Origin of the sequence: Enterobacter wuhouensis (assembly GCF_004331265.1) — a bacterium.
GTDB classification, from domain to species: Bacteria; Pseudomonadota; Gammaproteobacteria; order Enterobacterales; family Enterobacteriaceae; genus Enterobacter; species Enterobacter wuhouensis.
Genome location: NZ_SJOO01000017.1, coordinates 1 through 57,016, shown reverse-complemented (window position 1 = coordinate 57,016; position 57,016 = coordinate 1). Strand labels below are relative to the sequence as shown.

At 57.4% G+C, this 57,016-nt stretch carries 48 protein-coding genes; 32 read left to right on the top strand and 16 right to left on the bottom strand.

The annotated features are described in order from the left end of the window. The first annotated feature begins 160 nt into the window (after positions 1–160). From iscR to sseB, 10 genes are all read left to right on the top strand, one after another. Positions 161–652, top strand: coding sequence for a Fe-S cluster assembly transcriptional regulator IscR (gene iscR, locus E0L20_RS22495; protein ID WP_089597799.1), 492 nt, complete (start codon positions 161–163; stop codon positions 650–652). A gap of 117 nt (positions 653–769) precedes the next feature. Then, positions 770–1,984 (top strand): cysteine desulfurase, encoded by a 1,215-nt coding sequence (gene iscS, locus E0L20_RS22490; protein ID WP_020883022.1) that lies wholly within the window; start codon positions 770–772, stop codon positions 1,982–1,984. Between the two features lie 24 nt (positions 1,985–2,008). Next, the gene (gene iscU, locus E0L20_RS22485) at positions 2,009–2,395 is read left to right on the top strand and encodes a Fe-S cluster assembly scaffold IscU (protein ID WP_003860661.1); all 387 of its coding nucleotides are present in this window, start codon (positions 2,009–2,011) and stop codon (positions 2,393–2,395) included. Between the two features lie 13 nt (positions 2,396–2,408). Beyond that, entirely contained in the window at positions 2,409–2,732 is a 324-nt protein-coding gene (gene iscA / locus E0L20_RS22480) for an iron-sulfur cluster assembly protein IscA (RefSeq protein ID WP_003860659.1), read from the top strand. Positions 2,733–2,811: 79 nt separating this feature from the next. Next, entirely contained in the window at positions 2,812–3,327 is a 516-nt protein-coding gene (hscB, locus tag E0L20_RS22475; RefSeq protein WP_131635851.1) for a co-chaperone HscB, read from the top strand. 14 nt (positions 3,328–3,341) lie between these two features. Continuing rightward, positions 3,342–5,192 (top strand): Fe-S protein assembly chaperone HscA, encoded by a 1,851-nt coding sequence (hscA, locus tag E0L20_RS22470; protein ID WP_131635850.1) that lies wholly within the window; start codon positions 3,342–3,344, stop codon positions 5,190–5,192. Position 5,193: 1 nt separating this feature from the next. Continuing rightward, entirely contained in the window at positions 5,194–5,529 is a 336-nt protein-coding gene (gene fdx / locus E0L20_RS22465) for an ISC system 2Fe-2S type ferredoxin (RefSeq protein ID WP_119937458.1), read from the top strand. A 1-nt stretch (position 5,530) separates the two neighbouring features. Continuing rightward, positions 5,531–5,731, top strand: coding sequence for a Fe-S cluster assembly protein IscX (gene iscX, locus E0L20_RS22460; RefSeq protein ID WP_095282903.1), 201 nt, complete (start codon positions 5,531–5,533; stop codon positions 5,729–5,731). 53 nt (positions 5,732–5,784) lie between these two features. Then, positions 5,785–7,071, top strand: a complete 1,287-nt coding sequence (gene pepB, locus E0L20_RS22455) for an aminopeptidase PepB (RefSeq protein WP_131635849.1) — start codon at positions 5,785–5,787, stop codon at positions 7,069–7,071. 112 nt (positions 7,072–7,183) lie between these two features. After that, a complete protein-coding gene (gene sseB / locus E0L20_RS22450; protein ID WP_131635848.1) occupies positions 7,184–7,960 on the top strand; it encodes an enhanced serine sensitivity protein SseB in 777 nt (258 codons plus the stop codon). A 17-nt stretch (positions 7,961–7,977) separates the two neighbouring features. Here sseB and E0L20_RS22445 read toward each other — a convergent pair whose 3' ends face one another. From E0L20_RS22445 to E0L20_RS22430, 4 genes are all read right to left on the bottom strand, one after another. Next, positions 7,978–8,748 (bottom strand): MurR/RpiR family transcriptional regulator, encoded by a 771-nt coding sequence (locus tag E0L20_RS22445; protein WP_131635847.1) that lies wholly within the window; start codon positions 8,746–8,748, stop codon positions 7,978–7,980. Beyond that, positions 8,748–9,593, bottom strand: a complete 846-nt coding sequence (gene sseA, locus E0L20_RS22440) for a 3-mercaptopyruvate sulfurtransferase (protein ID WP_131635846.1) — start codon at positions 9,591–9,593, stop codon at positions 8,748–8,750. The genes E0L20_RS22445 and sseA overlap by 1 nt, the downstream gene beginning before the upstream one ends. Before the next feature lie 90 nt (positions 9,594–9,683). Continuing rightward, positions 9,684–11,051: a 6-phospho-alpha-glucosidase gene (locus E0L20_RS22435; protein ID WP_131635845.1), complete on the bottom strand. Its 1,368-nt coding sequence runs from the start codon at positions 11,049–11,051 to the stop codon at positions 9,684–9,686. Between the two features lie 12 nt (positions 11,052–11,063). Then, entirely contained in the window at positions 11,064–12,608 is a 1,545-nt protein-coding gene (locus E0L20_RS22430) for a PTS transporter subunit EIIC (protein ID WP_131635844.1), read from the bottom strand. Between the two features lie 286 nt (positions 12,609–12,894). On the opposite strand from E0L20_RS22430, the gene E0L20_RS22425 reads away from it, so the two are divergent. The 17 genes from E0L20_RS22425 to E0L20_RS22345 all read left to right on the top strand — a co-directional run bounded on the left by E0L20_RS22425 (position 12,895) and on the right by E0L20_RS22345 (position 37,197). Further along, positions 12,895–17,847: an alpha-2-macroglobulin family protein gene (locus E0L20_RS22425; RefSeq protein WP_131635843.1), complete on the top strand. Its 4,953-nt coding sequence runs from the start codon at positions 12,895–12,897 to the stop codon at positions 17,845–17,847. A 1-nt stretch (position 17,848) separates the two neighbouring features. Beyond that, entirely contained in the window at positions 17,849–20,176 is a 2,328-nt protein-coding gene (gene pbpC / locus E0L20_RS22420) for a peptidoglycan glycosyltransferase PbpC (protein WP_131635842.1), read from the top strand. 89 nt (positions 20,177–20,265) lie between these two features. Then, the gene (locus E0L20_RS22415; protein WP_131635841.1) at positions 20,266–22,644 is read left to right on the top strand and encodes a DMSO/selenate family reductase complex A subunit; all 2,379 of its coding nucleotides are present in this window, start codon (positions 20,266–20,268) and stop codon (positions 22,642–22,644) included. Next, a complete protein-coding gene (locus E0L20_RS22410; RefSeq protein WP_131635840.1) occupies positions 22,641–23,270 on the top strand; it encodes a DMSO/selenate family reductase complex B subunit in 630 nt (209 codons plus the stop codon). The genes E0L20_RS22415 and E0L20_RS22410 overlap by 4 nt, the downstream gene beginning before the upstream one ends. Beyond that, complete coding sequence (locus E0L20_RS22405; protein ID WP_131635839.1) at positions 23,263–24,042, top strand: dimethyl sulfoxide reductase anchor subunit family protein; 780 nt, start codon at positions 23,263–23,265, stop codon at positions 24,040–24,042. Before E0L20_RS22410 ends, E0L20_RS22405 begins: the two co-directional genes overlap by 8 nt. Beyond that, entirely contained in the window at positions 24,042–24,917 is an 876-nt protein-coding gene (locus E0L20_RS22400) for a 4Fe-4S binding protein (RefSeq protein WP_131635838.1), read from the top strand. Before E0L20_RS22405 ends, E0L20_RS22400 begins: the two co-directional genes overlap by 1 nt. A 122-nt stretch (positions 24,918–25,039) precedes the next feature. After that, positions 25,040–25,471, top strand: coding sequence for a nucleoside-diphosphate kinase (gene ndk / locus E0L20_RS22395; RefSeq protein ID WP_131635837.1), 432 nt, complete (start codon positions 25,040–25,042; stop codon positions 25,469–25,471). Between the two features lie 147 nt (positions 25,472–25,618). Beyond that, positions 25,619–26,785 carry a dual-specificity RNA methyltransferase RlmN gene (gene rlmN / locus E0L20_RS22390; protein ID WP_089597809.1) on the top strand — a complete coding sequence of 389 codons (1,167 nt, stop codon included), beginning with the start codon at positions 25,619–25,621 and terminating at the stop codon, positions 26,783–26,785. A gap of 291 nt (positions 26,786–27,076) precedes the next feature. Beyond that, positions 27,077–28,081 (top strand): cytoskeleton protein RodZ, encoded by a 1,005-nt coding sequence (gene rodZ / locus E0L20_RS22385; RefSeq protein ID WP_131635836.1) that lies wholly within the window; start codon positions 27,077–27,079, stop codon positions 28,079–28,081. A gap of 26 nt (positions 28,082–28,107) precedes the next feature. Next, on the top strand, positions 28,108–29,226 hold the full coding sequence (ispG, locus tag E0L20_RS22380; RefSeq protein WP_131635835.1) for a flavodoxin-dependent (E)-4-hydroxy-3-methylbut-2-enyl-diphosphate synthase: 1,119 nt from the start codon (positions 28,108–28,110) through the stop codon (positions 29,224–29,226). Between the two features lie 80 nt (positions 29,227–29,306). After that, the gene (hisS, locus tag E0L20_RS22375; protein ID WP_131635834.1) at positions 29,307–30,581 is read left to right on the top strand and encodes a histidine--tRNA ligase; all 1,275 of its coding nucleotides are present in this window, start codon (positions 29,307–29,309) and stop codon (positions 30,579–30,581) included. Between the two features lie 13 nt (positions 30,582–30,594). Further along, positions 30,595–31,215: a YfgM family protein gene (locus tag E0L20_RS22370; protein ID WP_131635833.1), complete on the top strand. Its 621-nt coding sequence runs from the start codon at positions 30,595–30,597 to the stop codon at positions 31,213–31,215. A gap of 10 nt (positions 31,216–31,225) precedes the next feature. Further along, a complete protein-coding gene (gene bamB / locus E0L20_RS22365) occupies positions 31,226–32,404 on the top strand; it encodes an outer membrane protein assembly factor BamB (RefSeq protein WP_131635832.1) in 1,179 nt (392 codons plus the stop codon). A 112-nt stretch (positions 32,405–32,516) separates the two neighbouring features. Continuing rightward, positions 32,517–33,989, top strand: coding sequence for a ribosome biogenesis GTPase Der (der, locus tag E0L20_RS22360; RefSeq protein ID WP_131635831.1), 1,473 nt, complete (start codon positions 32,517–32,519; stop codon positions 33,987–33,989). Between the two features lie 298 nt (positions 33,990–34,287). Beyond that, the gene (locus E0L20_RS22355; protein WP_131635830.1) at positions 34,288–35,829 is read left to right on the top strand and encodes a peptide MFS transporter; all 1,542 of its coding nucleotides are present in this window, start codon (positions 34,288–34,290) and stop codon (positions 35,827–35,829) included. A gap of 61 nt (positions 35,830–35,890) precedes the next feature. Next, on the top strand, positions 35,891–36,925 hold the full coding sequence (locus E0L20_RS22350) for a Gfo/Idh/MocA family oxidoreductase (protein WP_131635829.1): 1,035 nt from the start codon (positions 35,891–35,893) through the stop codon (positions 36,923–36,925). 50 nt (positions 36,926–36,975) lie between these two features. Next, positions 36,976–37,197, top strand: coding sequence for a zinc ribbon domain-containing protein (locus E0L20_RS22345; protein WP_131635828.1), 222 nt, complete (start codon positions 36,976–36,978; stop codon positions 37,195–37,197). Here the strand turns inward: E0L20_RS22345 and E0L20_RS22340 are convergent. From E0L20_RS22340 to xseA, 3 genes are read right to left on the bottom strand one after another with little or no spacing between them, the layout of a single operon-like run. Further along, positions 37,194–37,544 carry a protealysin inhibitor emfourin gene (locus tag E0L20_RS22340; RefSeq protein ID WP_006811517.1) on the bottom strand — a complete coding sequence of 117 codons (351 nt, stop codon included), beginning with the start codon at positions 37,542–37,544 and terminating at the stop codon, positions 37,194–37,196. The genes E0L20_RS22345 and E0L20_RS22340 overlap by 4 nt on opposite strands. Then, positions 37,545–38,564: a M4 family metallopeptidase gene (locus E0L20_RS22335; RefSeq protein ID WP_131635827.1), complete on the bottom strand. Its 1,020-nt coding sequence runs from the start codon at positions 38,562–38,564 to the stop codon at positions 37,545–37,547. It abuts the gene before it with no gap. Between the two features lie 58 nt (positions 38,565–38,622). Further along, a complete protein-coding gene (xseA, locus tag E0L20_RS22330; RefSeq protein ID WP_131635826.1) occupies positions 38,623–39,996 on the bottom strand; it encodes an exodeoxyribonuclease VII large subunit in 1,374 nt (457 codons plus the stop codon). Between the two features lie 159 nt (positions 39,997–40,155). Between xseA and guaB the strand changes: the two genes are divergently transcribed. Further along, positions 40,156–41,622, top strand: coding sequence for an IMP dehydrogenase (guaB, locus tag E0L20_RS22325; protein WP_131635825.1), 1,467 nt, complete (start codon positions 40,156–40,158; stop codon positions 41,620–41,622). A gap of 68 nt (positions 41,623–41,690) precedes the next feature. Further along, entirely contained in the window at positions 41,691–43,268 is a 1,578-nt protein-coding gene (gene guaA, locus E0L20_RS22320) for a glutamine-hydrolyzing GMP synthase (RefSeq protein ID WP_089597818.1), read from the top strand. An 88-nt stretch (positions 43,269–43,356) separates the two neighbouring features. Here guaA and E0L20_RS22315 read toward each other — a convergent pair whose 3' ends face one another. Genes E0L20_RS22315 through E0L20_RS22300 form a run of 4 tightly spaced genes read right to left on the bottom strand, consistent with a single transcriptional unit; the run spans position 43,357 to position 46,049 of the window. After that, positions 43,357–43,578, bottom strand: a complete 222-nt coding sequence (locus E0L20_RS22315; RefSeq protein WP_131635824.1) for a hypothetical protein — start codon at positions 43,576–43,578, stop codon at positions 43,357–43,359. After that, positions 43,553–44,296, bottom strand: a complete 744-nt coding sequence (locus E0L20_RS22310; protein ID WP_131635823.1) for an alpha/beta fold hydrolase — start codon at positions 44,294–44,296, stop codon at positions 43,553–43,555. Before E0L20_RS22310 ends, E0L20_RS22315 begins: the two co-directional genes overlap by 26 nt. 9 nt (positions 44,297–44,305) lie before the next feature. Further along, on the bottom strand, positions 44,306–44,767 hold the full coding sequence (locus E0L20_RS22305) for a DUF6130 family protein (protein WP_131635822.1): 462 nt from the start codon (positions 44,765–44,767) through the stop codon (positions 44,306–44,308). Between the two features lie 52 nt (positions 44,768–44,819). Further along, complete coding sequence (locus E0L20_RS22300) at positions 44,820–46,049, bottom strand: MFS transporter (RefSeq protein WP_131635821.1); 1,230 nt, start codon at positions 46,047–46,049, stop codon at positions 44,820–44,822. A gap of 96 nt (positions 46,050–46,145) precedes the next feature. Here E0L20_RS22300 and E0L20_RS22295 point away from each other — a divergent pair, with 96 nt between their 5' ends. Continuing rightward, entirely contained in the window at positions 46,146–47,027 is an 882-nt protein-coding gene (locus E0L20_RS22295; RefSeq protein ID WP_131635820.1) for a LysR family transcriptional regulator, read from the top strand. A gap of 5 nt (positions 47,028–47,032) precedes the next feature. On the opposite strand, the gene E0L20_RS22290 is transcribed toward E0L20_RS22295, so the two are convergent. Then, positions 47,033–47,221 carry a YfgG family protein gene (locus tag E0L20_RS22290; RefSeq protein ID WP_131635819.1) on the bottom strand — a complete coding sequence of 63 codons (189 nt, stop codon included), beginning with the start codon at positions 47,219–47,221 and terminating at the stop codon, positions 47,033–47,035. Between the two features lie 350 nt (positions 47,222–47,571). On the opposite strand from E0L20_RS22290, the gene E0L20_RS22285 reads away from it, so the two are divergent. Next, positions 47,572–49,812 carry an EAL domain-containing protein gene (locus E0L20_RS22285; RefSeq protein ID WP_131635818.1) on the top strand — a complete coding sequence of 747 codons (2,241 nt, stop codon included), beginning with the start codon at positions 47,572–47,574 and terminating at the stop codon, positions 49,810–49,812. A 4-nt stretch (positions 49,813–49,816) separates the two neighbouring features. Here E0L20_RS22285 and ppx read toward each other — a convergent pair whose 3' ends face one another. The 4 genes from ppx to purM all read right to left on the bottom strand — a co-directional run bounded on the left by ppx (position 49,817) and on the right by purM (position 55,324). Continuing rightward, complete coding sequence (ppx, locus tag E0L20_RS22280) at positions 49,817–51,355, bottom strand: exopolyphosphatase (protein ID WP_131635817.1); 1,539 nt, start codon at positions 51,353–51,355, stop codon at positions 49,817–49,819. Positions 51,356–51,358: 3 nt separating this feature from the next. Beyond that, complete coding sequence (gene ppk1, locus E0L20_RS22275; RefSeq protein ID WP_131635816.1) at positions 51,359–53,419, bottom strand: polyphosphate kinase 1; 2,061 nt, start codon at positions 53,417–53,419, stop codon at positions 51,359–51,361. A 229-nt stretch (positions 53,420–53,648) separates the two neighbouring features. Further along, positions 53,649–54,290, bottom strand: coding sequence for a phosphoribosylglycinamide formyltransferase (gene purN, locus E0L20_RS22270; protein WP_131635815.1), 642 nt, complete (start codon positions 54,288–54,290; stop codon positions 53,649–53,651). Further along, a complete protein-coding gene (gene purM, locus E0L20_RS22265) occupies positions 54,287–55,324 on the bottom strand; it encodes a phosphoribosylformylglycinamidine cyclo-ligase (RefSeq protein ID WP_131635814.1) in 1,038 nt (345 codons plus the stop codon). The genes purN and purM overlap by 4 nt, the downstream gene beginning before the upstream one ends. Positions 55,325–55,589: 265 nt before the next feature. On the opposite strand from purM, the gene E0L20_RS22260 reads away from it, so the two are divergent. Further along, on the top strand, positions 55,590–57,016 hold a 1,427-nt coding region (locus E0L20_RS22260; protein ID WP_131635813.1), incomplete at its 3' end, for a 6-phospho-beta-glucosidase.

Sequence of the window (57,016 nt, the reverse complement as noted above, 5' to 3'; positions counted from 1 at the left end):
CCGACAAAAAAACGGCACAGAAGGTTAAATACCTGACTAAAACAGTCAAGTAAATAGTTGACCAATTTAGTCAGGAATGTCAGACTTGGCCCTGCTATGCAATACCCCCATTTTACAATAAAAAACCCCGGGCAGGGGCGAGTTTGAGGTTAAGTAAGACATGAGACTGACATCTAAAGGGCGTTATGCCGTGACCGCGATGCTGGACGTTGCGCTCAACTCCGAAGCGGGCCCGGTTCCGTTGGCTGATATTTCTGAACGACAGGGGATCTCCCTCTCTTATCTGGAGCAGCTGTTCTCCAGACTGCGTAAAAATGGACTGGTTTCCAGCGTTCGTGGCCCAGGCGGCGGCTATCTGCTGGGTAAAGACGCGGGCAGTATTGCGGTTGGCGAAGTGATCAGTGCAGTAGACGAATCCGTCGACGCGACCCGTTGCCAGGGTAAAGGCGGCTGCCAGGGCGGCGATAAGTGCCTGACCCACGCGCTGTGGCGCGATCTGAGCGACCGTCTGACCGGTTTCCTGAACAACATCACCCTGGGTGAACTGGTCAATAACCAGGAAGTTCTGGACGTGTCGGGCCGCCAGCAGAGCCATGAGTCACAACGCAGCACCCGCGCGCAAGACGCAATCGACGTTAAGCTGCGCGCCTAATAAAAAGATAAGTATTTCAGAATCAGGCCGGGGTGATAACACCCCGCGTACTCGGTCGTACATCCAGCCGGTTGCCTGATTCCTTGCATTGAAGCGATGTACGGAGTTTATAGAGCAATGAAATTACCGATTTATCTCGACTACTCCGCAACCACGCCGGTGGACCCGCGTGTTGCCGAGAAGATGATGCAGTGTCTGACCCTGGACGGAAACTTTGGTAACCCAGCTTCCCGTTCACACCGTTTTGGCTGGCATGCTGAAGAGGCGGTTGATATCGCCCGTAATCAGATTGCTGACCTGGTGGGTGCCGACCCGCGTGAAATTGTTTTCACCTCCGGCGCGACCGAATCCGACAACCTGGCTATCAAAGGTGCTGCCAACTTTTATCAGAAAAAAGGCAAGCACATCATCACCAGTAAAACCGAACACAAAGCCGTGCTGGACACCTGCCGTCAGCTTGAGCGTGAAGGGTTTGACGTGACTTACCTTGCGCCGCAGAGTAACGGGATCATCGATCTCAAAGAGCTCGAAGCGGCCATGCGTGACGACACCATTCTGGTCTCCATCATGCACGTGAACAACGAAATCGGCGTCGTTCAGGACATCGCCACCATCGGTGAAATGTGCCGCGCGCGCGGTATCATCTACCACGTGGATGCGACCCAGAGCGTGGGCAAACTGCCTATCGACCTGAGCCAGCTGAAAGTGGACCTCATGTCCTTCTCCGGCCACAAAATCTATGGCCCGAAAGGTATTGGCGCGCTGTACGTGCGTCGTAAGCCACGTATCCGCATCGAAGCACAGATGCACGGCGGCGGTCACGAGCGCGGCATGCGTTCCGGTACGCTGCCTGTTCACCAGATCGTGGGCATGGGCGAAGCATACCGCATTGCAAAAGAAGAGATGGAAACCGAGATGGCGCGCCTGCGCACGCTGCGTAACCGTCTGTGGGACGGCGTGAAGGATATGGAAGAAGTGTATCTGAACGGCGATCTCGAGCAGGGCGCACCGAACATCCTTAACGTCAGCTTCAACTATGTTGAAGGCGAATCGCTGATCATGGCCCTGAAAGATTTGGCCGTCTCTTCCGGTTCTGCCTGTACGTCTGCAAGCCTCGAGCCATCCTACGTGCTTCGCGCGCTGGGCATGACCGACGAGCTGGCACACAGCTCTATCCGTTTCTCTTTAGGTCGTTTCACTACCGAAGAAGAGATTGACTACACCATCAAGCTGGTTCGCAACTCCATCGGCCGTCTGCGTGACCTCTCTCCACTGTGGGAAATGTTCAAGCAGGGCGTGGATCTGAACAGCATTGAATGGTCACATCACTAATCGGTACATAAGGAGAATTCAATCATGGCATACAGCGAAAAAGTCATCGATCATTACGAGAACCCGCGCAACGTTGGCTCTTTTGACAACAGCGATGAATCCGTAGGTAGCGGCATGGTCGGTGCACCGGCGTGTGGCGACGTGATGAAGTTGCAGATTAAAGTCAACAATGAAGGTATCATTGAAGACGCGCGCTTCAAGACCTACGGCTGCGGTTCTGCAATCGCGTCCAGCTCCCTGGTGACCGAATGGGTGAAGGGCAAGTCTCTGGACGAAGCACAGGCTATCAAGAACACCGATATTGCTGAAGAACTCGAACTGCCGCCGGTGAAAATTCACTGTTCAATTCTGGCAGAAGACGCGATCAAAGCCGCCATTGCGGATTACAAAAGCAAACGTGAAGCAAAATAATTGAGGTTTGAGTATGTCGATTACCCTTAGCGACAGCGCTGCCGCGCGAGTAAGCTCTTTTCTGGCGAACCGTGGTAAAGGCTTTGGCCTGCGACTGGGCGTACGTACCTCCGGCTGTTCTGGTATGGCTTACGTACTGGAGTTTGTTGATGAACCGGCGTCTGACGACACCGTGTTTGAAGACAAGGGCGTGAAGGTGGTGGTCGATGGCAAAAGCCTGCAATTCCTCAACGGCACTCAGCTGGACTTCGTCAAAGAAGGCCTGAACGAAGGGTTCAAATTTACGAACCCGAACGTCAAAGACGAGTGTGGTTGCGGCGAAAGCTTCCACGTTTAACCGCGCGTCATCCGAAACCCCACCGTGGCGTACCAGCTACGCGTGGGGTTTGTTCTAACAGGCTACCCCTGAGATTGTTATGGATTACTTCACTCTCTTCGGATTACCCGCTCAATACCCGATCGATCTGCAGGCGCTGACGATCCGCTTTCAGGATCTGCAGCGTCAGTACCATCCGGATAAATTCGCGAGCGGTTCTCAGTCAGAGCAACTGGCTGCGGTTTCCCACTCTGCGACCATCAACCAGGCCTGGCAGACGCTGCGTCATCCGCTGGCGCGTGCAGAATATCTGCTCTCGCTCCACGGTTTTGACCTGGCGAGCGAACAGCACACCGTTCGCGACACCGCGTTTCTGATGGAACAGCTGGAGCTTCGCGAAGAGCTGGATGAGATAGAGCAGGCCAAAGACGAAGCGCGTCTGGAAAGCTTTATCAAGCGCGTTAAGGGCATGTTCGATACCCGCCATCAGCAGATGGTGGAGCAACTGAACAACGAGACCTGGGACGTGGCGGCAGACACTGTGCGCAAACTCCGTTTTCTCGATAAACTACGAAGCAGTGCTGAACAACTCGAAGAAAAGCTGCTCGATTTTTAATTTCGGAAGCAATTATGGCCTTATTACAAATTAGTGAGCCTGGCTTAAGTGCCGCACCGCACCAGCGTCGTCTGGCGGTGGGTATTGATTTGGGCACCACCAATTCCCTCGTGGCGACCGTGCGCAGCGGCCAGGCGGAAACGCTGGCCGACGAGCAGGGCCGCCATCTGCTGCCTTCCGTGGTCCACTACCAGCAGCAGGGGCACGCGGTCGGCTATGACGCTCGCGCCAACGCCGCGCGCGATCCGGCCAACACCATCAGCTCCGTAAAGCGCATGATGGGCCGCTCGCTGGCCGATATTCAGACCCGCTACCCGCATCTGCCGTATCAGCTGCAGGCCAGTGAAAACGGCCTGCCGATGATCGCAACCGCGGCCGGTCTGCTGAACCCGATTCGCGTTTCCTCCGACATCCTCAAAGCGCTGGCGGCGCGCGCGACGGCGACGCTCGGCGGCGATCTGGACGGCGTAGTCATTACCGTTCCGGCCTATTTTGATGATGCACAGCGTCAGGGCACCAAAGACGCCGCGCGTCTGGCGGGCCTGCACGTGCTGCGCCTGCTGAACGAACCCACGGCGGCGGCGATTGCCTACGGCCTCGACTCCGGTCAGGAAGGGGTCATTGCGGTTTACGATCTCGGCGGCGGCACCTTTGATATCTCGATCCTGCGCTTAAGCCGCGGAGTGTTTGAAGTGCTGGCGACCGGCGGGGATTCCGCGCTGGGCGGCGATGACTTCGACCATCTGCTGGCTGATTACATTCGCGAGCAGGCGGGCATTACCGATCGCAGCGATGCGCGAGTACAGCGTGAACTGTTGGATGCCGCCATCGACGCCAAAATCGCCCTGAGCGATGCGCAGACGGTTACCGTTAACGTTGCGGGCTGGCAGGGTGACATCACCCGCGACAAGTTCGACGACCTGATTGCCCCGCTGGTGAAACGCACCCTGCTGGCCTGCCGTCGCGCATTGAAAGATGCGGGCGTTGAGGCGAACGAGGTGCTGGAAGTGGTCATGGTGGGCGGATCGACCCGCGTGCCGCTGGTGCGAGAGCGCGTGGGCGAATTCTTTGGCCGCACGCCGCTGACCTCCATCGACCCGGATAAAGTAGTTGCCGTGGGCGCTGCAATCCAGGCCGATATCCTGGTCGGCAACAAGCCGGACAGCGAAATGCTGCTGCTGGACGTCATCCCGCTGTCGCTGGGGTTAGAAACCATGGGCGGCCTGGTGGAGAAAGTGATCCCGCGTAACACCACCATTCCGGTGGCGCGCGCGCAGGAGTTCACCACCTTCAAAGACGGCCAGACCGCGATGTCCATCCACGTGATGCAGGGCGAACGCGAGCTGGTGCAGGACTGCCGCTCTCTGGCGCGCTTTGCGCTGCGCGGTATTCCGGCGCTGCCTGCGGGCGGGGCGCATATTCGCGTCACCTTCCAGGTGGATGCGGACGGCCTGCTGAGCGTCACGGCGATGGAAAAATCCACCGGCGTGGAATCGTCCATCCAGGTGAAGCCGTCCTACGGCCTGACCGATGGCGAAATCGCCTCCATGATTCAGGACTCAATGAGCTACGCCGAGCAGGATGTGAAGGCGCGTATGCTGGCTGAACAGAAAGTTGAAGCCGCCCGCGTGCTGGAAAGCCTGAACGGCGCGCTTGCTGCCGATGCCGCGCTGTTAAGCGCCGCTGAGCGTCAGTTGATTGACGATGCTGCCGCGCGCTTGAGCGCAGTTGCCGAAGGCAATGACGCTGAGGCAATAGAAGAAGCCATTAAAAACGTTGATAAACAAACCCAGGACTTTGCTGCTCGCCGCATGGACAAATCTGTCCGCGTCGCGCTGAAAGGCCAGTCCGTGGACGAGGTTTAATATGCCAAAGATTGTTATTTTGCCTCATGCGGACCTGTGTCCGGATGGTGCTGTTCTGGAAGCGAAGACCGGCGAAACCATTCTCGATGTTGCCCTGCGTGCAGGTATCGAAGTGGAACACGCCTGTGAAAAATCCTGTGCCTGCACCACCTGCCACTGCGTTGTGCGTGAAGGTTTCGACTCTCTCGCCGAGAGCACCGAAGACGAAGACGACATGCTGGATAAAGCATGGGGACTGGAGCCAGACAGCCGCCTGAGCTGCCAGGCGCTGGTGACCGATGAAGATCTGGTCGTGGAATTCCCACGCTACACCATCAACCACGCACGCGAGCATTGATATGGGACTGAAGTGGACAGACAGCCGTGAAATCGGCGAAGCGCTTTACGACGCGAACCCGGATCTCGATCCGAAGACCGTACGATTCACCGACATGCATCAGTGGATCTGCGATTTAGAGGATTTTGACGACGATCCAAGCGCATCCAATGAAAAAATTCTGGAGGCGATTCTGTTAGTCTGGTTAGATGAAGCAGAGTAAATCACCTAGCGGGCTGCCTTCAGGCGGCCCGTTTGCTAATAAGGATAAATAAAATGACCGAAGCGATGAAGATTACGCTCTCCACGCAGCCTGCCGACGCTCGCTGGGGCGAAAAAGCTACCTACAGCATCAACAACGACGGTATTACCCTGCACCTGACGGGCAAAGATGATACCGGCCTGATCCAGCGCGCCGCCCGCAAAATTGACGGCCTCGGCATTAAGCATGTGACTCTGGCAGGCGAAGGCTGGGATACCGACCGCAGCTGGGCGTTCTGGGCAGGTTACAAAGGGCCTAAAGGCACCCGCAAAATTGAGTGGGCAAACCTTGATGAAGCGGGTCAGAAAGAGCTGGAAAGCCGCCTGAAAATCATCGACTGGGTGCGCGACACCATTAACGCCCCGGCGGAAGAGCTAGGCCCAGAGCAGCTGGCGCAGCGCGCCGTTGACCTGCTGTGCGGCGTGGCGGGCGACAAAATGTCTTACCGCATCACCAAAGGTGAAGACCTGCGCGAGCAGAACTACATGGGTATCCACACCGTGGGCCGGGGTTCAGAGCGTCCTCCGGTCCTGCTGGCGCTGGATTACAACCCAACCGGGGATAAAGAGGCGCCGGTCTTTGCCTGCCTGGTCGGTAAAGGCATCACCTTCGACACCGGCGGCTACAGCCTGAAGCAGAGCGCATTCATGGACTCCATGAAGTCCGACATGGGCGGCGCGGCAACCATCACCGGCGCGCTGGCGTTTGCCATTACCCGCGGTCTGAACAAGCGCGTGAAGCTGTACCTGTGCTGTGCGGACAACATGGTGAGCGGTAACGCCTTCAAGCTGGGCGACATCATTCGCTACCGCAACGGCAAAAACGTTGAGGTGATGAACACCGACGCCGAAGGCCGTCTGGTGCTGGCCGATGGCCTGATCGACGCCTCCGCGCAGAAGCCAGAGCTGATTATCGACATGGCGACCCTGACAGGCGCGGCGAAAACCGCCCTGGGCAACGATTACCATGCGCTGTTCAGCTTCGACGACAAGCTGGCCGCTCGCCTGCTGGCAAGTGCCGCTGCGGAAAACGAGCCGTTCTGGCGTCTGCCGCTGGCGGAGTTCCACCGCAGCCAGCTGCCGTCTAACTTTGCCGAGCTGAACAACACAGCGAGCGCGGCTTACCCGGCGGGTGCAAGCACGGCGGCAGGCTTCCTGTCCCACTTCGTTGAGAACTATCACGAAGGCTGGCTGCACATCGACTGCTCCGCAACCTACCGTAAAGCGGCGGTTGAGCAGTGGTCCGCGGGCGCGACCGGTCTGGGCGTGCGTACCGTAGCGAACCTGCTGACGGCTGAGTAATAATTGTCCCCTCACCCCAGCCCTCTCCCCAAAGGGGAGAGGGTGTTCAAATTCCCTCTCCCCTTTGGGGAGAGGGTTAGGGTGAGGGGGAAATGCATCATCTGGAATTGTTATGTCCGAAACCAAAAACGAATTAGAAACCCTGCTGGAGCAGGCGGCGACCGAGCCCGCCCACCGTCCGGCATTTTTCCGCACGCTGCTGGAATCCACCGTCTGGGTGCCGGGAACGGCGGCGGAAGGGGAGCAGGTTGTGGAAGACAGCGCGCTGGATCTGCTGCACTGGGAGAAAGACGACGGCACCTCGGTGATCCCGTTCTTCACCTCCCTCGAAGCGTTGCAGGAAGCGGTAGAAGACGAACAGGCGTTCGTAGTGATGCCGGTGCGTACCCTGTTTGAAATGACGTTGGGGCAGACGCTTTTCCTCAACGCTAAATTGCCGACCGGGAAAGAGTTTACCCCGCGTGAAATCAGCCACCTGATGGGCGAAGAGGGCAACCCGCTCAGCACCCAGGAGGTGCTTGAAGGGGGCGAAACGCTGCTGCTGTCTGACGTGGCTGAGCCGCCAGCCCAGATGATTGACTCCCTGACCACGCTGTTTAAAACCATCAAACCGGTGAAGCGGGCGTTCCTTTGCTCCATTAAAGAGCGCGCCGACGAACAGCCGGTGTTATTGATAGGAATAGAGGCAGACGGCGACATCGAGGAGATCATTCAGGCGGCGGGAAGCGTGGCGACCGACACGCTGCCGGGCGATGAGCCCATTGATATCTGCCAGGTGAAGAAAGGCGAAAAGGGCATCAGCCATTTTATTACCGAGCACATCACGCCGTTCTACGAACGTCGCTGGGGCGGCTTCCTGCGCGATCTCAAGACCAACCGCATCATCTGATTACAGCGGGGTGAGTTTCACCCCGTTGCTTCCAGCAGCAGTAAATCCATCAGCAGCACCAGGTTCGACTCAAACGACGTCACCCCCGCGGCTTCGGCGGCGAAGTGCACCGCTTCGTCATACAACGCGAAATGCAGATCGGCCATGCCAGCCAGCGTATTGGCAGACGCGCGGGTGAAGGCAATAACCGTCATGCCCACGTTTTTGGCAATCCGCACTTTATCCAGCACCTGCTCCGTTTCGCCGCTGCGCGAGACGGCGATAAATACCTGATACCGCGCGGCGTTGCTGAGAAAAATATTTCGGCTATCGCCCGGCCCGGAGATAAATGCCGTTTTGCCCAGCACCTGCAGCTTCTTGGTCAGGTACTCCGCAAACAGATAAGAAAACCCGGCGCCGTAGAGAAAGAAGCTCTCCTTCTGGCGCAGCAGGTCGGCAAACTGCTGGCGTTTGTTGTGGGTAATCCACTGGAAGGTTTGCTGGTAGTTGGCGATGAACTGATTAAACAGCGCGGGCAGTTCAGGTCGAGACTGTGCCTGGGCGGCAATATGCGGCGTATCGGAGAGCAGCTGCTTGCAGTGCCAGATGAATTCGCTAAAGCCGCTGAACCCCAGCTTCTGGCACAGCCGCATGATGGTGGCCGTGGAGACGAACGTTGCCTGCGCCAGCTCGCGCACCGTGATGTTGCCTACCAGAAGCGGATGCTCGGTAAGGTGCGCGAGGACGCGATACTCCGCGCGGGTCAATGATGCCCCGCGCGTTAACAGCGTGGCCAGGCGGTTATCCATTATTTAGCCGGTTCAACCGGCAGATCGTCACGCGCGCCCCATTCGCTCCATGCGCCGTCGTAGAGCGTGACGTCGTTCGCGCCGAGCGTGGCGAGCGCCAGGATCACCACGCAGGCCGTCACGCCTGAGCCGCAGCTGGCAACGATCGGACGATGCAAATCCACGCCCGCACGATCGAAAATAACGCGCAGCTCGTCGGTGGTTTTCAGCTCGCCTTCAAACACCAGATCGCCCCACGGCACGTTCAGCGCGCCCGGGATATGTCCGCGCTTCAGCCCCGGACGCGGCTCGTCCGCTTCGGCATTAAAGCGTGGCGCAGGACGCGCATCGACGATTTGCGCGGTTTTTTCGTGGCTGACCACCAGCACGTCGGTCAGACGCTTAACGATATTAGCGTCAAAGGTGGCATCGAACTCGCCTTCCGGCAGCGTCACGTCGCCCTGCTGGAGCGGCAGCTCGTCGCGCTTCCAGCCTGCAAGCCCGCCCGCCAGAATCGAGACTTTTTCCACGCCGAAGTTTTTGAGCATCCACCAGGCGCGCGGCGCGGAGAAGAGGTTACCTTCATCGTAAACAACAAGGTGTTTGTCCTTGCTGACGCCAAGCTCGCGCATCGCCACGGAAAACGCTTCCGGGCGCGGCAGCATGTGCGGTAGGGGAGAGGTACGATCGGAGAGGGCTTCAATATCAAAAAATACCGCGCCAGGCAGGTGCCCTGCGCGGTATTCACCGGGAACGTCGCGATGCTCTTGCCCCGGCGGGGCCATGCGCGCGTCAATAATCTGAACTTCCGGGTCGTCGCCGTGCTCAATCAGCCAGTCGGCGGCGACAAAATATGAGGTGGACATGGGTTGCCTCCGTTCTTTTCCGTAAAAAAGGATTGTCGGTGTTTTTTCTGACACCGACAAGCAAACCGCGTTCAACTCGCGAGCAACCCCTTATTTTTTCACCGCTTCGCCGTCCTGCCAGGCTTTTTGCAGCGCAGGCCAATAGTCGCGGTTGGCTTCAATCATCTCATCCAGAATCGCCTTCGCGTGTTCCATGGTCGGCACGGTGCGGTTGAGGGTGAATGCCTGCAGCGCTTTCTCATAGCTGCCTTCGATGGTCGCCTCTACCAGCAGCTGTTCAGACGCCAGCTGCTGTTGTAGCAGCGTCTGGTGGAACAGCGGCACCTGCCCCACGCGGATGGGTTCCGGCCCTTCGGAGGTGATATACGCGGGCACTTCCACCACCGCATCGTACGGCAGATTGGTAATTGCCCCGCGGTTCTCCACCATGACCAGATGGCGCTGGCGCTGGTTGAACGCCAGCGAGCAGGCCACGTCGACGATAAATTCGCCGTGCACGCCAACGTGGAAGGCATCCGGCAATATTCCGGTGCGCTTATATTCCTCGGCAGCGGCGAACAGCTTTTTCTCACGCCCGTTCATCACTTCGTTGGCGCGGGTATAGTCTGGGTTCTGATGCTCCACAATCTGGTTCGGCATCAGGTAATACTGCAGATACGGGTTCGGCAAATACTCCGGGAAGTTATCCATAATCGGCTTGATGTTGCGCCAGGTTTTCACCCATGACGGATCCGAGTGCTGCGGGTCGGTTTTGGCGGCGTCCTCCGTCAGCAGGCCAAACTTCGCGATATGCTTACGCAGCTCGGGCAGCTTGTCTTCGCCGTCCACCAGTACGCGGGTAAACCAGCCGAAGTGGTTCAGGCCAAAGTAGTCCACCTCCAGCTTACGGCGATCGACGCCCAGAATAGCGCCCATATTGCGCATTGCGGCCACCGGCATATCGCAGATGTTCAGCACCCGCGCATTTGGCCGCAGGCGGCGCACACCCTCCGCGACGATCGCCGCCGGGTTGGAGTAGTTGACGATCCAGGCTTTTTCATGCGCGTAGCGATCCACCAGATCGATAAGCTCCACCATCGGCAGGATCGTGCGCAGGCCGTACGCCAGCCCGCCTGGGCCGCAGGTTTCCTGGCCGACCACGCCGTGACGCAGCGGGATCTTCTCGTCCTGCTCGCGCATCTTGTACTGACCAACGCGCATCTGGGCGAAGACGAAATGCGCGCCGCTGAAGGCCACTTCCGGGTCGCCGGTCACGGTAAATTTAATGCTCTGGCTGTGGTCGCGAATGACCTTCTCGACAACGGGCGCAATGGTGTTCTGACGCGCCTCGTCGATGTCATACAGGCGGATTTCGGCCAGCGGGAAATCCTGCAGGCGCACCATCAGGCTTTTTACAATACCCGGCGTGTAGGTGCTACCGCCGCCGGCGATCGACAGAATGAATGGGGGTGTAAACATCTTTAGCTCCTTTCAGAGAAACGTCTCAACGGCTTCTCGCATTTTTTTGACGTGCAGCCCGTAGACCACCTGAACGTTGTTACCTTGTTTGATAATCCCTTTCGCGCCGGTCGCTTTGAGGCGCGGCTCGTCGATAATGGCGACGTCCTTCACCGTGACGCGCAGGCGGGTGTAGCAGTTATCCACCACTTCAATGTTTTCCCGGCCGCCCAGCCCGGCCACGATAGACTCGCCAAGACCATCGTTATTGCCTTTGGCCTGGTACTCCTGCTTGCTGTAGAGGCGCGTCTCTTTATCGTCATCCTCACGGCCCGGCGTCTTCATGTTGAAGCGCAGGATCAGGAAGCGGAACACCACGAAGTAGAGGGCGAACATGATCAGCCCGACCACGATGTACATCGGCCAGTTGGACTTCTCCGTGCCGAGCGGCAGGTTGTAGAGGATGAAGTCGATAATCCCGTTAGCGCCGATGGCGTGCACGCCCAGCAGCGAGAACAGCATCATGCCGATGCCGGTCAGCACCGCGTGCACCACGAACAGCAGCGGGGCGACGAACAGGAACGAGAACTCAATCGGCTCGGTCACGCCGACCAGCAGCGAGGTCAGCGCCGCCGGGATCAGAATCGCTTTGGCAATGGCTTTACGCTCCGGCTTCGCGGTCATGTACATCGCCAGCGCCGCCGCAGGCAGGCCGAACATCTTGCTGATGCCGCGCGCGTCCCACACCACGGTGCTGCTGAGCTGCTTCACGTCCGGGCAGGCCATCTCGGCGAAGTAGATATTGCGCGCGCCCTGATAGGTCGTGCCGCATACCTCCTGCGTGCCGCCCAGTTCGGTATAGAGGAACGGGGTATAGACCAGATGGTGCAGGCCGGTTGGCACCAGAATGCGCTCAAGGAAACCGTAGATCGCCACGCCAAAGGGTCCGGAACCTTTTATCGCCAGCGCTAAGGTACTGATGCCGTGCTGCGCGAATGGCCAGAGCTCGCTCATCACCACGCCGAGCAGCATGGAGACGGGGAGCATGACGATGGCGACAAAGCAGTGGCCGGAATAAATCGCCATTGCGCCGTTAAACTGTACGCCGGAGTATTTGTTGTACAGGTATCCTGAGAGCGCCCCGGTCAGTATCCCGGCGAACACGCCCATCTCCAGCGCCTGCACGCCCAGCACCATGCTTTGCCCGGCCGCCTTCATCTGGTCTGCAGGCGCCAGCGCGCCCTGCAGCTGCAGCGTGACGTTCATGGCGTTGATAAACACCACGAAGGTCACCAGACCGATCAGCGCCGCGTAGCCTTTATCCCGCGTGGCCAGGCCAATCGGAATGCCGACGGCAAACACCAGCGCCAGGTTAACCAGCACCGACACGGCAGATTTCGCAATCAGCTGGCCGATATTTTGAATGAAAGGATGCCCAAGAAACGGCAGATACTCGGCCAGATTGCCGTTACCCAGCACGTTACCAAAGGCGATAAACAGACCGACGATCGGTAAGATAAGTACCGGTCCGTACAATGATTTTCCGAAATTTTGTAGGGCGTTCACGGCTCGTTTCATGGCTTTCTCTCTTTGTGAACCGCGCACTCGGGGTGCGTCTCAGGCTTAAAATTAGCAGGCTGCAGGCGTTTCTATCCAGCTATCTTCTTGTTTTAAAAACAAATGACGTGAAAGGTAACATGTAACGTTCTGCGCTGTGATCGGTGTTGCAACACGGGACGGGCCTGTTGCACACGCCTGCGAGGCCTCTTCCAGAATCTAAAATTGGACTTTTTGAATTAATGAAACTTGCGGATAATACTTATCCGGACGACGACCAACAGGCTCCACGGGCCAGGGACAAAGGATGAAACCGTTTCGCTTAGCCGCGATCTCTCTCGCGCTACTTACCACGTTTACGCTTGCCGGCTGTGATAACAGCGACGATAAGCCTCAGGCTGCGGCTCCCGCGGCTTCAACTGCACCAGAACAGAAAACGCCGGTAAAACCCGACGCAGAAAAACTGGCTAAACTGGCCGCCCAGAGCCAGGGCAAAGAGCTGACGTTGCTGGATGCTTCTGAGGTGCAACTTGATGGCGCCGCCACGCTGGTGCTCACGTTTTCTGTCCCGCTGGATCCCGAGCAGGATTTCGCAAAGTCGGTTCACGTGGTGGATAAGAAAAGCGGCAAAGTTGACGGGGCATGGGAACTTGCGCCCAACCTCAAAGAGCTTCGCCTGCGCCATCTGGAGCCAAACCGCAATCTGGTCGTCACCGTCGATCGTGGCCTGATAGCGTTGAACAAAGCGACCTTCGGCATCGATTACGAAAAAGCCCTGACCACCCGGGATGTTGAACCGACGGTCGGTTTCGCCAGCCGGGGCTCGCTGCTGCCGGGCAAAGTGGTGGAAGGTCTTCCGGTGATGGCGCTCAACGTCAACAACGTAGACGTGAACTTCTACCGCGTGAAGCCGGAGTCGCTGGCCTCGTTTGTCAGCCAGTGGGAATACCGTAACTCACTGACCAACTGGGAGTCCGACAACCTGCTAAAGATGGCGGAACTGGTCTATACCGGCCGTTTCGACCTCAACCCTTCGCGCAACACGCGTGAAAAATTGCTGTTGCCCCTGAAGGATATCAAACCGCTCCAGCAGTCTGGCGTTTATATCGCGGTGATGAATCAGGCCGGACACTACAACTACAGCAACGCGGCAACGCTCTTTACCCTGAGCGATATCGGCTTGTCGGCTCACCGCTATCATAACCGTCTGGACATCTTCACCCAGAGCCTGGAGAACGGTGCGGCGCAAACCGGCGTGACCGTGACGCTGCTGAATGACAAAGGGCAGACGCTTGCCGAGGCGAACAGCGATGCGGACGGCCACGCAAAGCTTGAGACCGACAAAGAGGCGGCGCTGATCCTCGCCAGTAAAGACGGCCAGACCACGCTGCTCGATCTCAAGCTGCCTGCACTTGACCTGGCGGAGTTCGACATCGCCGGCAGCCCTGGCTACAGCAAGCAGTTCTTCATGTTTGGCCCGCGCGATCTCTATCGTCCGGGGGAAACGGTGATCCTCAACGGCCTGCTGCGCGACAGCGACGGAAAACCGCTGCCCGCCCAGCCGGTGAAACTCGACGTGCTGCGCCCGGACGGGCAGGTGGCGCGTACCATTGTGGTTCAGCCCGAAAACGGTCTCTATCGCTTTAACTATCCGCTCGATAGCGGTGCCCAGACCGGCATGTGGCATATCCGCGCCAATACCGGCGACAACCTGCAGCGGCTCTGGGACTTCCACGTCGAAGATTTTATGCCTGAGCGCATGGCGCTCAATCTGACCGGGCAAAAAGCGCCGGTGTCGCCGCAGGATAATGTCGATTTTAACGTGGTGGGGTATTACCTGTATGGCGCACCGGCGAACGGCAATTCTCTGCAGGGCCAGCTGTTCCTGCGTCCGCTGCGTGAGGCGGTCACCGCGCTGCCGGGCTTCCAGTTTGGTGATATCGCCGAAGAGAACCTGAGCCGCAGCCTGGATGAAGTGCAGCTTACCCTGGACGATCGGGGGCGCGGGCAGGTCACCACCGAAAGCCAGTGGAAAGAGGTGCACTCTCCGCTGCAGCTGATCCTGCAGGCCAGCCTGCTGGAGTCCGGCGGCCGTCCGGTAACGCGTCGCGCCGAGCAGGCAATCTGGCCGGCGGCTGAGCTGCCGGGTATTCGCCCGCAGTTTGCCAGCAAGGCCGTGTACGACTACCGCACTGATACCACCGTCAATCAGCCGATAGTGGATGAAAACGGCAACGCCAGCTTTGACATCGTCTATGCCGACGCCAGCGGGGCGAAAAAAGCAGTATCCGGGTTACAGGTTCGCCTGATCCGCGAGCGCCGCGACTACTTCTGGAACTGGTCCGAGAGCGACGGCTGGCAGTCTCAGTTTGACCAAAAAGATCTGGTTGAAGGCGAACAGGAACTGACCCTCAAGGCAGATGAAACCGGCAAAGTGACCTTCCCGGTGGAGTGGGGCTCATACCGTCTGGAAGTTAAAGCGCCTGATGAGATAGTCAGCAGCGTGCGTTTCTGGGCCGGCTACAGCTGGCAGGATAACAGCGACGGCACCGGCGCGGCGCGCCCTGACCGCGTAACGCTTAAAATCGATAAACCGTCGTACCAGCCGGGCGATACCATTCAGCTGCATATCGCTGCCCCGGCGGTGGGTAAAGGCTATGCGATGATCGAATCCAGCGAAGGGCCGCTGTGGTGGAAAGAGATCGACGTACCGGCAAACGGTCTGGATCTCTCCATTCCGGTGGATAAAGCCTGGAAACGCCACGATCTTTACCTCAGCACGCTGGTGGTTCGACCTGGCGACAAATCCAAATCCGCCACGCCGAAACGTGCGGTCGGGCTGTTGCACCTGCCGATGGGCGATGAAAATCGCCGTCTGAACATCGCGCTGGAAACGCCACAGAAAATGCGTCCTAATCAGACGCTGTCCGTGAAGGTAAAAGCCAGCGTGAAGGAAGGCGCGGTGCCGCAGAAGGTGAACGTGCTGCTCTCGGCTGTCGATAGCGGCGTGCTGAACATAACCGATTACGTTACGCCCGATCCGTGGCAGGCCTTTTTCGGCCAGAAGCGCTACGGCGCGGACATCTATGATATTTACGGCCAGGTAATCGAAGGGCAGGGACGAATGGCCGCGCTGCGCTTTGGTGGCGACGGTGATGAACTTAATCGTGGCGGTAAGCCGCCGGTGAACCATGTCACCATTATTGCCCAGCAGGCGCAGCCGGTGGAGCTGGATGCCAACGGTGAAGGCACCATCACGCTGCCGATTGGCGACTTCAACGGCGAGCTGCGCCTGATGGCGCAGGCGTGGACGGAGGATGATTTTGGCAGCAGCGAGAATAAGGTGATTGTGGCCGCGCCGGTCATCGCCGAGCTCAACACGCCGCGCTTCCTGGCAAGTGGCGATACCTCTCGACTGACGCTGGACCTGACTAACCTGACCGGCCAGCCGCAAACGCTTAACGTGGCTCTGACCGCATCCGGCAAGCTGTCTCTGGAAGGCGCTCAGCCGCAGCCCGTTCAGCTACCGCCGGGCGCGCGCAGCACGATGTTTATTCCTGTGCGTGCGCTGGAGGGCTACGGTGACGGTGAAATATCCGCGCAGGTAACGGGCCTGCAGCTGCCAGGCGAGACGTTTGCTCCGCAGCAGAAGAGCTGGAAGATTGGCGTGCGTCCGGCATTCCCGGCACAAACGGTCAATACCGGCGCCATGCTGAACCCGGGGGAGTCCTGGACCGCGCCGGTACAGCACATCACCGGCTTCTCGCCTGCCACGCTGCAGGGGCAGCTGCTTCTGAGCGGCAAACCGCCGTTGAACCTGGCGCGCTATATCCGAGAGCTGCAGGCGTATCCGTATGGCTGCCTGGAGCAAACCACCAGCGGCCTCTTCCCGTCGCTCTATACCAACGCCGCGCAGCTGACGGCGCTGGGCATCAAGGGCGACACGGACGATAAACGCCGCGCGGCGATTGATATCGGTATTTCCCGTCTGCTGCAAATGCAGCGTGACGACGGCGGTTTTGCCCTGTGGGATAAAAATGGTCCGGAAGAGTACTGGCTGACCGCCTACGTGACTGACTTCCTGGTCCGCGCCGGTGAGCAGGGCTACAGCGTTCCGGCCGACGCGGTGAACAATGCCAATAGTCGTCTTCTGCGCTATCTGCAGGACCCCGGCATGATGTCCATCCGCTACAGCGACGACACCCAGGCCAGCAAGTTCGCCGTACAGGCCTATGCCTCGCTGGTGCTGGCGCGTCAGCAGAAAGCCCCGCTCGGCGCACTGCGTGAAATCTGGGATCGCCACGGTCAGGCGGCCTCTGGCCTGCCGCTGATGCAGCTGGGCATGGCGCTGAAGCTGATGGGCGACGCCCCGCGCAGCCAGCAGGCGCTGGATCTGGCTCTCAAAACGCCGCGTAACGACAGCAAAAACTGGATGGCCGATTACGGCAGCCAGCTTCGCGATAACGCGCTGATGCTCTCTCTGCTGGAAGAGTACAAGCTTCTGCCGGATGCGCAAAACACGCTGCTTAACGCCTTGTCTGAAGAAGCGTTCAGCCAGCGCTGGCTGTCAACGCAGGAGAGCAACGCGCTGTTCCTTGCCGGACGTTCGCTGCAAACCTTGTCAGGTGCATGGCAGGCAACCGCCAGCTTCTCGGAAAAACCGCTGAGCGGCGATAAATCGCAGGTACAAAACGTCAACGGTGACCAGCTTGGCGCGCTGCAGGTGACTAACACCGGTACAGCGCCGCTGTGGGTGCGCCTCGACAGCACCGGTTACCCGGAATATGCGCCTCAGCCGGCCTCTAACGTGCTGCAGGTTGAGCGTCATATTCTGGCAACCGACGGCAGCAGTAGGTCACTCTCTTCCCTGAAGAGCGGTGAGCTGGTGCTGGTGTGGCTGGAAGTGAAAGCCAGCCAGAACGTGCCGGATGCGCTGGTGGTGGACCTGCTCCCGGCAGGGCTGGAGCTGGAAAACCAGAACCTGGCGAACAGCAGCGCAAGCCTGCAGGACAGCGGCAGCGAAGTGCAGAACCTGCTGAACCAGATGCAGCAGGCGGACATTCAGCATATGGAGTTCCGCGACGATCGCTTCGTGGCTGCGGTGCCGGTTAACGAAGGGCAGCCGGTTACGCTGGTCTATCTGGCGCGCGCCGTGACGCCGGGGACCTATCAGGTGCCCGTGCCGATGGTGGAGTCTATGTACGTTCCGCAGTGGCGTGCGACGGGTGCGGCCAGCGGCCCGCTGATTGTTGTTCCGTAATATGCAGATAGCTCGTCTGACACGCTCCCGCTGGCTATGGCTGGCGGGAGCGCTTCTCGTTTTATGGGGGCTGATTATTGCCGCCGACCGCCTGTGGCCATTGCCTCTGAAAGAGGTTAACCCTGCACGCGTGGTTGTGGATGAGAAGGGCGCGCCGCTGTGGCGTTTCGCCGATAGCGAAGGAATCTGGCGCTATCCGGTTTCCATTGAAGAGGTTTCTCCCCGCTATCTTGAGGCCCTGATCCAGTACGAAGATCGCTGGTTCTGGGATCATCCAGGCGTAAACCCGTTCTCCGTGCTGCGCGCCGCCTGGCAGGATCTCAGTTCTGGCAAAGTCGTCTCTGGCGGCAGTACGCTTACCATGCAGGTAGCGCGGCTCCTTGACCCGCATCCGCGCACCTTTGGTGGCAAAGTTCGTCAGCTCTGGCGGGCGATGCAGCTGGAGTGGCATCTCTCCAAGCGCGACATCCTCACGCTGTACCTCAACCGTGCCCCTTTTGGCGGCACGCTGCAGGGCGTCGGGGCAGCAAGCTGGACCTATCTGGGTAAACCGCCCTCGCAGCTCAGCTATTCCGAAGCCGCTCTGCTGGCGGTACTGCCCCAGGCGCCGAGCCGCTTGCGTCCCGACCGCTGGCCAGAACGCGCCGAAGCGGCGCGCAATAAAGTGCTCGACCGAATGGTGACGCAGGGCGTCTGGTCTGCAAAACAGGTCCGGGAATCCCGTGAGGAGCCGGTATGGCTGGCACCGCGGCAGATGCCGCAGCTGGCGCCGCTTTTTTCACGCATGATGCTCGGTAAAAGTCGCGAAACCAAAATTGTTACTACGCTCGATGCGGCCCTGCAGCGGCAGCTTGAAGAGCTGGCAATGAACTGGAAAACCCGTCTGCCTGCCCGCAGCTCGCTGGCGATGATCGTTGTCGATCATACGGACATGAAGGTGCGCGGCTGGGTTGGCTCGGTTGATATTAACGATGACACGCGCTTTAGCCATGTCGATATGGTGAATGCGATCCGATCCCCGGGATCGGTACTGAAACCCTTTATTTACGGCATGGCCCTGGACGATGGCCTGATTCATCCTGCCTCGCTGCTGCAGGATGTACCCAGAAAAACGGGTGACTATCGTCCCGGTAATTTTGACAGCGGATTTCATGGCCCGGTCAGCATGAGCGAGGCGCTGGTACGCTCGCTTAACCTGCCAGCTGTGCAGGTGCTGGAAGCGTTCGGACCAAAACGTTTTGCGGGCATGCTCAGCAACGCGGGGTTGCCGCTCATACTGCCTTCAGGCGCACAGCCGAACCTATCGCTGATTTTGGGCGGAGCTGGCGCGCGCCTGTCGGATATCACCGCGGCGTACAGCGCCTTTGCCCGACACGGAAAGGCGGGACGGCTGCGGCTGCGGCCGAGCGATCCGCTGGTTGAGCGTCCGCTGCTGTCGCCAGGCTCGGCGTGGATTATTCGCCGTATATTGGGCAATGAGGCGCAGCCCCTGCCGGATGGCGCTCTGCCGCAGATCGCGCCGCTGGCGTGGAAAACGGGTACCAGCTACGGCTACCGCGATGCCTGGGCTATCGGTTTAAATGCCCGTTACGTGATTGGCATCTGGACCGGCCGACCAGACGGTACGCCCGTTGCAGGGCAGTTTGGCTTCGCGAGCGCCGTTCCGCTGTTGAACCAGGTCAACAATCTGCTTCAGTCACGTTCGACGCTGGATGAAGCGCGACTGCCGCGCGATCCTCGCCCGGCAAGCGTAGGGCGAGGGGTGATCTGCTGGCCGGGCGGTCAATCGCTGCCGGAAGGCAGCGAAAACTGCCGCCGTCGCCTGTCAACCTGGCTGCTGGACGGCAGCGAGCCGCCTACGCTGCTGCTGCCGGGGCAGGAAGGCATCCGCGGCATTCGTTTCCCGGTCTGGCTAGATAAAACGGGCAAACGCGTTGCGGCAGATTGCCCTGATGCAAAAGAGAACGTTCTCGACGTCTGGCCGCTGCCGCTGGAGCCATGGCTGCCCGCCGCGGAAAAAAGGGCGGCGCGTCTTCCTGATTCATCAGCCGACTGTCCGCCACTGGACAAAAGCAATGCAGCGCCGCTGATCGTTTCGGGAGTCCGGGAGGGCGCGGTTATCAAACGCCTGCCTGGTGAAGTGAATATGACCCTTTCGCTAACGACTACGGGAGGAGAAGGCCAGCGCTGGTGGTTCTTAAATGGGGAACCTCTGGAAGGTCGCCAAAAGAACTATTCATTCAAATTATCCTTGCCTGGTAATTATCAATTAGTTGTATTGGATGAATCTGGCCAGACGGCAACGGTGAATTTCGAATTAGATCGTTAAGAGGTACTCCAGAAGAGTTAGCTTGATAATTATCAAATGCTCGTTCCTTCAAAAACCCGAGAATGCGTTTTTATTTGAAGGAACGAGCAATGAACAAAGATAAAAGTCAGGAAGAAGACTTATTACACGGTATTTCTCGTCGTCATTTTATTCAGGCAGGGTCGGCACTGGCGACCCTGCCGTTTGTTGTGACGACGGGAAACGTGCAGGCAAAGGTCCCGGCATCATCAGAGAGCCTGCCTGAGGAAAAAGTTGTACAGACGTGCAGCACGTTTGACTGTGGCGGAAAATGCGATATTCGCGCTCACGTAAGCGACGGCGTAGTCACCCGAATCTCCACGCGTCCGGATAATGAATTAGATCCTCAAATGCCCGTTATGCGCGCGTGCGTTCGTGGTCGCGCCTACAGAAAATTTGTATACCATCCAGACCGTCTGAAATATCCGATGAAGCGCGTGGGAAAACGCGGGGAAGGTAAGTTCGAACGTATTTCATGGGATGAAGCCACCACGCTTATTGCCAGCCAATTAAAAACGCTTACACAAAAATATGGCGCCGCATCGCGCTATGTCCATGTGGGCACAGCGGTTTCAGGCGGCACCTTTTCCGGCGATAAAATGGTCCGTCGTCTGCTCAACATGACCGGTGGCTATCTTGAAAGTTATCACTCGGTCAGTATGGGCAACACGGCGGCGGCAACGCCTTATACCTACGGCACCGCCGCCAGCGGCAGTTCGCTGGATACGTTACTGGACACAAAGCTGGTCATCCTCTGGGGGCATAACCCTACGGAGACCATATTCGGCCACAGTAACTACTTCTTCCAGAAGATGAAGCAAAACGGCACCCGATTTATTGTGGTCGATCCCCGTTATTCCGATACCGTTTCATCGCTTGCCGATCAATGGATACCGCTGCTTCCCACTACCGATAACGCGCTAATGGATGCGATGATGTACACGATCGTCACGGAAAATCTGCACGATCGCGAGTTTATCGACCGCTATACCCTGGGCTTTGACGAGTCCTCTATGCCGGAAGGCGTACCGGCCAATGAATCTCTGTTCGCCTATCTGAGCGGTGCCAAAGACGGCGTGGCGAAAACGCCAGAGTGGGCGGAAAAAATCACCCACGTGCCTGCGCAGACCATCCGCCAGCTGGCGCGGGACTACGCAACCACCAAACCCGCCGCGCTGATTCAGGGCTGGGGACCGCAGCGACATAACTGCGGCGAGCGCACCGCGCGCGGCTCGACGTTACTGGCAACCCTGACCGGCAACGTCGGGGTGAAAGGCGGTTGGGCGGCAGGCTACGGCGGCTGCGCTAACCGAAAATTTGCGGCGGGCCCCGAGATGCCGGATAACCCGGTGAAAGCCAAAATATCGGTGATGAACTGGGTTCAGGCCGCCGATGATGCGTCAAAGGTAACGCCGGACGTCGGCCTGAAGGATGCGGAAAAGCTCGACAGCAATATTCGCATCCTGTTCTCGCTGGCGGGCAACTACCTGGCGAACCAGAACCCTGATCTTCACCAGGCCACGCGCGTTCTGGAAGATGAGTCAAAAATTCAGTTTATCGTCGCAAGCGATCTGTTCATGACGCCAAGCGCAAAATACGCCGATCTGCTGCTGCCGGAAACCAGCTTTATGGAGCGCTGGAACATTGGGGAAACCTGGGGCACGGCAAGCTATCTCATCCTTTCAGAAAAACTGATTGAACCCGAATTTGAACGCCGTTCGGACTACGACTGGCTGCGCGACGTTGCCGCTAAGCTGGGCATAGAGCATGCATTCAGCGAGGGGCGGGACGAGAAGGGCTGGATTGAGCACATCTGGGAGCAGACCCGGCTGGCGATGCCGGACGAAAATCTTCCCGACTTCGCAACGCTGCAAAAAACGCGTCAGCATCTGTTCAAAAGCGCGCCGTTCGTCGCCTTTGAAGACAACATACGCGATCCGCAACATCACCCGTTCCCGACGCCGTCCGGGAAGATTGAGATCTTCTCGAAGCGCCTGTACGACATGCATCATCCGGAAATACCGGCGCTATCGCACTATGTGCCTGCCCACGAGGGGCCGGAGGATGAGCTGACGAAAACCTTCCCGCTCCAGCTGATTACCTGGAAAGGTAAAAACCGCGCCAATTCCACGCAGTATGCCAACCCGTGGCTGATTGAGGCGCAGCAGCAGAAGCTGTGGATTAACCCGCAGGATGCACAACAGCGCGGTATAGCCCAGGGCGACGCCGTGCGTATTCATAACGCGCGCGGCGTATGCGAGATCCCCGCGGAGGTTACGCCGCGCATTATTCCGGGCGTGGTGGCGATGCAGGCGGGTGCCTGGTGGCAGCCGGACGAGCAGGGTATCGATAAAGGCGGTTGCGCGAACGTGCTCAGTTCAGCCCGTATCACCGCGCTGGCGAAAGGGAATTCACATCAAACCATGCTGGTGGAGGTAGCGAAAGCATGAGTCAGTTCAAACACTACGCGCCGGTCAGCGACAAACAGCTGGGCTTTTATATCGACTCGTCGCGCTGCTCCGGGTGTAAAGCCTGCCAGGTGGCCTGCAAAGATAAAAATAATCTTGAAGTCGGGCGTCGTTTCCGCCGCGTGTACGAAGTCAACGGCGGAAACTTCATCCCAACCGGCCAGGGCGGCGTCAGCAATAACGTTTTTGCCTACACGCTCTCTATTTCCTGTAACCACTGTGCAGATCCCATCTGTACTAAAAACTGCCCGACCACCGCGATGCACAAGCGGCCGGGGGATGGCATCGTGCGCGTTGATACGGACAAGTGCGTTGGATGCGGATACTGCGCATGGTCATGCCCGTACGGCGCGCCACAGCTCAACGAGCAAACCGGACAGATGTCGAAATGCGATCTCTGCGTGGATCTGCAGGCTAAGGGGGAGCAGCCCGTCTGCGTGGCAACCTGTCCGCTGGAAGCAATCAAATTCGGCCCGATAGATGAACTACGGGCGAAGTACGGTACGGTCTGTGACGTAAAGGGCTTACCTGATTCCTCCATCACAAAACCGAATCTGGTCATCAAGGCGCATTCGGGTTCAGAGAAAGAGGGGAAACATCATGCATGAGTTGCCGCTGCTGATATTTACACTATTCCTGCAGGGATCGGTTGGCGTGACGCTCTGGCTGGCGCTTGGTAGCACGACCTCTTCGCCGCGCAGCGTGATATCCGCCGCCGCGGGGGCGTTTGTTCTTGCCAGCCTTGGGCTTCTCGCCTCGGCGCTGCATATGGGCTACCCGCTCAATGCCCTGAACGCGCTGCGCCATGTTTCCAGCTCCTGGCTGAGCCGTGAAATCATTTTTGCCAGCCTCTATCTGGCGGCGCTGGGCCTTGCAATTCTGCTCTTGTTTGCGAATAAGCCCGGCTGGAAGCTGCTTCTGGTTGTTGCGGGTATTATTGGACTGGTGGATGTGTTCTGCATGGCGCAAATCTACATGCACGCCTCCGTCGTGACGTGGCAGCACGTTAACACGCTGGTGCTGTTTATGGGATCGGTGGGGATTATGGGTTCGGCCTGTATGGCTGCCAGGGCAAAAAATCACCGCGCTGCGGTCGCGATTGTCGTTCTGCTGGTCCTTGCACGCCTGCTTATGCAACCCGTCTGGCTGGCTGATATTTACGCCGCTGACAGCAGCGTCGTGACGTTCCCGCATGCTCCTTTGCAGATGCTTGAACAGCTTCGCGCCGTACACTTGCTGAGCTGGTGCGTCTCCGTTCTCGGCATGCTCTGCTTTGCAGCGGGGGGGCTGAAGTCCGCACGCGGCACAATGCTGATAGGGAGCGCACTGCTGATTGTCGGCGAACTGATGCTGCGCTTCGTTTTCTTCAGTATCGGCTGATGGTGGATCTGAACTTTGGCCCGGCGGTGGACGTGACGCAGGAATGCGTCCGTCACCGCTTCCGCCGCGCCTCCTGTCGTGCCTGTGCGGACGTTTGTCCCGCGCAGGTCTTCTCGTTTTCGGATACCGGCGTCCTGATAGAGAAAAGCCTCTGCGTAGAATGCGGTGACTGCCTGTTTGTCTGTCCGACAGAGGCGATTACCGGCATCGCGCCGCGAAAACGATTTCTCAAGAACGACACGCTCGCTGGGCCTTTTACCGCACGCGCGGCCACCATTCACGAATTGTTGCTCTGGCACGCGGTGCATGGCGTTCGCTTTATCAGCCTTGAAGCGGAGCAATATCCCGCATGGATGGCGGCGCTTGCCGGGCTTAACCTTGTCCTGCGTCGACGAGGTGAAACCGTCTGGGGTTTTAAACCCTGGGAGAAATATGAGGTAAACGTCGCGCGTCGGGCGCTTATTCATATCCCGCAAGAGGACGTTACGGCCTGCGCCGTGCAGCCCGGGAAACGAGCGCAGCGTGCGGCTTTCCCCGATATCAGTGAAGCGGATATTGTTCTCAACGCCGAGAAATGCATGCTGTGCGGTGCCTGCTGGCGAAGCTGCTCTGAAAACGCGATTCGTTTTGAGCAACACGTGCTGATCGTCGAGGCTGCACGCTGTACCGGCTGCGGAGGATGCGAGGCGGTCTGTCAGCATCACGCGCTTGAGGTAACGAATAAAGAATCGAAAGCATCGATAACAACCTATCCGACGTATGCGGCTATCTGTACCGCGTGTCACCGTCCGTTCTGGTCGTTTCATCCTGACCAGAAGCAGTGTGCGCTTTGTCTGCACCACCCGCACGGCATGAGAAACCCGGACTGTTGCTAATCTTCGTCTCATTTTAAAAAAATGTTATGTGGAACCATAGGCAATGGCGCTATTGCTCATTATAATCCGCGCCACACCATACTCCGGTATGCAAAACAACAGAACATTTGACAGAGGTTATCATGGCTATTGAACGTACTTTTTCCATCATCAAGCCAAACGCGGTGGCAAAAAACGTTATTGGCAGCATCTTCTCTCGCTTTGAATCAGCAGGGTTTAAGATCGTTGGCACCAAAATGCTGCACCTGACCGTTGAGCAGGCTCGCGGTTTCTATGCTGAACACGAAGGTCGCCCATTCTTTGACGGTCTGGTCGAGTTCATGACTTCTGGCCCGATCGTGGTATCCGTACTGGAAGGCGAAAACGCGGTACAGCGTCACCGCGACCTGCTGGGTGCAACTAACCCGGACAACGCGCTGGCAGGTACTCTGCGCGCGGACTACGCGGACAGCTTCACCGAGAACGGCACCCACGGTTCCGACTCAGTTGAATCTGCCGCTCGCGAAATCGCGTTCTTCTTCGCAGAAGGCGAAGTGTGCGCACGCACTCGCTAATATTTTCGTAAATGCCGCGTGCAAACGTGGCATCCCTGCGCCAGACTTTGTACAATGCAACGCCCCGGATGAGCAAACTGCTTTCCGGGGCGTTTCTTTTCAACCCTCCACGGGCCATAACGTGTAACAACGAGGCCGGAAAAAATTATGTCTGAATTAGTGAATACCTCCGAAGTCGCCATTCCTGCGGTTCCAAATAAAAATGGAAAAATCAACCTGCTGGATCTGAACCGTCAGCAGATGCGCGAGTTCTTCAAAGATATGGGTGAGAAGCCGTTTCGTGCCGATCAGGTAATGAAATGGATGTACCACTATTGCAGCGACAACTTTGATGACATGACGGACATCAACAAAGTGCTGCGCAACAAGCTCAAAGAAGTGGCTGAAATCCGCGCTCCTGAAGTCGTGGAAGAACAGCGCTCATCCGATGGCACCATCAAGTGGGCGATTGCCGTGGGCGATCAGCGCGTTGAAACCGTCTATATTCCGGAAGATGACCGCGCCACGCTGTGCGTCTCTTCTCAGGTAGGATGCGCGCTGGAGTGCAAATTCTGCTCTACCGCGCAGCAAGGCTTTAACCGTAACCTGCGCGTGTCTGAGATTATCGGCCAGGTGTGGCGTGCTGCGAAGATCGTTGGCGCGGCAAAAGTGACCGGCACCCGCCCAATCACCAACGTGGTGATGATGGGGATGGGTGAACCGCTGCTTAACCTGACCAACGTGGTGCCTGCCATGGAAATCATGCTCGACGACTTCGGCTTTGGTCTGTCCAAGCGTCGCGTAACGCTCTCTACCTCTGGCGTAGTGCCTGCGCTGGATAAGCTGGGCGACATGATTGACGTGGCGCTGGCCATCTCCCTGCATGCGCCGAACGATGCCATCCGTGACGAAATTGTACCGATCAACAAAAAGTACAATATCGAAACCTTCCTCGCTGGCGTGCGCCGTTACCTGGAAAAATCCAATGCGAACCAGGGCCGCGTGACCATCGAATACGTGATGCTCGATCACGTGAACGACGGCACCGAGCACGCGCACGAGCTGGCGGAGCTGCTGAAAGATACGCCGTGTAAGATTAACCTGATCCCATGGAACCCGTTCCCGGGCGCGCCGTACGGCCGTAGCTCGAACAGCCGAATTGACCGCTTCTCCAAGGTATTAATGGAGTACGGCTTCACCACCATCGTGCGTAAAACCCGTGGGGATGATATCGATGCGGCATGCGGACAGCTGGCGGGCGACGTCATCGACCGTACCAAACGTACGCTGCGTAAGCGCATGCAGGGTGAGACCATCGCGGTCAAAGCTGTTTGATTATTATGCTTCACGGCGCATTCTCTGCGCCGTGAAGCATAATCTTACTGAATAATCAGCCAAATTCGTGTTGATTGATTAATAATTACGGTGCGTTTCATACGACTTTCGGGCAGTATGTAACGACGTAACAACAGTTTAGCCACGCGGGCAGAGCTGCACTGTCATCTCCGGGCTGACAGTCTTATACTCTTTGTTCAAGGTTAACTGACCAGAAGTTTCGCGGTGCGGGTGGCATTGTGACTCACCGGCACCTGAACCCTTATTTTCACGTACCAGTAGTTGTAGCGAATGAATACTGAAGCCACTCACGACCAAAATGAAGCACTCTCCACTGGCGTTCGTCTTCGCAACGCCCGTGAACAACTCGGACTCAGCCAGCAAGCTGTTGCAGAACGCTTGTGCCTGAAGGTTTCCACGGTTCGCGATATTGAAGAAGATAAGGCGCCTGCCGATCTGGCTTCAACATTTCTGCGCGGTTATATCCGCTCATACGCAAAACTGGTGCATATCCCCGAAGAAGAATTACTGCCGATGATGGAGAAGCAGGCGCCGGTTCGTGCAGCAAAAGTTGCGCCGATGCAGACCTTCTCTCTGGGTAAACGTCGTAAAAAGCGTGACGGCTGGCTGATGAGCTTTACCTGGCTGGTGCTGTTTGTGGTTGTCGGCCTGACGGGCGCATGGTGGTGGCAAAACCACAAGGCGCAGCAGGAAGAGATCACCACGATGGCCGATCAGTCCTCGGCTGAGCTGAATCAATCCGGAAATGATAACGCGCAGAGCGTGCCGCTGAGTACTGAAGGCGCGGCAACCTCCAGCGAACCACAGACGGCGGCGACAGATACGCCAGCAACCGATGCTGCACAGACGCCAGAAGCCACGGCTAGCGCGGGCTCTGCGCCTCAAACTCAGGACCCGAACGCGGTGGTTTCGCCTTCCCAGGCTAACGTTGATACCGCTCCGGCAGCAACAGCGAATGACAGTGCCGCTTCACTGCCTACGGACCCGGCCGGCACCGCAACGCCTGCTGCCGATCCAAACGCGCTGGTGATGAATTTCAGCGCCGACTGCTGGTTAGAAGTGACCGACGCAACGGGCAAAAAGCTGTTTAGCGGCCTGCAGCGTAAAGACGGCACGTTAAACCTAACCGGTGAGGCACCGTATAAACTTAAAATCGGCGCTCCGGCAGCGGTTCAGATCCAGTATCAAGGAAAACCTGTCGACCTGAGCCGCTTTATCAGAACTAACCAGGTTGCGCGTCTTACCGTTAATGCCGAACAATCAGCAGCACAGTAACAGACGGGCTACGCGGGAGATTTTTCATGCATAACCAGGCTCCGATTCAACGTAGAAAATCGAAACGGATTTACGTTGGGAATGTGCCAATCGGCGACGGCGCGCCTATCGCCGTCCAGTCGATGACCAATACGCGCACCACGGATGTGGAAGCGACGGTCAATCAAATCAAAGCATTAGAGCGCGTGGGCGCGGACATTGTTCGCGTTTCCGTGCCGACAATGGATGCCGCTGAGGCTTTTAAACTGATCAAACAGCAGGTCAGCGTGCCGCTGGTTGCGGATATTCACTTCGACTACCGCATTGCGCTGAAGGTCGCTGAATACGGCGTCGACTGCCTGCGTATTAACCCAGGCAACATCGGCAACGAAGAGCGTATCCGCATGGTTGTGGACTGCGCCCGCGATAAAAATATTCCTATCCGTATCGGCGTCAACGCCGGTTCACTGGAAAAAGATCTCCAGGAAAAATACGGTGAGCCAACGCCTCAGGCGCTGCTCGAATCCGCCATGCGTCACGTAGATCATCTGGATCGTCTTAACTTCGATCAGTTCAAGGTAAGCGTTAAAGCGTCCGATGTTTTCCTGGCAGTAGAGTCCTATCGCCTGCTGGCAAAACAGATCGAACAGCCGCTGCACCTTGGGATCACCGAAGCCGGTGGCCTGCGCAGCGGTTCTGTGAAGTCTGCGATTGGTCTGGGCCTGCTGCTCTCCGAAGGGATCGGTGATACGCTGCGCGTCTCGCTGGCGGCGGATCCGGTAGAAGAGATCAAGGTCGGTTTCGATATTCTGAAATCACTGCGTATCCGCGCGCGCGGCATCAACTTCATTGCCTGCCCAACCTGTTCGCGTCAGGAATTTGACGTGATCGGCACGGTAAATGCCCTGGAGCAGCGTCTGGAAGACATCATCACCCCTATGGACGTGTCCATTATCGGGTGCGTGGTGAACGGTCCGGGCGAAGCGCTGGTGTCAACCCTGGGCGTGACCGGCGGCAACAAGAAAAGTGGTCTCTATGAAGATGGCGTTCGCAAAGATCGTCTGGATAATAGTGACATGATCGACCAGCTTGAAGCCCGCATTCGCGCCAAGGCGACGATGCTGGATGAAGCGCAGCGCATCAGCGTTCAGCAGGTTGAAAAATAACGTGATGGGAAGCCGCGAGCTTCCCATGTATGATTGAACCCATTCTTTGGGTTTTTTTTGTATATAGAAAGAGAATAAACGTGGCAAAGAACATTCAAGCCATCCGCGGCATGAACGATTATCTGCCTGGCGAAACCGCCATCTGGCAGCGCATTGAAGGCACACTGAAACAGGTGCTCGGCAGCTACGGTTACAGCGAAATCCGTTTGCCGATTGTAGAGCAGACCCCGTTATTCAAACGCGCTATCGGTGAAGTGACCGACGTGGTTGAAAAAGAGATGTATACCTTTGAGGATCGCAACGGCGACAGCCTGACCCTGCGTCCGGAAGGTACGGCGGGCTGCGTACGCGCCGGCATCGAACATGGTCTTCTGTACAATCAGGAGCAGCGCCTGTGGTATATCGGCCCAATGTTCCGCCACGAACGTCCGCAGAAAGGCCGTTATCGCCAGTTCAACCAGCTGGGTGTGGAAGTTTTCGGCCTGCAGGGGCCAGACATCGACGCCGAGCTGATCATGCTGACAGCCCGCTGGTGGCGCGCGCTCGGTATCTCTGAGCATGTTTCACTGGAGCTGAACTCTATTGGCTCTCTGGAAGCGCGCGCTAACTACCGCGATGCGCTGGTTGCTTTCCTGGAACAGCATAAAGACAAGCTTGATGAAGACTGCAAGCGTCGTATGTACAGCAACCCGCTGCGCGTTCTCGATTCCAAGAATCCGGACGTACAGGCGCTGCTGAACGATGCGCCTGCGCTGGGCGATTACCTCGACGAGGATTCACGCGAGCACTTTGCTGGCCTGTGCAAGCTGCTGGAAGCGGCGGGCATTGCCTATACCGTCAACCAGCGTCTGGTGCGCGGTCTGGACTACTATAACCGTACCGTTTTTGAATGGGTCACTTCGAGCCTGGGTTCGCAAGGAACGGTCTGCGCAGGCGGTCGTTATGACGGCCTGGTTGAGCAGCTGGGTGGTCGCGCTGCGCCGGGTGTCGGTTTTGCAATGGGCCTTGAGCGACTTGTTTTGCTGGTTCAGGCAGTTAATCCGGAATTTAAAGCAGATTCCGTTGTCGATATATACCTGGTGGCCTCAGGTGCGGATACGCAGCCTGCGGCGATGCAGCTTGCCGAACGCGTGCGTGATGCACTGCCGGACGTTAAGCTGATGACCAACCATGGCGGCGGCAACTTCAAAAAACAGTTTGCTCGTGCCGATAAGTGGGGCGCAAGTATCGCACTGGTGCTGGGTGAGTCCGAAGTGGCTAACGGCGAAGTGGTGGTAAAAGACCTGCGCTCTGGTGAGCAAACAACGGTAACGCAGGACGGCGTTGCGGCGCACTTGCGCACTCTATTGGGCTAAGGAGAAAGACGGCGTGGAAATGTACGAAAACGAACACGATCAGGTCGATGCGATTAAACGCTTCTTTGCTGAGAACGGCAAAGCCCTGGTTGTTGGGGTTATTTTAGGTGTGGGTGCCTTAGTTGGCTGGCGCTACTGGAACAACCATCAGGCTGATTCCGCGCGCGGCTCGTCTCTGAGCTACGAAAATACCGTTAGCGCGATTCGTGCTGACCAGCCACAGACGCTGACGGCGGCAGAGAAATTTGCTGCGGACAATAAAAACACCTACGGTGCGTTGGCCGCGCTGGAAGTGGCTCAGCAGTACGTTGATAAGAACGAGCTGGACAAAGCCGCTGCACAGCTGTCGCAGGGGCTTGCGGCTGCAAGCGATGATAATCTGAAAGCGGTCATCACTCTGCGCCTGGCGCGTATCCAGGTTCAGCAGAAAAAAGCTGATGAAGCGCTGAAAACGCTCGATACCATCAAAGGCGAAGGCTTTGCTGCCATCGTTGCCGATCTGCGCGGTGAAGCACTGCTGAGCAAAGGTGACAAAGCGGGCGCGCGTAAAGCGTGGCAAGCTGGCGTAGACAGCAACGCTTCACCTGCGCTGAGCGAAATGATGCAGATGAAAATAAATAATTTGTCCGTCTGAGAGGGACCCGATGCAATTGCGTAAATTACTTCTGCCAGGACTGCTTTCCGTTACGTTATTGAGTGGCTGTTCACTGTTCAGTGGCGAAGAAGATGTTGTCAAAATGTCCCCGCTGCCGACGGTTGAAAACCAGTTTACGCCGTCCACCGCATGGGACGTCTCCGTGGGTGACGGTATTGGTGACTTTTATTCCAACCTGCATCCGGCATATGCGGACAGCGTTGTCTATGCCGCCGACCGTAAAGGCACCGTGAAAGCGGTCAATGCCGACGACGGGAAAGAAGTGTGGTCCGTTAACCTGGCGGAAAAAGACGGCTGGTTCTCCCGTAAGCCTGCACTGCTGTCTGGCGGCCTGACCGTTGCCGGCGGTCACGTCTACGTAGGTAGTGAAAAGGCGCAGGTTTATGCGCTGAACAGCAGCGACGGTTCTATTGCCTGGCAAACAACCGTTGCCGGTGAATCCCTGTCTCGTCCAGTGGTGAGCGACGGTCTGGTGCTGATTCATACCAGCAACGGCCAGCTGCAGGCGCTGAACGAAGCTGACGGTCTGGTAAAATGGACGGTTAACCTGGATATGCCAGCGCTCTCCCTGCGCGGTGAATCCGCGCCGGCAACGGCGTTTGGTGCGGCCATTGTTGGCGGTGACAACGGTCGCGTGAGCGCCGTGCTGATGCAGCAGGGCCAGATGATTTGGCAGCAGCGTATCTCCCAGGCGACCGGTTCTACTGAGATCGACCGTCTGAGCGACGTAGATACGACGCCGGTTATCGTTGACGGTGTCGTTTACGCCCTGGCCTACAACGGCAACCTGACCGCGCTGGACCTGCGCAGCGGCCAGATCATGTGGAAACGTGAGCTGGGCTCCGTGAATGATTTCGTTGTTGATGGCAACCGTATCTATATGGTTGACCAGAACGATCGCCTGCTGGCACTGAGCACCGACGGTGGCGTCACGCTGTGGACGCAAAGCGATCTGCTGCACCGTCTGCTGACGTCACCGGCCCTGTACAACGGTAGCCTGGTGGTGGGTGATAGCGAAGGTTACATGCACTGGATTGACCCTGAAACGGGCCGCTTCACGGCGCAGCAAAAAGTCGACAGTTCCGGTTTCCTGACGGACCCGGTTGTGGCTGACGGCAAACTGCTGATTCAGGCAAAAGACGGCACGCTGTACGCGATCACGCGTTAATTAACCGGCGGTTGTAGTATACTAAACGGCTCCTGTTCACTCAGGAGCCGTTTTGACATTTTTAAAAACGCCGCAAAAGCGACGTTTATTTGAATTTTATGAGGCTTCAAACATGGTACCTGTGGTCGCGCTTGTCGGGCGCCCTAACGTTGGAAAATCCACTCTTTTTAACCGTTTAACACGCACCCGTGATGCGCTGGTTGCGGATTTCCCGGGGCTGACGCGTGACCGTAAGTACGGTCGTGCAGAGGTGGAAGGACGCGAGTTCATCTGTATCGATACCGGTGGTATTGACGGTACGGAAGACGGCGTTGAAACCCGCATGGCGGAACAGTCTCTGCTGGCGATTGAAGAAGCGGACGTGGTGCTGTTCATGGTGGATGCCCGTGCTGGCCTGATGCCTGCAGACTCCGCTATTGCAAAACACCTGCGCGCGCGTGAAAAGCCAACCTTCCTGGTGGCGAACAAAACTGACGGCATTGATGCCGATCAGGCCGTTGCGGATTTCTGGTCTTTAGGGCTGGGTGACATCTACCCGATTGCGGCCTCTCACGGTCGTGGCGTGACCAGCCTGCTTGAAACCGTTCTTCTGCCATGGGTTGACGAAGTGAATCCACCGGAAGAAGTGGACGAAGACGCAGAGTACTGGGCGCAGTTCGAAGAAAGTGAAGAGGGCGAAGAAGAGCCTGAAGACACCTTCAACCCGCAGGATCTGCCTATCAAGCTGGCTATCGTGGGGCGTCCAAACGTAGGTAAGTCTACGCTTACTAACCGTATTCTCGGTGAAGAGCGCGTTGTGGTTTACGACATGCCGGGCACCACGCGCGACAGTATCTACATTCCCATGCAGCGCGATGAACGTGAGTTTGTCCTCATCGACACTGCGGGCGTGCGCAAGCGTGGGAAGATCACTGACGTGGTGGAAAAATTCTCCGTCATTAAAACGCTGCAGGCAATCGAAGATGCCAACGTGGTGCTGCTGGTTATCGACGCGCGCGAAGGTATTTCCGATCAGGATCTCTCTCTGCTCGGCTTTATCCTGAATAGTGGGCGCTCACTGGTTATCGTGGTTAACAAGTGGGATGGCCTGAGCAACGAAGTGAGAGAGCAGGTGAAAGAGACCCTGGACTTCCGTCTGGGCTTTATCGACTTCGCTCGCGTGCACTTCATCTCTGCGCTGCACGGCAGCGGCGTGGGCAACTTGTTCGAATCCGTTCGCGAAGCCTATGACAGCTCGACCCGTCGTCAGAGCACCGCTATGCTGACCCGTATCATGAACATGGCTGCAGAAGACCATCAGCCGCCATTGGTTCGCGGTCGTCGCGTGAAGCTGAAATATGCTCACGCCGGTGGTTACAACCCGCCAATCGTGGTAATTCACGGTAACCAGGTAAAAGACCTGCCGGATTCCTACAAGCGCTATCTGATGAACTACTTCCGCAAATCCCTGGACGTGATGGGTACGCCTATTCGTATTCAGTTCAAGGAAGGGGAAAACCCGTTTGCGAACAAGCGTAACACCCTGACGCCAAACCAGATGCGTAAGCGTAAGCGTTTGATTAAGCATATTAAGAAAAGCAAATAATCACTGCCTGTCTCACAAAACCCGCGCCAGTCGCGGGTTTTTTTCGTCCTTTCACACCGCCAGCTATACCTGTGTGATGTCAATCACTATTCGCTTTTAACCATCTTTAAATCCAGAAAAGTAGACAATCATCGAATTTTCGTCTTAAAGTCCAGGGTCCGGTACTAGACAAAACTAGCGCCTGGTTATCAAATGGTTAACTAATTTTTCGCCGCATGTAAAAAATCGGTCAGATACGTAACTGGCCGGCGTACATGCTGGTGTTTACAAGCACGACACATACCTTTTCGGGAGAATTATGCAATCCTCTGTTAATCAAAAAGAAAGCCGAACGTTCTTCGGCCATCCGTATCCGCTCGGTTCGCTGTTCTTTACCGAGATGTGGGAACGTTTCTCGTTTTACGGCATTCGCCCGCTACTGATCCTGTTTATGGCGGCCACCGTTTATGACGGCGGGATGGGGCTGGCGCGTGAAAACGCCTCGGCGATTGTGGGGATCTTTGCCGGTACCATGTACCTGGCGGCGCTGCCGGGCGGCTGGCTGGCGGATAACTGGCTCGGTCAGCAAAAAGCCGTCTGGTACGGATCAATCCTGATTGCGCTCGGCCACCTGTCGATTGCGCTCTCTGCCTTTATGGGCGACAACCTGTTCTTTATCGGCCTGATGTTCATTGTGCTCGGCTCTGGTCTGTTCAAAACCTGTATCTCGGTGATGGTCGGGACCCTGTACAAAAAGGGCGATGCGCGTCGTGACGGCGGCTTTTCGCTGTTCTACATGGGCATCAACATGGGCTCATTCATTGCGCCATTGATTTCCGGCTGGCTGATTAAATCTCACGGCTGGCACTGGGGCTTTGGTATCGGCGGTATCGGGATGCTGGTGGCGCTGATCATCTTCCGCATTTTTGCCGTTCCGGCGATGAAACGCTACGACAGCGAAGTCGGCCTGGATTCCACCTGGAACAGCCCGGTGGTAAAACGCAACGGCGTAGGCGCATGGCTGCTGGCGCTGGCGGTAGGCGTTGCCGTCATCGTGACGCTGATTGCGCAGGGCGTGATTGTGATCAACCCGGTTGCGGTTGCCAGCGTGCTGGTTTACGTGATTGCCGCTTCCGTTGCGCTCTATTTTATCTACCTGTTCATTTTCGCGGGTCTGAACCGTAAAGAGCGCGCCAGACTGCTGGTCTGCTTTATCCTGCTGGTCTCCGCCGCGTTCTTCTGGTCCGCGTTTGAGCAAAAGCCAACCTCGTTCAACCTGTTTGCTAACGACTACACTAACCGTACGATCGGCAGTTTTGAAATTCCGGCGGTGTGGTTCCAGTCGATCAACGCCCTGTTTATTATCCTGCTGGCCCCGGTGTTCAGCTGGGCATGGCCTAAGCTCGCGAGCATGAACATTCGCCCGAGCAGCATCACCAAGTTTGTTATTGGTATTCTGTGCGCGGCGGCAGGTTTTGGCCTGATGATGCTCGCTGCACAAAACGTGCTGAACAACGGTGGGGCAGGCGTGTCCCCGTTCTGGCTGGTGGGCAGTATCCTGATGCTCACCCTCGGCGAGCTGTGCCTGAGCCCGATTGGTCTGGCGACCATGACCCTGCTGGCACCGGACAGAATGCGCGGTCAGATGATGGGTCTGTGGTTCTGCGCAAGTGCGCTGGGTAACCTGGCGGCTGGCCTGATTGGCGGCCACGTGAAGGCCGATCAGCTGGATATGCTGCCCGATCTCTTCGCGCGCTGCTCCATCGCGCTGCTGATTTGTGCTGCGGTTCTGATCGTCCTCATTGTTCCTGTGCGCCGCATGCTGGAAAATGCGCAGACTAAGCCGGCCTCTGACGCCTGATAAACCTCGATCTTGCCGGGGTAAGGTTATGCCCCGGCAATTTACTTAACGAGGTAAGACTATGCTGTTAGGGTTTGTTGGTCTTGGGGCCGTGGTTGAAACGGCGTACCTGCCCGCAATACGAAAACTTTTTGATACTCCCCCTCACTATTTAGGCTTTGATATCCAGCCCGTAAAACAGCCGGAGGGCATAACGCGCTGCGCGTCACTTGCTGAACTTCTTTCCCAGCCGCTTGATACCCTGTTTATTACCACGTCGTCGCTGCACCATCTTGAGGTGCTTGAACACGCTCTCGCCTCATCGGTTTCCCGCATCGTGGTTGAAAAACCGATTGTTGCCACGCTTCCTCAAACAGAAAAACTCAATGCGCTGCTGGCGAACCCTGACGCCGCCTCCCGCGTGCTGGCGCTCGATCACTGGATGGGGCGCCTTGAAACGGTGAAGCGGGGGCTTGTCTCTGCCTTTTCTGACATCATCAAAATTGACGGTTTTTTGCAGGAGCCGAGCGGATATAACGCTGCAGGGGAACCCATCGCGCTTAACTTTGCCACGGGCGAGCCGGACGCGCGTACGCTTCGCCACCCTGATGGCGTGATTCTGGATATCGGTACGCACGTGCTGGCGACGCTGCGCGAAACGGTGCGCTATCTGGGCGGGAATGATGAGATGACGCTGCAGGTCGTCACGGCTAAAGACCGCCTGGGGCGCGATATCGCAAAAGGCGACCTGACCACGGCGGAAGGCGACGCGCATCTTCAGGGAATCATCAGCGGCGTACCGGTGGATATCTGGCTTAACAAATACGCTGGACCTGCGGGCGGGCAAAAAGGTTTACGTCTTTATCTGCGTGACGGGCGCATCATCAGCTACGACCGACGCGGCGCGAAAGATGTGCTGGAGCTTGTGAATGGCGACATGCGACATAGCTGGGAAATCCCCGGTACAATTTACGAGCACTGTCTTGCAGAGCATATTCTGGGCGCCAACAGCCTGTTTGAACGGGACCCGCACGAGGTGAGCCGCACGACGCGCCGCAGGGTCGAGGAGGTGACGCTGCTGCTGACGTTACAGCAGCAGCTGCGTGGCCCGCACTGAACGTAACGTGGTAAAATTACCGCAGACCTGAACGCTTTAAAGGAGTCACTATGACGATTACCTGCCCGGATTGCCAGGCACCGCTTGAGCCCCTGAACGGGGTGGCGCACTGCGACAGCTGTAATAAAGATATTGCGCTTGAAGCCCGCTGCCCGGAGTGCCATCAGCCGCTCCAGGTATTAAAAGCCTGCGGCGCGGTGAACTATTTCTGCCAGAACGGCCACGGTCTTATCTCTAAAAAACGCGTGGAGTTTGTCCGGGTCGAAGGTTAATCGCAGACGCAGCCTTCGCCCTTCTGCCACAGCTCGACCAGCGATTCCGGCGCTTCCTGCTCGGGCACCAGCACGATGATGTCGGCATAGTGCGCCTGATTTTGCCCGGTCCAGATAATCTGAATGCGGAAATAGCGCTGGTCGCCGCTGCCGGGAGAAGAGGCTTGTCCTGGCGGCTGGCCGCGTGGAAAAGCCTGTTCCAGAATGCTCACCAGGCGCTGGCGCTGGGCCTCATTGAGCGAGGAGAGCGCGATGGTGCGCTGTCCGCTCAGCTTGGGAATAAAAGCGACGCCGCCTTCCCGGGCCAGCTCAACCACGGCGTCATCCGTCAGTTCCGGAACCTGCATTTACAACACTCCCACCTGTTCCCAGGCTTGTTTAATGGCCGCACCAGCGTCGCCACCGGAGCGTTTCTCGCCGTGCGCGATCGTCAGTTTTGCGAAGGCCTCAAAATCCGCATCCTGCGCCAGATTGCGATCGCAAACCGTGTCGTACCAGGCATAACCCGCTTTTTCCCAGGCGTGGCCGCCGATCGCCGTCGCGGCCAGATAAAATGCCCGGTTAGGGATGCCGGAGTTCAGATGCACGCCGCCGTTGTCCTCGCGCGTTTTAATGAAATCTTTCATGTGCGCAGGCTGCGGGTCTTTGCCGAGCAGAGGATCGTCATAGGCGGTGCCGGGTTCAGACATCGAGCGCAGCCCTTTGCCGTTAATCCCTTTCGCCAGCAGCCCTTCACCAATGAGCCAGTCAGCTTTATCGGCGGTTTGCTTCAGATGGTACTGTTTGACCAGCGAGCCAAACACGTCCGACAGAGACTCGTTCAGCGCGCCCGACTGTTCAAAATAGATAAGCCCGGCTTCGGTCTCGGTCACGCCGTGGCTCAGCTCGTGCGCCACCACGTCGATGGCGATGGTAAAGCGGTTGAAGATTTCCCCGTCGCCGTCGCCGAATACCATCTGCTGACCGTTCCAGAAGGCGTTCTGATATTCCCGACCGTAATGCACGGTGCCGGTTAAAATCAGCCCTTTATTATCGAGCGAATCACGCTGATATTCTTTCCAGAAGAAATCATGGGTAATACCTAAATAGCTATAGGCTTCATCCACCGCCACATCGCCGTTCGACGGCTGGCCTTCGTAACGCACCTGCGTACCCGGCAGCTCCTGGGTCTGCTTCGCGTCGTAAATATCGCGCTCCAGCTGTCCGGCTTTATTCACGTGCGGCGCGGCGGGTTTGCCGGGCATGTGGGCCATCAGCGTCTGGACGTGGGTTAAGGTCTGACGGGCACAGCGCTGCTGCGGCTCGGAACCGCTTTCGATTATACGGCGAAGGATATAGGGGGGAATTACGCTGTGAAGATGGGGCATGCTGCTCTCCTTATTAAAAAAGGGAATAGCAGCAGTATAGTAAGTAACCGGCGAAGAATTATCCGGTTTTACGCTGACGCGTCTTTTTCACCGGTTTAATTGATTTCACTTCGCTTTCTACCCAGCCGTCGGAAAGACGCGTCGTCAGTACATCCCCGGCTTTAACCTGCTTCGTTTGCTTCAGCACTTTGCCGTCCGTCGCCGTCGTCACGCTATAGCCGCGCGCCAGCGTGGAGAGGGGGCTGACCGCTTCAAGGTGCGTCACCGCATTGCCAAAACGTTCGCGGGTGGTGCTCAATCGGGCGCGGACAGTCTCCGCCAGACGATACTCCAGCTGCTGGATCCGGCTTTGCGCGCGATAAATTTTCGGCTGCGGGTTCTGCTGGTTCAGGCGCTGCGTCACGCGCAGCTGGCGTGATACCGCGCGCTTAAGCTGCGCGTCCACCGCAAAACTCATGCGTTGACGCAGGCGCTCCAGCACGGTCTGCTGGCGGGCAAGGCGCAGCTGCGGGTGCTGCTGCTGAAGACGATGATGAAGCTGGGTGAAGCGGCGGGTGCGATTCGCGAGGAAGTAGTCCATCGCCATCTCAAGACGCTGCTGACCGTTCTGGATCTGGCGAAGCAGCTCCAGCTGGTTACGGCTCACCACTTCCGCCGCTGCGGACGGCGTAGGAGCACGTAAATCCGCAACAAAATCGGCTATCGTGACGTCCGTTTCGTGGCCGACGGCGCTCACCACGGGGATAAGGCTTGCAAAGATTGCCCGCGCCACGCGCTCGTCGTTAAAGCTCCACAGGTCTTCCAGCGAGCCGCCGCCGCGCCCGACGATTAATACGTCGCACTCCTGACGGGCGTTCGCCAGCTCAATGGCGCGAACGATCTGGCCCGGCGCATCGTCACCCTGAACGGCGGTCGGGTAGATGATGACGGGCAGGGAAGGGTCGCGACGCTTTAACACGTGCAAAATATCGTGCAGAGCCGCACCGGTTTTTGAGGTGATGACCCCAACGCAGTGGGCAGGAGAGGGCAGCGGTTTTTTGAACTGCTGGTCGAACAGCCCCTCGGCAGAGAGCCTGGCTTTTAACTGTTCATACTTCTGCTGCAGCAAACCTTCACCCGCAGGCTGCATGCTCTCGACGATGATCTGATAGTCGCCGCGCGGTTCATACAGGGTGATATTGGCGCGGACCAGAACCTGCTGGCCGTGCTGAGGACGGAACGTCACGCGGCGGTTGCTGTTGCGGAACATCGCGCAGCGCACCTGGGCGGTGTCGTCTTTCAGCGTAAAGTACCAGTGGCCGGACGACGGCTGCGTGAAGTTAGAAATTTCACCGCTGATCCAGACCTGCCCCATTTCCTGCTCAAGCAGCAAACGCACCGTCTGATTAAGGCGGCTGACAGTATAAATTGAGGGGGATTGAGAGGATAACATGTGAGCGGGATCAAATTCTAAATCAGCAAGTTATTCAGTCGATAGTAACCTGCTGAGAGGCAATCGCAAGCATTTTTTTCAAAAAAGTGTAGATGCAATCGGTTACGCTCTGTATAATGCCACGGCAATATTTAACCACCCAGGTCAGAGATATTGCCCATGCTACGTATCGCTAAAGAAGCACTGACGTTTGACGACGTCCTCCTCGTTCCCGCTCACTCCACCGTTCTGCCGAATACTGCCGATCTCAGCACGCAGTTGACGAAAACCATTCGCCTGAACATTCCTATGCTCTCTGCGGCAATGGACACCGTGACCGAAGCGCGCCTGGCTATCGCCCTGGCACAGGAAGGTGGCATCGGCTTTATCCACAAAAACATGTCTATCGAACGTCAGGCGGAAGAAGTTCGCCGCGTGAAGAAACATGAATCCGGCATCGTGTCTGACCCGCAGACCGTTCTGCCAACCACCACGCTGCACGAAGTGAAAGCCCTGACCGAGCGTAACGGCTTCGCCGGCTATCCGGTTGTGACCGAAGAGAACGAACTGGTCGGTATCATCACCGGCCGTGACGTGCGTTTCGTGACCGACCTGAACCAGCCTGTCAGCGTGTACATGACGCCAAAAGAGCGTCTGGTCACCGTGCGTGAAGGCGAAACCCGCGACGTGGTGCTGGCAAAAATGCACGAAAAACGCGTTGAAAAAGCGCTGGTTGTTGACAGCAGCTTCCATCTGCGCGGCATGATCACCGTTAAAGATTTCCAGAAAGCAGAACGTAAGCCTAACGCCTGTAAAGACGAGCATGGCCGTCTGCGCGTCGGCGCTGCGGTTGGCGCAGGCGCAGGCAACGAAGAGCGCGTTGACGCGCTGGTTGCTGCGGGCGTTGACGTCCTGCTGATTGACTCCTCTCACGGCCACTCCGAAGGCGTTCTGCAGCGCATTCGTGACACCCGTGCAAAATACCCTGACCTGCAAATCATCGGCGGCAACGTGGCGACGGGCGCAGGCGCTCGCGCGCTGGCAGACGCTGGCTGCAGCGCGGTGAAAGTGGGCATCGGCCCTGGCTCAATCTGTACTACCCGTATCGTGACCGGCGTGGGCGTTCCGCAGATCACCGCCGTGTCCGACGCGGTTGAAGCGCTGGAAGGCACCGGTGTCCCGGTTATCGCCGACGGCGGTATCCGCTTCTCTGGCGACATCGCTAAAGCTATCGCCGCGGGCGCCGCTGCCGTGATGGTAGGCTCCATGCTGGCCGGTACCGAAGAATCCCCGGGCGAAATTGAACTCTACCAGGGCCGTTCTTACAAATCTTACCGCGGCATGGGCTCCCTGGGCGCGATGTCCAAAGGCTCCTCTGACCGTTACTTCCAGACCGATAACGCCGCTGACAAACTGGTACCGGAAGGTATCGAAGGTCGCGTTGCCTATAAAGGCCGTCTGAAAGAGATCATTCACCAGCAGATGGGCGGCCTGCGCTCCTGTATGGGCCTGACCGGCTGTGGTACCATCGACCTGCTGCGAACCAAAGCGGAATTCGTACGCATCAGCGGTGCGGGTATCCAGGAGAGCCACGTTCACGACGTGACAATCACCAAAGAGTCCCCGAACTACCGTCTGGGCTCCTGATTTTCTTCGCCCGACCTCGTGTCGGGCGATTTATTTAATCTGTTTCACTTGCCTCGGAATTAGCGTCAATGACGGAAAACATTCATAAACATCGCATTCTCATCCTGGACTTCGGTTCTCAGTACACTCAGCTGGTGGCGCGTCGCGTGCGTGAACTGGGCGTTTACTGTGAGCTGTGGGCGTGGGATGTCACGGAAGCACAGATTCGCGAATTCAATCCAAGCGGCATCATCCTGTCCGGCGGCCCGGAAAGCACCACCGAAGAGAACAGCCCGCGCGCGCCGCAGTACGTGTTCGAAGCCGGCGTGCCGGTATTCGGCGTGTGCTACGGTATGCAGACCATGGCAATGCAGCTGGGCGGTCACGTTGAAGGCTCTAACGAGCGAGAGTTCGGCTATGCGCAGGTTGAAGTCGTTACCGACAGCGCGCTGGTGCGCGGTATCGAAGACTCCCTGACCGCAGACGGCAAACCGCTGCTGGACGTGTGGATGAGCCACGGTGACAAAGTTACCGCCATCCCGTCTGACTTCGTGACCGTTGCCAGCACTGAAAGCTGCCCGTTCGCCATCATGGCGAACGAAGAAAAACGCTTCTACGGCGTGCAGTTCCACCCGGAAGTGACCCACACCCGTCAGGGTATGCGCATGCTGGAGCGCTTCGTGCGTGACATCTGCCAGTGTGAAGCCCTATGGACTCCGGCAAAAATCATCGACGACGCCGTTGAGCGTATCCGCCAGCAGGTTGGCGATGACAAAGTGATCCTTGGTCTGTCCGGCGGCGTGGACTCCTCCGTAACCGCGATGCTGCTGCACCGCGCCATCGGCAAAAACCTGACCTGCGTCTTCGTGGACAACGGTCTGCTGCGCCTGAACGAAGCCCAGCAGGTCATGGACATGTTCGGCGACCACTTTGGTCTGAACATCGTTCACGTGGAAGGCGAAAAGCGCTTCCTGGACGCGCTGAAAGGCGAGAACGATCCGGAAGCGAAACGTAAGATCATCGGCCGCGTGTTCGTTGAAGTGTTCGACGAAGAAGCGCTGAAGCTGGAAGACGTGAAGTGGCTGGCGCAGGGCACCATCTATCCTGACGTCATCGAGTCTGCGGCCTCCGCAACCGGTAAAGCGCACGTCATCAAATCTCACCACAACGTGGGCGGCCTGCCGAAAGAGATGAAGATGGGCCTGGTTGAACCGCTGCGCGAGCTGTTCAAAGACGAAGTGCGTAAGATCGGTCTGGAACTGGGTCTGCCGTACGACATGCTCTACCGTCATCCGTTCCCGGGTCCGGGTCTGGGCGTGCGCGTGCTGGGCGAAGTGAAGAAAGAGTACTGCGACCTGCTGCGTCGCGCGGACGCTATCTTCATTGAAGAGCTGCACAAGGCTGACCTGTACAACAAAGTGAGCCAGGCGTTCACCGTGTTCCTGCCGGTTCGTTCCGTCGGCGTTATGGGCGATGGCCGTAAGTACGACTGGGTTGTCTCCCTTCGTGCGGTGGAAACCATCGACTTCATGACCGCGCACTGGGCGCACCTGCCGTATGACTTCCTGGGCCGCGTGTCTAACCGCATCATCAACGAAGTGAACGGTATTTCCCGCGTGGTGTATGACATCAGCGGTAAGCCACCGGCGACGATTGAGTGGGAATAATTCTCCAGCTCTTATAGCGCTGTAACATACTAAGCCCGCGATAATGCGGGCTTTTTTTATTTATACTGTCGTGTAAACCACCAGAATATTAGCGCCAGCAAACTGACCGCCCCTCCGGGCAGGCATACGCCGCACCGATGACATGCCCCTGTTTGAGCAGGGCGAGCGACACTCGCTGTTGGCTGATAAGCGTACGGGCAAGCCGGTTCGCTTTATGACGCCAGCGGCGCATGACGGCACTGCGCTGATGGCGGGAGATACTGAGGTGCAGAAGGTCGATGAGCTTAGTGAGCGTCCACCGCCTGCTCAATCGTCCGGGCGATAGCCTCCGGATGGCTCACCATCGACACATGGCTCGCCGCCACCTCCGTCGTTTTCGCGTGGATTGTTTTCGCCATCGCGCGCTCAAGTTCGGGATTGATCATCCGGTCGTTTTTGCTGACCACATACCAGCTCGGTTTGTCGTGCCAGGCCGCGTGGGTCACTTTCTCTGCAAACGCATCGGCTTTGATTGGCCCCTGGGTTGCGGCGATAAGTTTCTGTTCCTCCGGTTTTACGTCAGGGGCGAAATCTTCTCGCACGGCTTTTGGCGGCAGAGATAAATACCCGTCTTCACCTTTGGCGATACCCGCACTCCCCGGCGGGGCAGGGAAGCGCCCCGCCAAATCCGCTACAGACTGCCCGGAATCAGGGGCAAACGCCGCGACGTACACCAGTGATTTCACGCGTGCATCGTTACCGGCTTCACCGATCGCTGCTCCGCCCCAGGAATGACCTACCAGCACCACCTCGCCATGCGCGCGGGCAATGGCGCGCTGCGTGGCGGCGACGTCATCTTTTAGTGAGGTAAGCGGCAGCTGCACGGCGATAACCTCGGTGTTCCTTTCCTGCAGCCGACTAATCACCTTATTCCAGCTGCTGCCGTCTGCAAACGCGCCGTGCACCAGGACGACGCTGGTTTGATTTTGGGCAAACGCGCCGGTCGACAGCGCTAGCAGGCCCGCCGTTAAGATCGATATTGTTTTCATCTTCAGCCCTTAAAAGTGATGGATTTCCGCATGCGGCGGCACGGTGAATTCAACGGTTTTGTGGTCGATCGGTTTATGCGTCGGATCGGCAAGAATAACGGTCACTTTATGTTTACCCGCGGGCAGCCCGACCAGGATCACCGGCTCACCGCTGGCGTCAGCCCAGTGCCAGGGCGCGTCATCCACCACGACGTGAATATGGCCGATACGGGGAGCAATTTTTAGCGCCTCAGGACCGAATACCGGCTCAATGCGCAGATTTTCGACGCGGTATTGAATAAATACCGCACCTTTACTCAGCGGGCCGGGCAGCGGCGGGTCAACAACCAGCTTCGCCGGCGGTTGCGGATGTTCCAGCGGCGCAACCGCCGCCGGGCCATTGACCTCTGCGGCGCTGAGGCCGCTCAAGGGCTCGGCCCACGCGGAGCTGGCCAGCGTGAATAACGAGAGCAGCAGATAGCGATATTTCATTCAGATGTCTCCTGTGCAGGTAAAAAATGACGACAGGCACAGAAGACCACTTTTATGTATCGGCGATGTTTGCCGGGGAGGGCTTTTTGTACCGCTTTGTCTGCACGGCACTCTGGATACAGTGCGATACACGTTGTGGGGCGTGGCGGCGTACCATCGCGACGGCGAGCCCCGCAATCAGCAGCGTTAACGCGGTGGAAACCCACATTGCCCCGCCGATCCCCAGCGTCTTATTCAACCACGCATACGCAAACGGCGATGCCGCCGCCGCCAGCTGCCCCGGGATAAGCAGCAGCCCAGTGCGGCTGGCATAGCTTTCCGCGCTGAAAAGCGCGAGGGGCAGCGTTGCTTTGACGATGGTCACCAGCCCGTTGATGGCGCCATAGCCCAGCACAAACCCGGCTGCGCTCCAGGCGAAAAGCGAGCTGCTTAACCCGATAAGGAAGCAGACCGGCATTGCCAGGGCGGTAAAGCGCGTTAAGCTGAGCGGGGTTAAGCGAGCGCCTGCCAGTACCTCCATAAATCGCGCGCCGGTCTGGCCGATCCCCCAGAGCATCCCAATAGCAACCGGCAGACCAAAGTGGGTAATAAACTCCGGCAGGTGTGTGGAGGTGCCGTTAGAAACGAAGGTAATCAGGGCAATAAATACCGCATAGAGCCAGCCGTCGCGCCGCTCGCTGTTCGTGGCTTTGCGCTTTTTATTCACGCCAGCGGTCAGCCGCTGGCGTGGAAGATTGTAGATAAGCATCGCGCTCAGCAGGCCAAAAAGCGCATAGACAGCCAGCGCACCCTGCCAGCTCACGATCGTTAGCAGCGCATCCCCCAGCGGCCAAAAGACGGCTGAAGCTAGCCCGCCCGCCAGCGTAATGCGCGAAATGGTGCTTCGAGCCTGCTGTCCGTACAGGTTCACCAGCGCGGCGAACAGCGCATCATACAGTGACAGGCGCATACCGATGCCGGTGAGAAGCCAGGCGCAGTACCAGCCTGCAAGGGAGGGCAGAATTGCCATCGCGAGGCAGCCAGCGGCAATCAGCAACGTGCCGCTCATCACCACCCGCCGTCCGCCCACGCGCGTCAGCAGACGGGCGACAAACGGGGAGACGGCCGCCATCATCAGCATTGCCAGCGTCAGGCCGAGATAGATTTGCGGCGAGGTCCACCCCCTGTCGGCTGCAATTGCCCGGGCAAAGGTGCCGGGCATATAAAAAGAGATCCCCCAGTTGATGAGCTGGTTACATCCCGCGGTGAGGGCGAGGCGGCGAGGAAGGGCAGGTGTTTCCATGTTTTTCATTCCGTTATGCAGTTGTCGTCAGCATAGCGGGCACGGTATTGTGCTGGCAGGTCAGCGCGCTTATGCGCGGTATAAGAGAAACTTTGAATGACAACGCTCAACCTGGTACATCTCGCCACCTTCCGTATGGCGATCCGGCGCGGCAGCTTTTCGGCGGCGGCGGATGCGCTGGGGATTTCCCAGCCTGCCGTCAGCCTGCAGATACGCCAGCTGGAGCAGTTCCTGCAAACGCGGCTGGTGGAGCGCACCGGACGCGGTATCAACGCTACGGCGGCCGGACAGGCATTGCTGGTGCACGGGGAACGTATTGAGCAGGCGGTGGATGAGGCGATCCGCTCCGTGAGCGCGTTCAGCCACGAGGTGTGCGGCACCATTACGCTGGGTACGGGCGCGACTGCGTGCATCCATCTTCTGCCGCCGCTGCTGCAGCGGCTTCGCGGCGACTACCCTTTGCTCCGGGTGGCGGTGACGACGGGAAATACACTCGATATTGTGCGGGCCGTTGAAGAGAATCGGCTGGATATGGGGCTGGTGACGCTTCCGGCTGGCGGACGCGCGCTGGACGTGACGCCGGTCATGGATGAAGAGTTCGTCTTTATTGCGTCGCTGGCGCAGCAGGAGGCGTTTAGCGGCCTTACGCCCGAGGTCTTACAGACCCAGCCGCTGATTGCTTTTGAATCAGGGAGCGGAACGCGAACGCTGATCGACGCCTGGTTTGAAGCCGGCGGGTTTACCATCGCACCGGTCATGCAGCTTGGCAGTATTGAGGCCATCAAAAGGATGGTGCGCGCGGGGCTGGGTTATAGCATCGTGCCGCGTATGGCGGTAAAGCAGGCGTCGGATCGCGAAGGGTTAGACGTTCAGTCGCTCACGCCCGTTCTCCAGCGAAGGCTGGCCGTGGTGATGCGTCAGGACAGGGTCCTTAGCAAAGGCATTGCGGGCGTAATCAGGATGCTGCACGACCAATAATCTGGCTAGCGGTCGGGCGTTTCGACGGTCAGGCTGGTTTGCTGCGTCTGGACTTTGTCCTGGTGGTGATACCAGGCACCAATAGAAGAATAAACAAAGCGGCCAAAGAAAAACAGGAAGCTGATGAGCAGTATGATGCGGGTCATCCGAGTATTAAACCGATGTCGTTTGTGCATGCGCGTGACCTGACTCACTGTGTTTTTCCTGGGCATACCCTTTTGGGCGATGCGGATATTAAGGCACAGCGGGAAGGCAGGGTCAATTCGGGGATGTGTAAAAATCCGTCAATGTTTACATTAACGCATGTTATTAAAAATAACGAATGTATTTTCTGCGTTGATAATACAAAGAAAATTGGCCAAAAAAATCGTAATAAATAGTCATTTGAGTAAATTAGTTTGATTTAAGTCAACGGAATTCCGGCGTCGATAACTAAAATCCCTCCTCCATTATGTTCGCAGGCGTTAAGCCTGGGCATGTACGTCAGGTTGGATGCCTGTCTTTATTTTCCCTCAGGAGCAAAAAGGGGTTTAACCGGGCATCTATGAAAATTCTCCAGTTCCTGACGCGCCAAAAAGACCGCTGGTGGGCACTTCCCCTTATTTTACCCGTCGTTTTACTGCCCGTGCTCAGCGTGGTGAATACCCTGACGCAGCTGGGCGACGGCATTGTGGCGCTCTACTATCTGCCGCTCTCTTTCCTGCTGACGATGATGATGTTCTTTGGCGTGGAAGCGCTTCCCGGCATCGTGCTGTCGCTGTTTTTTCGCTACTACGCGTCAGTGGGGCTGTTTGAAACCGTTGCCGGTATCCTCCATTTCATTGTTCCCATCGTACTGAGCTGGGGCGGGTATCGCGTGTTTGCCCCCCGGCGCAACATGACGGCCTATGGCGATGTTCGTCTGATGGCACAGCGTATTTTTTGGCAGGTATTCTGCCCGGCAACGCTGTTTCTGGTGCTGTTTCAATTTGCGGTCTACCTCGGCATTTACGAGAGCCGCCAGAGCCTGGCGGGGCTGAACCCCTTTAATATTCGTACGCTTATCAACTATCAGGCGCTGCTGGTCAGCGGGCTTACCGGCGTGCCGCTGAGCTATCTGCTCATTCGCCTGATCCGTCATCCGCGCTATGTTCGGACGCTGTTCTCACAGATCCGCGCGCAGATAGACAAAAAGGTGACGGCTGTAGAGTTTCTGATTTGGGCTGGCGCGCTTGTCGGTTTGCTCACGATGCTGTTGATCCCCATGAATGAGAACAGCTCTATTTTCAGCACCAACTACACGCTGTCGCTGCTGATGCCGGTGATGCTCTGGGGGGCGATGCGCTTTGGCTATAAGCTCATGTCCATCGTCTGGACGCCGGTCCTGCTGGTGTCGATTCACTATTTTTACCGCTATATACCGCTTCATCAGGGCTATGACATCCAGCTGGCGATCACCTCTTCCAGCTACCTGGTTTTTTCGTTTGTAGTGATATACATGTCGATGCTGGCGACGCGCCAGCGTGCCGTGAACATCCGCTCCCGCAGGCTGGCGCTGCTCGATCCGGTGGTTCACATGCCGAATCTGCGGGCGCTGTCCCGCGACCTGGCAAAAAATCCGTGGTCGGCGCTCGGCCTGTTGCGTATTCCCGAGCTTGAAGTTCTCGGACGTAATTACGGCGTGCTGCTGCGTATTCAGTATAAGCAGCAGCTGGCACAGTGGATAAACGGCATCTTGCAGCCCAATGAGCGGGTCTATCACCTGACGGGCTATGACCTTGCGGTTCGTCTTAACTCCGAGTCTCATCAGCAGCGTATTGACGCGCTGGATGAGCATATCAAGCAGTTCCGCTTTCTCTGGGATGGTATGCCGCTGCAGCCTCAGGTTGGGGTCGGTTACTGCTATGTGCGCTCCCCGGTGAACCATCTGTACCTGGTCCTGGGAGAGCTGGGCGTTATTGCCGATCTGTCAATTTCCACCAACCATCCCGAGAACCTCCAGCAGCGTGGCGCCGTGCATCTGCAGCGTAGCCTGAAGGATAAGGTGGCGATGATGAGCCGCCTGCAGCGTGCCCTCGATCAGAGCGAATTCACGCTGATGGTCCAGCCCGTGCGCGGCCTGCGGGGGGATCGTTATCACGAAGTGTTGCTGCGGATGCCGGATGACAACGGTAATTTCATTGTTCCCGATCGTTTCCTGCCGGTGGCGCAGGAGTTCGGGCTCTCCTCACGCGTCGATTTATGGGTGCTGGAACGTACCCTGGGCTTTCTTGCCGAGCATCGTGACCGGCTTCCGGGCCAGCGTTTTGCCATCAATCTGGCGCCTTCCACCGTTTGCAGAGCGCAGTTTCCGCTTGAGGTGAGTCGCCTGCTGGCGAAGTACTCGGTTGAGGCGTGGCAGCTGATTTTCGAAGTCACGGAAAGCACCACCTACGGTAACGCCGAGCTTGCGATCCATACCCTCAGGCAGCTGCAGAAAATGGGGGTGCGGATTGCAATTGATGATTTTGGGACGGGCTATGCGAGCTATGCGCGGTTAAAAAGCGTGGATGCCGACATCCTCAAGATTGACGGTAATTTTATTCGCAATATCGTCAGTAACAGTCTGGATTATCAGATTGTGGCCTCTATATGCCATCTGGCGCGCATGAAGAAGATGCTGGTGGTGGCAGAGTATGTTGAAACCGAGGAGATACGTAGCGCGGTGCACGCGCTAGGTATCGACTATGTGCAGGGATCGTTGATCGGCAAGCCGGTTGATCTTGACTCCCTGCCTGAATCAAAGGCGTCGCTGGCGGACGCCTGAGCGCTTACGCCGCGACGTCTGAACTCTCTTCTTCAATCTTCAGCAGCCAGCCGGTAACGGCTTCCCAGTACTGCTGCTCTTTTTCCAGATCCAGCAGTACCAGCGCGTTCTGGCTGAACCAGTCGTGCGGGAAGCTCAGCGTCCAGTGGTGATCGTCGGTTTTCAGCTTCAGCGTAGGCGGCGTGGTCGTCGCCTGGCGTTGATTATTCAGCAGCACGCCGAGACGCAGCAGCTGGATAAGCGGCAGGAACTGCTTTTTCTTAAACAGCGTAAAGCGCGGCAGGTCGTCGAGCTTGATGGCTTTGCGGTGGTAACGCACCAGCGTGGCCATCATGGTTTGCTGCTCCTGGTTGAAGCCGGGCAGATCGCTGTTTTGCAGAATGTAGGCCGAATGGCGATGCATCCCGCTGTGGTTAATGTTCAGGCCCACTTCGTGCAGCATTGCAGCCCATTTCAGCAGGGCGGCAAGCTGGGGATGCGCCAGCTTAGGATTCTGTTCCTGCCACTGATCGTACATCTGGACGGTGGTTTCCAGGACGCGCTTCGCCTGCTCGCGGTCGATGTTGTACTGGTTTGCCAGGCTTTGCGCGGTGCGGCTGCGAATATCCTGATGACGGAAACGGCCTTCCATCTCGTACAGCACGCCTTCGCGCAGCGCGCCGTCGGAAAGCCGCAGCTCCTTAATCGCCAGCGCGTCAAACACGCCGCAGAGGATCGCCAGCCCCGGCACGAACACCGATTTCCGCTCATCGGAAAGACCCGGCAGGCTCAGGGCGTCGAAGCTCTTGTGCTTCAGCACTTCTTCGGTGAGCAGGACCAGGCGTTCAGGGGTAATAATTCCGTCTTTCTCACCCATCGCCAGCAGCACTTCGTGCGCGGCTTTAATCGAACCCGATGCGCCCAGCGCAACGTTCCAGCCCTGAATACGATACTGCCAGGCCAGATTTTCCAGTTTTTGTACCGCCGCCATGCGCGCGCGCTGGAAGTTTTCGCGAGTAATCGCTCCCCCAGGGAAGTACATCTGCGCGAAGCTGACGCAGCCCATGCGGCGGCTTTCCACCAGGCGCGGCTCGAAGTCCTCGCCGATAACCAGCTCAGTTGAACCACCGCCGATATCGATCACCAGCTTGCGGCCTTTTTCCGGCTGCGTATGCTCCACGCCCATAAAAATCAGACGCGCTTCTTCGTTACCGGAGATGATCTCAATCGGATAAGGGATAACCTTTTCCGCACGCTTGAGGAACTCCGGCGCGTTCAGCGCCTGGCGCAGCGTATGGGTACCGACGATACAGACGCTGGACGGCGAGAAGCCCTGCAGGCGTTCCGCAAACAGGGACAGGCAGTTCAGGCCCCGCTCCATGGCCTCTTCGCTGAGCATGCCGCGCGCGTCCAGGCCATCGGCCAGATGCACGCGCTGCTTGAGACGGCCAATGATCTGCATTGCGCCATCCACCTCACGGGCGATGACCATGTGGAAACTGTTAGAGCCAAGATCGACCGCGGCGAACTCCTGCGGTCGTGGGGTCTTATCATTTATCGGCATAGGTTAATCGGGTTGCTCGAGTGATTTGATATAGTCGTAAATCGCCAGCTGTGACCGCACTTTGCGGCGGTTGCCGCGCGGCACGTAGCGGTTACTGAGTTCTTTGTCGATATAGCGTGCTTTCACCGTATCGCTAAACAGTATTTCGATAATGTCCAGGATCCGCTGCTTCAGACGCGGGTCCAGCAGCGGGGTTGCAACTTCAATTCGGTAATCAATGTTGCGCGTCATCCAGTCTGCGGAAGAGAGATAAACCTGTTTATCGCCAGCGTTATCGAAAATATAGACCCGGTCATGCTCCAGATAGCGGTCAACGATGCTAATGACGCGAATATTGTCGCTGATGCCTTCCAGTTCGGGGATCAGCGAACACATGCCGCGGATCAGCAGGTTGACCGGCACGCCGGAGCCGGAAGCGGCATACAGCCTGTCTACCAGCCCTTTGTCGACCAGGTTGTTGAGCTTCAGGGTAATGCCGGAAGACAACCCTTTCTGGGCATTGGCGATCTCTTTGTCGATCATATCGTACAGCAGGCGGCGTGAGTTCTGCGGCGACACCAGCAGATAGTCGAAGCTCACCGGACGATACGGATTCTCGATGAAGTTAAACACCCGACGCACTTCGTTGGTGATACGCGCATCGGCGGTCAGCAGCGAGTAGTCGGTATAGATGCGCGCGGTTTTCTCGTTAAAGTTCCCGGTACCAATGTGGGCGTAACGCACCACGTCGTCACCCTCCTTACGGGAGATCAGGAACAGCTTGGCGTGAATTTTCAGCCCCGGCGCGGAGAAGATCACGTGAACGCCGGCTTCGGTCAGGCGGCGCGCCCAGTGGATGTTGGCCTCTTCGTCAAAGCGCGCCTGCAGCTCAACCACCACGGTGACTTTCTTGCCGTTATGCGCCGCGTGGATCATCGCATCGATGATGCGGGAATCTTTTGCCACGCGGTAGATGTTGATTTTGATCGCCAGCACGTTCGGGTCGAACGAGGCCTGGCGCAGCAGCTCCAGCACGTGTTCAAACGTATGGTACGGATAGTAGAGCAGGACGTCGCGCTCGCGGATGGCGTCGAATCCGTTGCGGAACTTATCGAACCAGATATGGCGCAGTCGCGGCAGCGGTTTATTCACCAGATTGGCCTTGCCGACGTTCGGGAAGCCAATAAAGTCCTTAAAGTTGTGGTAGCGCCCGCCGGGAATAATCGAATCGTAGCGGGAGATGGTCAGCTTATCGCGCAGCATTTCGACCATCGCGTCCGGCATATCGCGCTGATAGACGAAGCGCACCGGCTCAGCGGTCAGGCGCTGCTTGAGGCTGGACGACATCAGCTCCATCATGCTGGCTTCCATCTCGTGCACCAGGTCATATTCGGCGTCACGGGTCATCTTCATCGAGTAGGCGTTTAACGCGTCGTAGTCGAAGAAGCCTTTGAAAATGTCGTCCAGACAGTAGCGCAGAATGTTATCCAGCAGGATCATCGGCTTGCGGCGACGGGGCGTTTCCGGCGGCAGGTTCACAAAGCGCGGAACCTTATCGGACGGAATTTCCAGCAGCGCGTAGCTAATGTTCTCACCGCGAATGATTTCCACCGCCAGATAGGTGTAATCGTCCTTCAGGAACTGCACGAGGTCGGTTTCGCGATTGATCAGAATAGGGGTGATGTGCTGGCGCAGGTAGTGTTTGAAGTAGTGGCGCAGCCAGGTCTGTTGGTTAACGGAGAGCTGGCGTTCGTTAATCAGGAAGATTTGATTACGCGCCATTTCCAGCAGCAGCTCGTTGTAGAGGCCATCAAACTCCTGATCGGCTTTCATTACGCGAGACTGGATTTTTCCAAGCAGATGGCGCGAGTGGGAATTTAAACCCTGCTCTTCGCTGATGATGATCCGCCGCTTCAGTTCGGCAAAGCGAACCTTGTAGAATTCATCCAGGTTGTTGGAATAAATACCCAAAAAACGCATACGCTCAATCAGCGGGTTACTTTTGTCTGCCGCTTCCTGGAGTACACGCTCGTTAAATGCTAACCAGCTTAGCTCTTTCTCGATATATAACTTTTCCTGACCCATTACAGCTCACACTCCAGTTCAATCACAGGACGTGGTAAATCCGTCTCGTCCTTATTATGGCGAGCATTTCCACGATATGTCCAACAGTGCCAGAAAAGTATGACAGTTATTTTTTTTGTTGGGGATTTTAGAGGGTTGGAGAAGGGATTGTCGGGTGGCGCTGCGCTTACCACGACCTACGGAACCGTAGGCCCGCGCAAGCGAAGCGCCGCCGGGCAATTCAAACAAACTACTCGTCAGCCGCATAGCCCTGCGGTGGAAGCTTAACGCCGTCCAGCCAGGCAGCGCCGTCGCGCATCTCAAGACGTCCGTCGACAAACCAGCTGACCACCAGCGGGTAAATGGCGTGCTCCTGAGCCTGCACGCGTTCGGTTACGTCGTCTTCGTTGTCGCCATCAAAGACCGGCACTTTCGCCTGCAGAATAACCGGGCCGCCGTCGAGCTCGTCGGTAACGAAATGCACGGAAGTACCGTGCTCTTCGTCGCCGTTTTCCAGCACCTGACGGTGGGTGTGCAGGCCGGGATATTTCGGCAGCAGGGAAGGGTGGATATTCAGCAGTCGACCGGCGTAGTGTTTGACAAATGCCGGGCTAAGAATACGCATATAGCCGGCCAGCACCACCACGTCCGGCGCGTACGCATCAATTTCCAGAACCAGCTCGCGGTCAAAGGCCTCACGCCCGGCGAACTGGCTGGCTTCCAGCGCGTGCGCGGGAATATTCGCTTCCCGCGCGCGCTCAAGGCCGAACGCGTCGGCCTTGTTGCTGAATACTGCCCGAATGGTGCCATTGATTTTCTTCTGCTTGCAGGCGTCTATGATTGCCTGCAAATTGCTTCCGTTGCCGGAAATGAGCACCACGATGTTTTTCATTCGATGACCACACGCTGTTCGGAATCGGAAGCTTTAATCGTACCGATTTTCCACGCGTTTTCACCTTTTTCATTCAGGAACTTAACCGCTTTGTCCGCTTCGTCTGCTGGCAGGGCAATCAGCATGCCCACGCCGCAGTTAAAGGTGCGGTACATTTCGTGAGAGCTGACGTTGCCCGCGGTCTGCAGCCAGTGGAAGACGGACGGCCACTGCCATGAGGATTCGTCGATCACCGCCTGGGTGTTGTCCGGCAGCACGCGCGGGATGTTTTCCCAGAAGCCGCCGCCGGTCAGGTGGGCAATAGCATGAACGTCAACGTTCTCGATCAGCTCCAGAATATTTTTCACGTAGATGCGGGTCGGGGCCAGCAGGTGATCGGCCAGCGGTTTACCGTCAAGCTCGGTGGTCTGCGGGTCGCAGCCGCTCACTTCAAGGATTTTACGCACCAGGGAGTAGCCGTTGGAGTGCGGGCCGCTGGAGGCCAGCGCAACCAGCACATCGCCGTCAGCCACTTTGCTGCCGTCGATAATTTCTGATTTTTCTACCACGCCGACGCAGAAGCCCGCGACGTCATAATCTTCGCCGTGGTACATGCCCGGCATTTCAGCGGTTTCGCCGCCCACCAGCGCACAGCCGGACTGCAGACAGCCTTCGGCGATACCGTTAATCACGCTGGCAGCGGTATCCACGTCCAGTTTGCCGGTCGCGTAGTAGTCGAGGAAGAACAGCGGCTCAGCGCCCTGTACCACCAGGTCGTTCACGCACATCGCCACCAGATCGATACCGATGGTGTCGTGACGCTTAAGATCCATCGCCAGGCGCAGCTTGGTGCCAACACCGTCAGTTCCCGAGACCAGAACAGGTTCACGATATTTTTGCGGCAGCGCGCACAGTGCGCCGAATCCACCCAGACCACCCATCACTTCAGGGCGGCGGGTTTTTTTCACCACACCTTTGATTCGGTCAACCAGCGCATTACCTGCGTCAATATCAACACCGGCATCTTTGTAGCTGAGAGAAGTTTTGTTGGTCACGGCTTAAATCCCCACGCGATTGCATAGCTAGTAAGAAAAATCGGCGCAATTCTAACAGTCCAGGCAAACGTTTGCGAGCCTATTCTCGGCGCGCGTGTTTTTTTTCTTTCGCACGGACGCAGGCCGCCAAACTTGACTCCGTTCACGAAAATGAAACCGGTTTCGGTGAACTGCTTGCAACGCAGAGCCCCTTTACACATCATTGGACTGAAACCGGTTTCTGTAACTGTTTTTGCAGAAAATAACGCAGAATGAGGGAAAGCGAATGTCAGGATTTAAAGCAGGTTTTCTGTGGGGTGGTGCCGTTGCCGCGCATCAGCTCGAAGGCGGCTGGAAAGAGGGCGGAAAAGGCGTTAGCGTTGCCGACGTCATGACCGCCGGCGCGCACGGCGTGCCGCGTGAAATCACCAACGGCGTACTGCAGGGGAAAAATTACCCTAACCACGAAGCCATCGACTTCTACCATCGCTATAAAGAAGACATCAAACTCTTTGCCGAGATGGGCTTCAAATGTTTCCGTACTTCTATTGCCTGGACGCGTATTTTCCCGAAGGGCGACGAGCTGGAGCCGAACGAGGCTGGCCTGAAATTCTATGACGATCTGTTCGACGAATGCCTGAAGCACGGTATCGAACCGGTTATTACCCTTTCCCACTTTGAGATGCCGTTCCACCTGGTCACCGAATACGGCGGCTGGCGCAACCGTAAGCTGATCGACTTCTTCGTGCGTTTCGCAAAAGTGGTGTTCCAGCGCTACCAGCACAAGGTGAAGTACTGGATGACCTTTAACGAGATCAATAACCAGGCTAACTTCCACGAAGACTTTGCCCCGTTCACCAACTCCGGGCTCAAGTACGCGCCGGGCGAAGACCGCGAGCCGGTAATGTTCCAGGCCGCGCACTACGAGCTGGTGGCCAGCGCCCTGGCGGTAAAAGCGGGGCGCGAGATTAACCCGTCGCTGCAGATCGGCTGCATGATCGCCATGTGCCCAATCTATCCGCTGACCTGCGCGCCAGACGACATGATGATGGCGATGAACGCCATGCACCGCCGCTACTGGTTCACCGACGTGCACGTGCGCGGCAAGTATCCGCAGCATCTGCTCAACTACTTCGAGCGTCGCGGCTTCGCGCTGGATATCACCGAAGAAGATAAAGCGGCGCTGATGCAGGGCTGCGTGGACTACATCGGGTTCAGCTACTATATGTCCTTCGCTACCAAGGCGACGCCGGACAACCCGCGGCTGGATTACGACGAGAGCAAGAGTCTGGTCTCTAACCCATACGTGCAGAAATCCGACTGGGGCTGGCAGATTGATCCGGTGGGGCTGCGCTACTCCCTCAACTGGTTCTGGGATCACTACCAGCTGCCGCTGTTTATCGTTGAGAACGGCTTCGGCGCGATCGACGTGCAGGAGAGCGACGGCACGGTGAACGACCAGTACCGCATTGACTACCTCGCCGCGCACATCAGCGAGATGAAAAAAGCGGTGGTGGAAGACGGTGTTGACCTGATGGGCTATACGCCGTGGGGCTGTATCGACCTGGTCTCTGCCGGAACCGGCGAAATGAAAAAACGCTACGGCTTTATCTTTGTCGATAAAGACAACGAAGGGAACGGCACGCTGAACCGCAGCAAGAAGAAATCATTCGACTGGTATAAGCAGGTGATTGCGAGCAACGGCGAGCAGCT

Bases quoted from the DNA above. Each gene is read 5' to 3' on its own strand.
- iscR (WP_089597799.1), top strand. From the start codon at position 161: ATGAGACTGACATCTAAAGGGCGTTATGCCGTGACCGCGATGCTGGAC.
- iscS (WP_020883022.1), top strand. From the start codon at position 770: ATGAAATTACCGATTTATCTCGACTACTCCGCAACCACGCCGGTGGAC.
- iscU (WP_003860661.1), top strand. From the start codon at position 2,009: ATGGCATACAGCGAAAAAGTCATCGATCATTACGAGAACCCGCGCAAC.
- iscA (WP_003860659.1), top strand. From the start codon at position 2,409: ATGTCGATTACCCTTAGCGACAGCGCTGCCGCGCGAGTAAGCTCTTTT.
- hscB (WP_131635851.1), top strand. From the start codon at position 2,812: ATGGATTACTTCACTCTCTTCGGATTACCCGCTCAATACCCGATCGAT.
- hscA (WP_131635850.1), top strand. From the start codon at position 3,342: ATGGCCTTATTACAAATTAGTGAGCCTGGCTTAAGTGCCGCACCGCAC.
- fdx (WP_119937458.1), top strand. From the start codon at position 5,194: ATGCCAAAGATTGTTATTTTGCCTCATGCGGACCTGTGTCCGGATGGT.
- iscX (WP_095282903.1), top strand. From the start codon at position 5,531: ATGGGACTGAAGTGGACAGACAGCCGTGAAATCGGCGAAGCGCTTTAC.
- pepB (WP_131635849.1), top strand. From the start codon at position 5,785: ATGACCGAAGCGATGAAGATTACGCTCTCCACGCAGCCTGCCGACGCT.
- sseB (WP_131635848.1), top strand. From the start codon at position 7,184: ATGTCCGAAACCAAAAACGAATTAGAAACCCTGCTGGAGCAGGCGGCG.
- E0L20_RS22445 (WP_131635847.1), bottom strand. From the start codon at position 8,748: ATGGATAACCGCCTGGCCACGCTGTTAACGCGCGGGGCATCATTGACC.
- sseA (WP_131635846.1), bottom strand. From the start codon at position 9,593: ATGTCCACCTCATATTTTGTCGCCGCCGACTGGCTGATTGAGCACGGC.
- E0L20_RS22435 (WP_131635845.1), bottom strand. From the start codon at position 11,051: ATGTTTACACCCCCATTCATTCTGTCGATCGCCGGCGGCGGTAGCACC.
- E0L20_RS22430 (WP_131635844.1), bottom strand. From the start codon at position 12,608: ATGAAACGAGCCGTGAACGCCCTACAAAATTTCGGAAAATCATTGTAC.
- E0L20_RS22425 (WP_131635843.1), top strand. From the start codon at position 12,895: ATGAAACCGTTTCGCTTAGCCGCGATCTCTCTCGCGCTACTTACCACG.
- pbpC (WP_131635842.1), top strand. From the start codon at position 17,849: ATGCAGATAGCTCGTCTGACACGCTCCCGCTGGCTATGGCTGGCGGGA.
- E0L20_RS22415 (WP_131635841.1), top strand. From the start codon at position 20,266: ATGAACAAAGATAAAAGTCAGGAAGAAGACTTATTACACGGTATTTCT.
- E0L20_RS22410 (WP_131635840.1), top strand. From the start codon at position 22,641: ATGAGTCAGTTCAAACACTACGCGCCGGTCAGCGACAAACAGCTGGGC.
- E0L20_RS22405 (WP_131635839.1), top strand. From the start codon at position 23,263: ATGCATGAGTTGCCGCTGCTGATATTTACACTATTCCTGCAGGGATCG.
- E0L20_RS22400 (WP_131635838.1), top strand. From the start codon at position 24,042: ATGGTGGATCTGAACTTTGGCCCGGCGGTGGACGTGACGCAGGAATGC.
- ndk (WP_131635837.1), top strand. From the start codon at position 25,040: ATGGCTATTGAACGTACTTTTTCCATCATCAAGCCAAACGCGGTGGCA.
- rlmN (WP_089597809.1), top strand. From the start codon at position 25,619: ATGTCTGAATTAGTGAATACCTCCGAAGTCGCCATTCCTGCGGTTCCA.
- rodZ (WP_131635836.1), top strand. From the start codon at position 27,077: ATGAATACTGAAGCCACTCACGACCAAAATGAAGCACTCTCCACTGGC.
- ispG (WP_131635835.1), top strand. From the start codon at position 28,108: ATGCATAACCAGGCTCCGATTCAACGTAGAAAATCGAAACGGATTTAC.
- bamB (WP_131635832.1), top strand. From the start codon at position 31,226: ATGCAATTGCGTAAATTACTTCTGCCAGGACTGCTTTCCGTTACGTTA.
- der (WP_131635831.1), top strand. From the start codon at position 32,517: ATGGTACCTGTGGTCGCGCTTGTCGGGCGCCCTAACGTTGGAAAATCC.
- E0L20_RS22355 (WP_131635830.1), top strand. From the start codon at position 34,288: ATGCAATCCTCTGTTAATCAAAAAGAAAGCCGAACGTTCTTCGGCCAT.
- E0L20_RS22350 (WP_131635829.1), top strand. From the start codon at position 35,891: ATGCTGTTAGGGTTTGTTGGTCTTGGGGCCGTGGTTGAAACGGCGTAC.
- E0L20_RS22345 (WP_131635828.1), top strand. From the start codon at position 36,976: ATGACGATTACCTGCCCGGATTGCCAGGCACCGCTTGAGCCCCTGAAC.
- E0L20_RS22340 (WP_006811517.1), bottom strand. From the start codon at position 37,544: ATGCAGGTTCCGGAACTGACGGATGACGCCGTGGTTGAGCTGGCCCGG.
- E0L20_RS22335 (WP_131635827.1), bottom strand. From the start codon at position 38,564: ATGCCCCATCTTCACAGCGTAATTCCCCCCTATATCCTTCGCCGTATA.
- xseA (WP_131635826.1), bottom strand. From the start codon at position 39,996: ATGTTATCCTCTCAATCCCCCTCAATTTATACTGTCAGCCGCCTTAAT.
- guaB (WP_131635825.1), top strand. From the start codon at position 40,156: ATGCTACGTATCGCTAAAGAAGCACTGACGTTTGACGACGTCCTCCTC.
- guaA (WP_089597818.1), top strand. From the start codon at position 41,691: ATGACGGAAAACATTCATAAACATCGCATTCTCATCCTGGACTTCGGT.
- E0L20_RS22310 (WP_131635823.1), bottom strand. From the start codon at position 44,296: ATGAAAACAATATCGATCTTAACGGCGGGCCTGCTAGCGCTGTCGACC.
- E0L20_RS22305 (WP_131635822.1), bottom strand. From the start codon at position 44,767: ATGAAATATCGCTATCTGCTGCTCTCGTTATTCACGCTGGCCAGCTCC.
- E0L20_RS22300 (WP_131635821.1), bottom strand. From the start codon at position 46,049: ATGGAAACACCTGCCCTTCCTCGCCGCCTCGCCCTCACCGCGGGATGT.
- E0L20_RS22295 (WP_131635820.1), top strand. From the start codon at position 46,146: ATGACAACGCTCAACCTGGTACATCTCGCCACCTTCCGTATGGCGATC.
- E0L20_RS22285 (WP_131635818.1), top strand. From the start codon at position 47,572: ATGAAAATTCTCCAGTTCCTGACGCGCCAAAAAGACCGCTGGTGGGCA.
- ppx (WP_131635817.1), bottom strand. From the start codon at position 51,355: ATGCCGATAAATGATAAGACCCCACGACCGCAGGAGTTCGCCGCGGTC.
- ppk1 (WP_131635816.1), bottom strand. From the start codon at position 53,419: ATGGGTCAGGAAAAGTTATATATCGAGAAAGAGCTAAGCTGGTTAGCA.
- purN (WP_131635815.1), bottom strand. From the start codon at position 54,290: ATGAAAAACATCGTGGTGCTCATTTCCGGCAACGGAAGCAATTTGCAG.